At 64.0% G+C, this 57,671-nt stretch carries 47 protein-coding genes and 1 riboswitch (1 of these 48 running past the window's edge); of the genes, 28 read left to right on the forward strand and 19 right to left on the reverse strand.

The annotated features are described in order from the left end of the window. Positions 1–183: 183 nt before the first annotated feature. The 3 genes from ACERK3_17765 to ACERK3_17775 all read right to left on the reverse strand — a co-directional run bounded on the left by ACERK3_17765 (position 184) and on the right by ACERK3_17775 (position 2,360). Positions 184–612: a polymer-forming cytoskeletal protein gene (locus ACERK3_17765; protein MFA9480122.1), complete on the reverse strand. Its 429-nt coding sequence runs from the start codon at positions 610–612 to the stop codon at positions 184–186. 151 nt (positions 613–763) lie between these two features. Beyond that, on the reverse strand, positions 764–1,255 hold the full coding sequence (locus tag ACERK3_17770) for a polymer-forming cytoskeletal protein (protein MFA9480123.1): 492 nt from the start codon (positions 1,253–1,255) through the stop codon (positions 764–766). Positions 1,256–1,454: 199 nt separating this feature from the next. Beyond that, on the reverse strand, positions 1,455–2,360 hold the full coding sequence (locus ACERK3_17775; GenBank protein MFA9480124.1) for a ParA family protein: 906 nt from the start codon (positions 2,358–2,360) through the stop codon (positions 1,455–1,457). A gap of 190 nt (positions 2,361–2,550) precedes the next feature. After that, positions 2,551–2,838, forward strand: a riboswitch (cobalamin riboswitch). A 147-nt stretch (positions 2,839–2,985) separates the two neighbouring features. Between ACERK3_17775 and ACERK3_17780 the strand changes: the two genes are divergently transcribed. The 5 genes from ACERK3_17780 (at position 2,986) to ACERK3_17800 (ending at position 9,170) form a co-directional block, all read left to right on the forward strand. After that, a complete protein-coding gene (locus tag ACERK3_17780; protein MFA9480125.1) occupies positions 2,986–3,807 on the forward strand; it encodes a PEP-CTERM sorting domain-containing protein in 822 nt (273 codons plus the stop codon). Between the two features lie 97 nt (positions 3,808–3,904). Beyond that, a complete protein-coding gene (locus ACERK3_17785; protein MFA9480126.1) occupies positions 3,905–4,687 on the forward strand; it encodes a DUF4465 domain-containing protein in 783 nt (260 codons plus the stop codon). Positions 4,688–4,928: 241 nt separating this feature from the next. Then, positions 4,929–5,729 carry a type II secretion system protein gene (locus ACERK3_17790; protein ID MFA9480127.1) on the forward strand — a complete coding sequence of 267 codons (801 nt, stop codon included), beginning with the start codon at positions 4,929–4,931 and terminating at the stop codon, positions 5,727–5,729. A 734-nt stretch (positions 5,730–6,463) separates the two neighbouring features. Continuing rightward, complete coding sequence (gene dnaA / locus ACERK3_17795) at positions 6,464–7,921, forward strand: chromosomal replication initiator protein DnaA (protein MFA9480128.1); 1,458 nt, start codon at positions 6,464–6,466, stop codon at positions 7,919–7,921. 412 nt (positions 7,922–8,333) lie between these two features. Continuing rightward, complete coding sequence (locus ACERK3_17800; protein ID MFA9480129.1) at positions 8,334–9,170, forward strand: TIGR01457 family HAD-type hydrolase; 837 nt, start codon at positions 8,334–8,336, stop codon at positions 9,168–9,170. A gap of 466 nt (positions 9,171–9,636) precedes the next feature. Here ACERK3_17800 and ACERK3_17805 read toward each other — a convergent pair whose 3' ends face one another. The 6 genes from ACERK3_17805 to ACERK3_17830 form a co-directional block, all read right to left on the reverse strand. Next, positions 9,637–10,941 carry a beta-ketoacyl synthase gene (locus tag ACERK3_17805; protein ID MFA9480130.1) on the reverse strand — a complete coding sequence of 435 codons (1,305 nt, stop codon included), beginning with the start codon at positions 10,939–10,941 and terminating at the stop codon, positions 9,637–9,639. Between the two features lie 39 nt (positions 10,942–10,980). Beyond that, the gene (locus tag ACERK3_17810) at positions 10,981–12,303 is read right to left on the reverse strand and encodes a beta-ketoacyl synthase (protein MFA9480131.1); all 1,323 of its coding nucleotides are present in this window, start codon (positions 12,301–12,303) and stop codon (positions 10,981–10,983) included. A 276-nt stretch (positions 12,304–12,579) separates the two neighbouring features. Beyond that, a complete protein-coding gene (locus tag ACERK3_17815; GenBank protein MFA9480132.1) occupies positions 12,580–13,479 on the reverse strand; it encodes a hypothetical protein in 900 nt (299 codons plus the stop codon). A 192-nt stretch (positions 13,480–13,671) separates the two neighbouring features. Further along, on the reverse strand, positions 13,672–14,121 hold the full coding sequence (locus ACERK3_17820) for a SufE family protein (GenBank protein MFA9480133.1): 450 nt from the start codon (positions 14,119–14,121) through the stop codon (positions 13,672–13,674). 77 nt (positions 14,122–14,198) lie between these two features. Then, positions 14,199–15,446, reverse strand: coding sequence for a SufS family cysteine desulfurase (locus tag ACERK3_17825; GenBank protein ID MFA9480134.1), 1,248 nt, complete (start codon positions 15,444–15,446; stop codon positions 14,199–14,201). 131 nt (positions 15,447–15,577) lie between these two features. Further along, positions 15,578–16,579 (reverse strand): GGDEF domain-containing protein, encoded by a 1,002-nt coding sequence (locus tag ACERK3_17830; protein MFA9480135.1) that lies wholly within the window; start codon positions 16,577–16,579, stop codon positions 15,578–15,580. 238 nt (positions 16,580–16,817) lie between these two features. On the opposite strand from ACERK3_17830, the gene ACERK3_17835 reads away from it, so the two are divergent. The 13 genes from ACERK3_17835 to ACERK3_17895 all read left to right on the forward strand — a co-directional run bounded on the left by ACERK3_17835 (position 16,818) and on the right by ACERK3_17895 (position 31,937). After that, the gene (locus ACERK3_17835; GenBank protein ID MFA9480136.1) at positions 16,818–17,711 is read left to right on the forward strand and encodes an EamA family transporter; all 894 of its coding nucleotides are present in this window, start codon (positions 16,818–16,820) and stop codon (positions 17,709–17,711) included. A gap of 25 nt (positions 17,712–17,736) precedes the next feature. Continuing rightward, positions 17,737–18,144, forward strand: a complete 408-nt coding sequence (locus ACERK3_17840; GenBank protein ID MFA9480137.1) for an MGMT family protein — start codon at positions 17,737–17,739, stop codon at positions 18,142–18,144. 219 nt (positions 18,145–18,363) lie between these two features. After that, complete coding sequence (locus ACERK3_17845; GenBank protein ID MFA9480138.1) at positions 18,364–20,328, forward strand: CHASE3 domain-containing protein; 1,965 nt, start codon at positions 18,364–18,366, stop codon at positions 20,326–20,328. Between the two features lie 76 nt (positions 20,329–20,404). Next, positions 20,405–22,375 carry a response regulator gene (locus ACERK3_17850; protein MFA9480139.1) on the forward strand — a complete coding sequence of 657 codons (1,971 nt, stop codon included), beginning with the start codon at positions 20,405–20,407 and terminating at the stop codon, positions 22,373–22,375. A gap of 369 nt (positions 22,376–22,744) precedes the next feature. Continuing rightward, complete coding sequence (locus ACERK3_17855; protein MFA9480140.1) at positions 22,745–25,168, forward strand: TonB-dependent receptor family protein; 2,424 nt, start codon at positions 22,745–22,747, stop codon at positions 25,166–25,168. After that, positions 25,165–26,016, forward strand: coding sequence for a DUF3450 family protein (locus tag ACERK3_17860; GenBank protein ID MFA9480141.1), 852 nt, complete (start codon positions 25,165–25,167; stop codon positions 26,014–26,016). Before ACERK3_17855 ends, ACERK3_17860 begins: the two co-directional genes overlap by 4 nt. Further along, positions 26,013–27,593, forward strand: a complete 1,581-nt coding sequence (locus tag ACERK3_17865) for a MotA/TolQ/ExbB proton channel family protein (protein MFA9480142.1) — start codon at positions 26,013–26,015, stop codon at positions 27,591–27,593. The genes ACERK3_17860 and ACERK3_17865 overlap by 4 nt, the downstream gene beginning before the upstream one ends. After that, the gene (locus ACERK3_17870) at positions 27,590–28,192 is read left to right on the forward strand and encodes a MotA/TolQ/ExbB proton channel family protein (GenBank protein MFA9480143.1); all 603 of its coding nucleotides are present in this window, start codon (positions 27,590–27,592) and stop codon (positions 28,190–28,192) included. The genes ACERK3_17865 and ACERK3_17870 overlap by 4 nt, the downstream gene beginning before the upstream one ends. A gap of 63 nt (positions 28,193–28,255) precedes the next feature. Next, positions 28,256–28,666, forward strand: a complete 411-nt coding sequence (locus ACERK3_17875; protein ID MFA9480144.1) for an ExbD/TolR family protein — start codon at positions 28,256–28,258, stop codon at positions 28,664–28,666. After that, the gene (locus ACERK3_17880; protein ID MFA9480145.1) at positions 28,663–29,370 is read left to right on the forward strand and encodes a TonB family protein; all 708 of its coding nucleotides are present in this window, start codon (positions 28,663–28,665) and stop codon (positions 29,368–29,370) included. Before ACERK3_17875 ends, ACERK3_17880 begins: the two co-directional genes overlap by 4 nt. Further along, positions 29,370–30,527: a tetratricopeptide repeat protein gene (locus ACERK3_17885; protein ID MFA9480146.1), complete on the forward strand. Its 1,158-nt coding sequence runs from the start codon at positions 29,370–29,372 to the stop codon at positions 30,525–30,527. Before ACERK3_17880 ends, ACERK3_17885 begins: the two co-directional genes overlap by 1 nt. Positions 30,528–30,544: 17 nt before the next feature. Further along, a complete protein-coding gene (locus ACERK3_17890; protein MFA9480147.1) occupies positions 30,545–31,354 on the forward strand; it encodes a thymidylate synthase in 810 nt (269 codons plus the stop codon). A 52-nt stretch (positions 31,355–31,406) separates the two neighbouring features. Next, entirely contained in the window at positions 31,407–31,937 is a 531-nt protein-coding gene (locus tag ACERK3_17895; protein ID MFA9480148.1) for a dihydrofolate reductase, read from the forward strand. A 4-nt stretch (positions 31,938–31,941) separates the two neighbouring features. Here ACERK3_17895 and panC read toward each other — a convergent pair whose 3' ends face one another. From panC to ACERK3_17910, 3 genes are all read right to left on the reverse strand, one after another. Beyond that, positions 31,942–32,805 (reverse strand): pantoate--beta-alanine ligase, encoded by an 864-nt coding sequence (panC, locus tag ACERK3_17900; protein MFA9480149.1) that lies wholly within the window; start codon positions 32,803–32,805, stop codon positions 31,942–31,944. A 46-nt stretch (positions 32,806–32,851) separates the two neighbouring features. Then, positions 32,852–33,925 carry a glycosyltransferase family 4 protein gene (locus ACERK3_17905; GenBank protein MFA9480150.1) on the reverse strand — a complete coding sequence of 358 codons (1,074 nt, stop codon included), beginning with the start codon at positions 33,923–33,925 and terminating at the stop codon, positions 32,852–32,854. Positions 33,926–34,182: 257 nt separating this feature from the next. After that, positions 34,183–34,623 (reverse strand): DUF2203 domain-containing protein, encoded by a 441-nt coding sequence (locus tag ACERK3_17910; protein ID MFA9480151.1) that lies wholly within the window; start codon positions 34,621–34,623, stop codon positions 34,183–34,185. A 281-nt stretch (positions 34,624–34,904) separates the two neighbouring features. Between ACERK3_17910 and ACERK3_17915 the strand changes: the two genes are divergently transcribed. Next, a complete protein-coding gene (locus ACERK3_17915; protein ID MFA9480152.1) occupies positions 34,905–36,089 on the forward strand; it encodes an NAD(P)-binding domain-containing protein in 1,185 nt (394 codons plus the stop codon). Here ACERK3_17915 and ACERK3_17920 read toward each other — a convergent pair. The 3 genes from ACERK3_17920 to ACERK3_17930 all read right to left on the reverse strand — a co-directional run bounded on the left by ACERK3_17920 (position 36,086) and on the right by ACERK3_17930 (position 39,678). Further along, positions 36,086–36,844, reverse strand: coding sequence for a PEP-CTERM sorting domain-containing protein (locus ACERK3_17920; GenBank protein MFA9480153.1), 759 nt, complete (start codon positions 36,842–36,844; stop codon positions 36,086–36,088). The two genes, ACERK3_17915 and ACERK3_17920, sit on opposite strands and share 4 nt — an antisense overlap. A gap of 270 nt (positions 36,845–37,114) precedes the next feature. Further along, positions 37,115–38,572 carry an adenosylhomocysteinase gene (ahcY, locus tag ACERK3_17925; protein MFA9480154.1) on the reverse strand — a complete coding sequence of 486 codons (1,458 nt, stop codon included), beginning with the start codon at positions 38,570–38,572 and terminating at the stop codon, positions 37,115–37,117. Between the two features lie 152 nt (positions 38,573–38,724). Continuing rightward, positions 38,725–39,678 (reverse strand): ArsR/SmtB family transcription factor, encoded by a 954-nt coding sequence (locus ACERK3_17930; GenBank protein ID MFA9480155.1) that lies wholly within the window; start codon positions 39,676–39,678, stop codon positions 38,725–38,727. A 318-nt stretch (positions 39,679–39,996) separates the two neighbouring features. Between ACERK3_17930 and ACERK3_17935 the strand changes: the two genes are divergently transcribed. The 7 genes from ACERK3_17935 to phoU all read left to right on the forward strand — a co-directional run bounded on the left by ACERK3_17935 (position 39,997) and on the right by phoU (position 49,803). Then, the gene (locus ACERK3_17935) at positions 39,997–40,962 is read left to right on the forward strand and encodes a LysM peptidoglycan-binding domain-containing protein (GenBank protein ID MFA9480156.1); all 966 of its coding nucleotides are present in this window, start codon (positions 39,997–39,999) and stop codon (positions 40,960–40,962) included. Positions 40,963–41,013: 51 nt separating this feature from the next. Further along, positions 41,014–41,907 (forward strand): YmdB family metallophosphoesterase, encoded by an 894-nt coding sequence (locus tag ACERK3_17940; GenBank protein MFA9480157.1) that lies wholly within the window; start codon positions 41,014–41,016, stop codon positions 41,905–41,907. A 342-nt stretch (positions 41,908–42,249) separates the two neighbouring features. Beyond that, on the forward strand, positions 42,250–43,230 hold the full coding sequence (locus ACERK3_17945; protein MFA9480158.1) for a PstS family phosphate ABC transporter substrate-binding protein: 981 nt from the start codon (positions 42,250–42,252) through the stop codon (positions 43,228–43,230). 196 nt (positions 43,231–43,426) lie between these two features. Continuing rightward, on the forward strand, positions 43,427–46,156 hold the full coding sequence (locus tag ACERK3_17950) for an ABC transporter permease subunit (GenBank protein ID MFA9480159.1): 2,730 nt from the start codon (positions 43,427–43,429) through the stop codon (positions 46,154–46,156). Then, positions 46,153–48,234, forward strand: coding sequence for an ABC transporter permease subunit (locus tag ACERK3_17955; protein ID MFA9480160.1), 2,082 nt, complete (start codon positions 46,153–46,155; stop codon positions 48,232–48,234). The genes ACERK3_17950 and ACERK3_17955 overlap by 4 nt, the downstream gene beginning before the upstream one ends. A 36-nt stretch (positions 48,235–48,270) precedes the next feature. Beyond that, positions 48,271–49,065 (forward strand): phosphate ABC transporter ATP-binding protein PstB, encoded by a 795-nt coding sequence (gene pstB, locus ACERK3_17960; protein ID MFA9480161.1) that lies wholly within the window; start codon positions 48,271–48,273, stop codon positions 49,063–49,065. Between the two features lie 54 nt (positions 49,066–49,119). Beyond that, positions 49,120–49,803 carry a phosphate signaling complex protein PhoU gene (phoU, locus tag ACERK3_17965; protein MFA9480162.1) on the forward strand — a complete coding sequence of 228 codons (684 nt, stop codon included), beginning with the start codon at positions 49,120–49,122 and terminating at the stop codon, positions 49,801–49,803. Positions 49,804–49,808: 5 nt separating this feature from the next. On the opposite strand, the gene ACERK3_17970 is transcribed toward phoU, so the two are convergent. The 4 genes from ACERK3_17970 to ACERK3_17985 form a co-directional block, all read right to left on the reverse strand. Then, a complete protein-coding gene (locus ACERK3_17970; protein ID MFA9480163.1) occupies positions 49,809–50,636 on the reverse strand; it encodes a sensor histidine kinase in 828 nt (275 codons plus the stop codon). Next, positions 50,633–51,358, reverse strand: coding sequence for a response regulator (locus tag ACERK3_17975; GenBank protein MFA9480164.1), 726 nt, complete (start codon positions 51,356–51,358; stop codon positions 50,633–50,635). The genes ACERK3_17970 and ACERK3_17975 overlap by 4 nt, the downstream gene beginning before the upstream one ends. Positions 51,359–51,562: 204 nt before the next feature. After that, on the reverse strand, positions 51,563–55,498 hold the full coding sequence (gene dnaE, locus ACERK3_17980) for a DNA polymerase III subunit alpha (protein MFA9480165.1): 3,936 nt from the start codon (positions 55,496–55,498) through the stop codon (positions 51,563–51,565). 334 nt (positions 55,499–55,832) lie between these two features. Further along, positions 55,833–56,750, reverse strand: coding sequence for a site-specific DNA-methyltransferase (locus tag ACERK3_17985; GenBank protein MFA9480166.1), 918 nt, complete (start codon positions 56,748–56,750; stop codon positions 55,833–55,835). Positions 56,751–57,046: 296 nt separating this feature from the next. Between ACERK3_17985 and ACERK3_17990 the strand changes: the two genes are divergently transcribed. Together ACERK3_17990 and ACERK3_17995 are read left to right on the forward strand one after the other, a co-directional pair. Then, positions 57,047–57,304, forward strand: coding sequence for a ferredoxin family protein (locus ACERK3_17990; GenBank protein ID MFA9480167.1), 258 nt, complete (start codon positions 57,047–57,049; stop codon positions 57,302–57,304). Positions 57,305–57,440: 136 nt separating this feature from the next. Continuing rightward, positions 57,441–57,671, forward strand: the start of a protein-coding gene (locus tag ACERK3_17995) for an NAD(P)-dependent oxidoreductase (GenBank protein MFA9480168.1). It continues 726 nt past the right edge of the window; the window shows 231 of its 957 coding nt (coding positions 1–231); its start codon is at positions 57,441–57,443; its stop codon lies beyond the right edge, outside the window.

The following is a 57,671-nucleotide window of genomic DNA, read 5'->3' on the forward strand; positions in this document are numbered from 1 at the left end:
GAGATATGACTTGCTCAATCACACGGATCACGATTGATCCGGATCACGTTGAATCCTCGTGCGTCATGCGCAATAGCCTCCCGCGGAAGCGGGGGGTTAGCGCCATGTGGACCGAACCCCTCGCTTCCGCGAGGGGCTATTGCCGATGACGCCGAGTTTGACACGGCGTCTTCCACCGCCCGCCTACGACCCTTCCTCCCCCAGGCTCGTCAGGTCCAGATCGTTATTGGGTATATCGAAGAACCCCCCGGTCACGCGAGCGCCCTCTTCCACGCGAAGCGACAGCGCGAGCAGATCCCCCTTGAACACCGCCTTGGGCCCCAGCCTCACGCCCAGGCCGCCCTGCACCGTCTTGGCATCAATCGCACCTTCGCAATCGATGCCCCCGTGGGCTTCGATCACCCTTGCGATGATGCGACCTTTCTTCTTCACCACGATCGACCCGCAGGTGCGCACTTCCGTCACCGGCTTGAGTGTGGTCACCACCACGTCGCCGACGATCACCGGCTTGTAGCAGCCCGGACAAGACGTGGACTGGGCGCGGCCGCTGACATCAAAGCGATGTCGGCAGTGATAACACTGCACCTTGCGTGTCGCCGGTTGCCGCGCCATAGACCTCCCTGAAGCGTTCGCTCGGGACGGAACTACCACGCAAGCAAGACAGACGCATCAACCGCGCAGACAGCGCGCGAGCCCGCCACGCACCACAGGCGCATGGCCACAACGCGACGCGCAGCGCCGCCTTCAGCTGACGTCGTTCGTCTTACTTACGCGGAGACTGGCCACCACTCCCGCCGCCACCGGGGCCGCTGGACGCCGCACCACCCGCACCGCCGCCAGCACCGCCGCCGGCACTACCGCCGCCGCCGCTGGACGAGCCGCCGCCGGTCGCGCTACCCGACTGTTTCTGTGCATCCGGGCCGATGGCCACATGCCCGTGCAACGACGAGCCCTCTGCCATGATCATTTTCGCTGCGACGATGTCGCCCTTGATCTGGCCCGAGGCGTTGAGCTGGATGCGGTCCTTGCAGTTGACATTGCCTTCGACCAGGCCGTCGACCGCGATGCTGCCCGCGTCGACGTTGGCTTTGCAAAGCGCCTTCTCAGACACTTTAAGTTCGCCCTGGGCAGTGACTTCGCCCTCGAACTTGCCGTTGATCTTGGCCGACCGCTCGAAGCGCATCTTGCCTTCGATGTGCGTATCCGCACCGATGATCGTCATTTCGCCATTGGATGTCTGTGGGCTTTCCGCCATGGGTATCTCCTTGAGTAGCGGGTAAGTAGGAACACGAAACCACAATCATAATCCGTGTCGCCATCCGCTGTCGGATGCCCGCAACTCAAGAAAGGGAAATGGCAGGGGAGGGGGGGATTTCGGATTTCGAATTTGGAATTTCGGATTTGGCTGAGATCGGAAAATCCCAAATCCCAAATCCCAAATCCGAAATTCCGCTTCACCCATGCACCCGGTGGGCCGCGATCGCCTTCGCCAGCGCGACGTAATCCTTCGCCCCATTGCTTTCCGGTGCATAGCTGAAAATCGACTGGCCGAAGCTCGGGCTCTCCGCCAGCTTGATGTTCCGCCGAACCGCTGGCTGAAACACCGCCGCGTCCGCCCAGGGCTGATCCGTCCCCCGCGCCTCTTCGAGAAACGCGTTCAGATCGCCCGCCACTTCGCCTGCCAGCAGCGTGTTCGCTTCGTGCATGCAGAGCACGATGCCCGCCAGCTTCAGTTGCGGGTTGATGCGCTCGCGCACCATTGTGATCGTCTCCAGCAGCTTGCTCAGCCCCTGCAACGCCAGGAAGTGCGCCTGCATCGGCACGATCACCTCACGCGCCAGCGTCAGGCCGTTGATCGTCAGCAACCCCAGGCTCGGCGGACAGTCCAGCAACACGTAATCAAACTGCGTCACCAGATCCATCGTCTTATCGCGTAGCACGCCCTGCGACTCGCCCGCCGCCGTCCGCTCCGCCAACTCCGCCTCCACGCCCGCGAGGTTCACCTCCGCAGGCAGCACGCCCAACGTCGGCGTCACCTGCATCACCACCTCCGCCGCCGTCGTGTCATCATCCACCAGCAGGTCGTAGACCGACCGCTCCAGCTCGTCTGGATTGATGCCCACGTGCAGCGAAAGGTGCGCCTGCGGGTCCAGGTCGATCAGCAGTACACGATGGCCCGCTTCGCTCAACGCAGCGCCGACGTTTACCGTCGTCGTCGTCTTCCCGACGCCGCCTTTCTGGTTCATCATCGCAATCACGCGCGGCGGCGAACCGTCAGCGCCCGGCCGACTGACCGCCTGCCCCGGCTCGCCCGCCTGCTCGGACGATGTCTCCACGGATGGGTCCGCTTGTGTTTCCATAAGAAAGCGACGCCTCCCTGCGTCCCGCGTAAATCACTGCTCCACCACGACGGGCCGCCAGTATATCACGCCCCCACCCCAAAGCCCACGGATGCCCCTCCGTGGGTGCCCCCAACTAGAAACTAGAAACCAGAAACCAGAAACCAGAAACCCCCCGCCCCCTTGCCGCTTCGCCGTCCACCCGTTATGGTGGCTCTTGCACGCAACAGGTGCGCCCCATCGCCCGAGCATGGCGAGGGGTCGTGAAAAGGGAAGTGAGGTGCGCGAGCCACGCGGTTGCAAAATCGCTTGCTCGCAACTCCTCCGCGGACGCGCCGCCGTAATGAGCGGCCCGTTGGCCACGTGTCACCCGACACGCGCCGCCGGGCACGCGTCTCGCTCGAATGCCACTGCCTCACCCCGCAACGGGGTTGCCAGGCGGGAAGGTGAGCGGGACGTGCTCTAAGCCGGAAGACCTGCCTGATGTGATGCCTGGTGTCCTCGCGAAAAGGACAACGCCGGGCAGGTCGTTGCACTCGCACCCCCTTGGCGAGCGTCACACTGCTCTGGTTCCCCGCGAGGACGTGTTTTTCTGCACGGAATCGAGGGGATATGCCCTGCGCGAAACAGGGCTGGGAGACGCTTCATGCATCGTGTATCTATTGTTGGTTCCGCTGTCCTCTGCGCGGGCGTGCTGTCACTTGGCGGCGCTGTCTGGGCAGGCCCGTTCGCACCCGCCGCCGGCGAGCCGGGTTCGACCGCCATTCACATGAGCGACCCGAGCTTCATCGGATGGGCGACCGACGTCGCTGAGATCGTCCGCGGGCCAGTCGACATCGACGACCCCGACGGCGAAAAAGCTTCCTACGGCGACCCGAGCATCGCACTCGGCCCCGCCAACGGCACAGCCGGCAGTGTCGTCAGCCTCGGCGACGGCGGACACATCACCCTCACCTTCAGCCAGCCGATTACCAACGGCCCCGGCTACGACTTCGCCGTCTTCTCCAACGCCTTCAGCGATACCTACCTCGAACTCGCTTTCGTCGAAGTCAGCTCCGACGGCGAAAACTTCATCCGATTCCCCAACTTCTCGCTCACCGAAGACCCCATCGAATTCTGGGGCGCGATGATGGATCCCACAAACATCTACGGCTACGCAGGTAAATACCGCGCCGGCTACGGCACGCCATTCGACCTTGACGAACTCATCGGGCAACCCGGCGTCGACGGCGTGCTCGATGTCGACAACGTCACCCACGTCCGCATCGTCGACGTCGTCGGCGACGGATCGACCTACGACTTCGACGGCAACCCCGTCTATCACCCACACCCCACGCCATTCAACACCGGCGGCTTCGACCTCGACGCCGTCGGCGTGATCAACGTCGTCCCCGAGCCCGGCACGATCGCCATGCTGCTCGTCAGCGGTTCGCTCGTCGCCCTCCGCCGTCGCCGACGCCTCGCATAACACGCCACCATCCACACGGGGCGGAGCGGGAGTCAGCGCCCTCGTGCCAACATCACGCATCAAACCATCAACATAAACAGCAAAGGAATCAATACCCATGATGACGATTCGACACCTGATGACCACCACGCTCGCCGCCAGCCTGTTCGCCACCGCCGCCAGCGCAAACGTCACGATCGACTACAGCGACCTGACCCTGTCGGCCGACAGCTACTACAACGGCAGCGACCAAGCCGGCGGCTTCACCAGCCAGGGCGTGCACTTTAGCAACGACTACAACGCCGCTTGGCAGAGTTGGTCCGGCTTCGCCTATTCCAACGTCGATGACACGGAAACGGAAAGCATCGGCAGTCAGTACGCCGCCTTCACCGGCTCAGCCCAAAGCGGCGATATTTACGCCGTCGGCTACGGCAGTAGCGCCGTCGTCTCGCTGCCCATCGCCACCACCGTCAGCGGCGCTTACTTCACCAACACCACCTACGCTGCGATGTCCATGATCGAGGGCGATGCGTTCGCCAAGCAGTTCACCGCCGAGGATGAAGACTGGTTCCGTCTCACCGTGTACGGCCTCGACGCCGGCGGCAACAACGTCGGCTCGGTCGATCTCTATCTCGCGGACTTCCGCGCGTCCGACCCGGAGGATCACTACATCCTCGAGACCTGGGAATGGGCCGACCTGACCAGCCTCGGCGAAGTCAGCGCCCTGACGTTCAGCTTCGCCTCATCCGACGTCGGCGACTTTGGCATGAACACGCCCGCCTATTTCGCGATGGACGGCCTCACCCTCGCTGCCATCCCCGAGCCTGGCACGTTCGCCCTGCTCGCCGCCGGCTCGCTGCTGGTCATGCGACGCCGACGCGCTCAACGCGCTCGCGCCTAAATACGAATCGAACGTCAATCTCCGGTGCGCTCGAAGCCCACGGCGTCACGCCTTGGGCGTCAGCCTCATACACCAAGTTCAAGTGTCATGGGAAATGCGCCTGACACCCCTTGATACGCCACCCGGGTCGACGGCGGGGAAACTCGCCTCGACCCTTTCGCAGTACGTCCGGCAGCCACACAAGCACGCCTTCGCAACCGCTCGCGATGTTCGCAGGCGGTTGCGAGAGGCAAAGACCCCCATGATCACGCCGCGCCCAACCCGCTTCGCTGGCTTCACACTCATCGAGCTGCTCGTGGTGATCAGCATCATCGCTGTGCTCGTGGGCATCCTCCTCCCCGCCCTCGCCCACGCCCGCGCCGCCGCTCGGCGAGCGGTGTGCGGGTCCAACATCCGCCAGCTCGCCATCGCCAACACCACCTACGCCGTCGACCATCGCGACCACTTCGTGCCCGGCATGATCGAGCCGACCAGCATCTACATCAACCTCCGACGCTGGCACGGCGAACGCGACCATGAAAACGAAGCCTTCGACCCGACACGCGGACCGCTTTGGCCCTACTTTCAGGTCGACGAGCTGAAAGAATGCCCCAGCTTCGACGATTACGTCGATGAACCGGGCCAAAATGCCGCCTTCGAATCAGGTGGCGGCGGCTACGGCTACAACGGCCAATACGTCGGCACGAACAACCTCAACACCGTCGAAAATACCGCCGGCGCCCGTGTCGACTGGTTCGCTCGTCCCACGCAGACCGTCATGTTCACCGACGCCGCGTTTTCCCGCACCATCGCCGGCTCACCCGCACTCATCGAATACTCCTTCGCCACGCCCCCCCAAAACAGCTTCGGCGATGCATACCCCGCCATCCACTTCCGACACCACGGCCGCGCCAGCGTCGCCTGGCTCGACGGCCACATCAGCCTCGAACAGCTCGACTTCACCCGCGCAGCCCCGGCCTACGGCATCAATCAAGCCCAGAACCGCAAGCTCGCGCTCGGCTGGTTCGGCGATGACGACAACACACTCTTCAACCGCGATTGAACACCATGCCCGTCACCCATTGCATCTGCACCAACCAGTCGTTCACTTGCCTGCACAGCATCGCTCAACGTGGCTGCCTCAACCTCGACCAGCTCACCCGCCACACCGGTGCAGGCGACCACTGCGGCCTCTGCAAACCCTACCTCCAGCGAATGCTAAGCACCGGCCAGTGCACCTTCGCCCCCATCCCCCCGAAGACCACGGATTCAATCCGTGGGCACGCTCGCAAGCATGTCCACAAGCCTTCACAAAAACACACGAGCCGTTTATCCACTTATGCACATTCAATCCGCACAACCGGTGGATAAAAAAATTCCCGCGTTTTAACGGCTTGTTAATGCACGCCCTGAGTCAACTCAACCCTTGCCATGCGAGCAATCACGGTTGAACGAATCGCCCCCAACACCTATCTTCACAGTCCGGTGTCAAAGGAATGACGCCCCGTATGACGCAAGGCCGGAGACCGATAAAGCCGCCTTCCCCAGCCCTGGTATAGCCGGAGGGGAACCAACGCGGCACTCTCCAGAAGGCAGATCCTGCCCGACCCCGGCGATGTTCGCTCATACGGCCCTTCGGATGGAACCTCGTACATCACAACGCACGGAACGGTTGTCGTATTCGCTGAACCGGCTCGATCGCGATTCAACTGTCGGCTTTCGACACACGATCGCTACGCTCGAACCCGCCAAGGCGAATAACCCGACTGAGCTTTAACACCGAACGCAGGAGTGCTCGTGACCACGGCCACTTCCCCCGATATCGCCCCGCGCATTGCCGCTCGACTCGCCCGCACCATCGGCCCCCGCCGATATGCCATGTGGTTCGAGCAATCCGCACGCTTCACCTGCGACCACGACCAGCAGACCCTCCGCGTCGCCGTCCCCAGCCGGTTCATCGCCGACTGGATCGAACGCAACTTCCGCAAGCAACTCGCCGACGCCGCCCAGCAGGAGCTCGGCCAGCCCCTCGAAATCGACCTCCAGGTCACCCCCGACCACTTCCCCGACCAACGCGCCCCCCAAGCCGGTGCGCAGCAAAGCGACGCGCCGGATTCCCCCACACGCAACAACCCCTCAAGCCCCAAGCCCCAACCCCCAACCCTTCCCCGTAAAACCCAAGCCGCCCGCCACCTCCGCCGCAGCCTCAGCGAGTTCATCGTCGGCCCGTCCAACGAGCTCGCCCACGCCGCCGCCTGTCGGCTCGCCGACGCAGACATCGAACCCACCGGCCCGCTGTTCCTCCACGGCGGCTGCGGCCTCGGCAAAACACACCTGCTCCAAGGCATCGCCAAACGCCTGTTCGACCAGCAGCCCGACGCCCGCGTTCACTACACCACCGGCGAGCAGTTCACCAACGACTACATCACCGCCGTCCGCGCCAACAAGCTCGACGCCTTCCGCAAACGCATCCGCCAGCTCGACCTGCTCGCTGTCGACGACATCCACTTCATCGCCAACAAGCAGGCCACGCAGCAGGAGTTCCTCCACAGCTTCGACCAGATCGAGCTCTGCGGTGCTCGCGTCGTCCTCGCCTCCGACAGCCATCCCAAGGTCATCAAGCAGTTCTCCGAAGCGCTCGTCAGCCGATGTGTCCGCGGCCTCGTCGTGCAGATCGCTCAGCCCGACACCGCAACCCGCGAGCGCCTCATCGAAGCCCTCGCCAAACGCCGTCGCCTCGCCATCGCCCCCGAGGTCGTCCAGACCCTTGCCCGCCGAACGCGTGGCTCGGTCCGCGAGATCGAAGGCACGCTCACCAAGCTCCAGGCCATGGCCGCCATCAACAACCCCAAAACCGCGACGCCCAACGTCGTCGGCCACGCGCTCGTCCATCAACTGTTCAACCACGACGCCGACCTCGCCCCCACAAGGCCCGTCCGCTTCGAAACCGTCATCGAAACCGTCTGCGAACGCCTCGGCGTCGACCGCGCCGAAGTGCTTGGCCGAAGCCGAAGCCAGCTCGCCGTGCTCGGCCGAACGCTCACCATCCACCTCACCCGCGACCTCACCTCCATGAGCTATCCCGAAATCGCCCGCGCCATGGGAAACCGCAATCACTCCACCGTCATCACCGCCGCCAAGCGCATCCTCGGCCAGCTCGAAGCCAATCCCAACACCCCCGTCCCCACCGAAACCCAGGCCGACTCCCTCCGCGACCTCGTCGACGACCTCCGCCAAACCCTACGCCGCGCCTGACCCCCGCCCCCACTTTAAAGCCCACGGATAGCATCCGTGGGCTCCCCGCCTCCAAACTAGAAACTCGAAACCAGAAACCAGAAACTCCCCCTCCCCCTCCCATGCTGCGCCAATAAGCGTTTCCCCTCGTCCGCTCCCCTAAATGCTCATCCCATAAGCATTCCCATCATTCGCGCGATCGTCAGTTCTCCGTTAACGTTCGCCCTCGCCACCGCTCACACCCGCTCTCACACCCCCTCCGCCGCGAATCCGCACGCGCCTGCCGCGCAAACCCCACCCGCCCACACCCACACGCGCCGCCGCTGGCATCGCCTTTGCATCACCATGCCTGCTTTACAACCCCCGCGCGATCCGCAACACCAACCCGCCCCGCGGATCGCCACAAACACCCACCCCAGAAGGACAGGCAAACATGACACACGGCTACCTCATCGACATGGACGGCGTCATCTATCGCGGTAACGAACTCATCCCCGGCGCTGCCGAGTTCGTCCGCGAACTGCTCGCCCGGGACATCCCCTTCGTCTTCCTCACCAACAACAGCCAGCGCACGCGACGCGACGTCGTCTTCAAACTCAAACGCATGGGCATCACCATCGACGAGTCACACGTATTCACCTGTGCCATGGCCACCGCGCGATTCCTCGCGTCGCAAAAACCTGACGGCACCGCCTACGTCATCGGCGAAGGCGGACTCATGTACGCCCTCCACGCCAACGGCTACGCCGTCGTCGATCACGACCCCGACTACGTCGTCGTCGGCGAAGGACGAACCATCACCTTCGAAATGATGGAAAAAGCCATGAACATGATCCGCGACGGCGCGAAACTCATCGCCACCAACATCGACCCAAGCTGCCCCACCGCCAACGGCAGCGTACGGCCCGGCTGCGGCGCAATCGTCGCCATGCTCGAATCCGCCACCGGCAAGCAAGCCTTCTCCGTCGGCAAGCCCAGCCCTGTCATGATGCGCGCCGCCCGCACCGAACTCGGCCTCCGCACCGAACAGACCATCATGGTCGGCGACACCATGGAAACCGATATCCTCGGCGGCGCACAAATGGGCTACCACACCGTCCTAACCCTCACCGGCGGAACACGACGCGAAGACCTCCCCAACTACGCCTACCAACCCGAACGCATCGTCGACTCCATCGCCGACCTCCTCAAAACCATCGACCAGGCCCCCGCAACCCCCGAAGTCCCCAAAAAAACCAGCAAAACCCCAACCCCCGCCACCGCCGCATAACCCCCCATTGAAGCCCACGGATTCCATCCGTGGGTTCTCCTCCCCAAACCAGAAACCACAAACCAAAAACCAGATACCCCCACACCATGCGCACCCCCACGCCGCCCCGCCCCATGAGTAACAAGTGATCGGCCACCGGAAACCGCCCCGCAGCGCGTGCAGGTGCACCCCATGCACGGACAGGCTCACGCGCAGCTTAACGGAGCGTTCCCACCTGCCGACTCGACCGGGACCACCTGCGACAAAACAGGTGGCTTGGTGCATCCTCTACCTGTCCGGACCCGGTGCACCGCGACCCCACGCTCTCCCGCCCTCACTCGGCAGTCGCCAGCAACTTGTTTGATGTATTGCAACCCCACGCCCCGGCGCGATACCCTCGCGCCGGCGGCCTTTCACATGCCCATCGCCCCCCCATCAAAGCCCACGGATAGCATCCGTGGGTCTCTAAAGACCATCCCCGCACCCATCACGCGCGCTTCACAACCAGCGTGTCATTCTGCCCACCGAACCCGAAGCTGTTGGACAGACAAACATCAACCTTCGCATCGCGAGCCTTATGCGGCACGTTATCCATCCCCGCAAAATTCGGGTCTTGCGTATCAAGGTTGATCGTCGGCGGAACCTTCTGATCACGCAGCGCAAGAATGCAGGTGATCAACTCCACCGCGCCCGCCGCCGCGATGAGGTGGCCCATCATGCTCTTGATGCTCGACATCGGGATGTTGCCCGCGTCTTCGCCGAACACGCCGCGCACCGCTTTGGTTTCGATCGAGTCGTTCTCTTTCGTGCCCGTGCCATGCGCCGAGATGTAATCAATATCCGTCGGCTGAAGCCCCGCATCCGTCAGCGCATGCTTCATCGAAACAATCGCACCGCGGCCCTCCGGCTCAATGTCGGTAATGCGATACGCATCCGCCGAGCTGCCATAACCCACCACCTCCGCCAACGGCGTCGCGCCGCGAGCCTCGGCGTGTTCGAGCGTTTCGAGAATGAGCATGCCCGCACCTTCGCCGAGCACGAACCCGCCACGGTCGGCACTGAACGGTCGGCTGGCGGACTTGGGATCTTCGTTATACGTCGACAACGCGGTCAGGCGGTTGAAGCCCGTCACGCCGAAGGGGTGGATCATCGTGTGAGCCCCGCCGGAGATCATCACGTCCGCATCGCCTCGGCGGAGGATGCACGTCGCCTCGCCGATGGCTTGCGTCGACGCGGCGCAGGCGGTGAGGCAGTTGTACGCCGGGCCATACGCTTCAAACTCCATCGCGAGATGGGCAAGCGGCATGTTCGGCTCCTGCTCGATCTCGCGCAGTGCGGCCATGCTCCTGGTCGCACGTTTCGCCCACTTGTCCGCTTCGACAAGCTTGGTTTCGTCGTTCCAGCCGGCGACCGCCGCGGCGACATAATTGTCGAAATCCAGCGAGCCTTCGCCCGAGCCGAGGTAGATGCCCAGTCGATCGCGATCGAGCTTGTCATGCTTGTCCAGCCCGGCCGTCCGCCACGCCTGGCCCGCCGCGCCGAGAGCGAATTGCGTGTTCAGTCCGATGGTCTCGTGCACGTCGGCATGCTGCACGAACTGGCGATAGTCATAGTCCTCGCTGACCTCCGCTGCGAATGTGGTCGGGAAGGTCGAAGCGTCGAAATGCTTCGTGCGGTCAACGCCACACTCGCCGCGCAGCAGTCGCTGCCAGACGGTTTCGATCTCCCAGCCCAGCGGCGTGACCCAGCCGATGCCGGTGATGACAACGCGATGTTGATTGGTGTTGCTCATGATTCGGGGTGCTCTTTCAACAAACGGTCGAGCCGTTACTCACACGCGTCCCAACACAATTGCTGCGTTCTGCCCGCCGACGCCGGTGGCGTAGCAGAGCACGTGGCGGAGCTCGGCCTTGCTCGCCGGGGCGTTGCCGGCGTTGAGGTTGCCGATCGGCTCATCGCAATTGATCGCCGACGGCACGGTCTGCTCACGCATCGCCCGCGCCGCGAGGCAAAGGTCCAGCGCGCCCGCGCCGGCGCCTGCGTTGCCCGCGACCGGCTTGGTCGAACGGATCGGCACGTCCGACAGCCGATCGCCGAACACCGTTTCGAGTGCCGACGCCTCGGCCGAGTCCCACACCGGCGAGCCGCAGCCGAAGGGCACGATCATGTCGATTTCGTCCGCCTTGATGCCTGCCTCATTAATCGCTCGGCGGATCGCCCCGGCAATCGCTCGGCCGTCGGGGTCGGGCTTGAGGTTGCGACTGGCACGATGCACCGTCTGACTCGCACCGAAGCCGGCCACCCGCGCGTAAGGCTCGCCGTCGCCGCCGCGCTTCTCGTAGCTTTCCACCGCTTCGATCACGAGGATGCCGCCGCCCTCAGCCGCGGCGCTGCCTGCGGCGTCGGAGCTGAACGGACGTACTGCCTCGGTCGGGCGATCGTTGTCGTCGACGTTCAGTCGGCCGGTGTACTGCTGACGGAGGAAGGCCATCGGGTTGATCTTCGAGTCGGCCCCGCCGCAGAAGCACGCGTCCGCCATGCCACGCTGGATCACGCGAAGCGACTCGCCCACGCTCAGCGGGCCCGACGCTTCGTTGCAGGTAATCGTATTGCTCGGCCCCTGCGCGTCGTGAATGATCGTCACATGGCAGGCGAGCATGTTCGGCAGATACTTCAGCAACCACAACGGGGTGAGGTGAAACATGCCCTCCTTGCCCCATTTGTGAATGTCGAACCTGCCTTGCTCGTCGGTCGCTTCAGTCAACGCCGCGGCGAGCTCGTCGAGGTCCGCGGCGATCAGGCCCGCACCGATGTGCGCCCCCACGCGGGCCGGGGCGTAGGTGGGCTCGGCGTCCGGGGCCGTGCCCTTGGTCGCGAGGCCGGCGTTGCGGGCGGCGAGGTCGGCACAGGCCACGGCGATCTCGATATCGCGGGCCATGACCTTGGTCGCCTTGCGGTAGGTCTTGGGCACGAAGTCGCGGACCTTGAGGTCGCGAACCTCGCCAGCGATTCGGCTATGAAACGCGCTGGCGTCGAACGCTTCGATCGGCGCGATCGCGGATCGGCCGTCGCGCCACGCGTCCCAGTTCGCGTCGATGCCCATGCCCAGGGCGCTGACCGGGCCGAGGCCGGTGATGATGACAGGTCTGCTCATCGCGTTGGTCTGTTGCTCGTCGCCACAACGGCCTGCCGAACCCTCCGGCACGGCCGCGAGCGAGGTGAATGTCGAATAAACCGCTAGTGTAGCGGGCCGGGCGTACGAGGGCCAAAGACACTTCGAAGCCGAGCCCTGAGCGAGTCCGCGAGCGAAGGGCCGGGTCGGGCGGATTTCTAATTGCTGATTGCTAATCGCTGCCAGAATCGGCGAGGGTTCCCAAATCAGCAATCAGCAATCAGCAATCAGCAATCAGCAATTAGCGATCAGCGAGGGTCACTGGTAGTCGAACAGCGCGAGCTGCTGGGTGTTGTAGAGCTGCTTGGCTTCCCACTTGCGGTTGGGGATGAGGTCGTTGAGCAGCTTCAGCAGGGAGTTGTTGTAGTAGATGCTGAGCATCGCGCCGCCGCCGGTTTCGCGGATCATCTCGCGGGTGAGGTTGTACCAGTCGTTCTTACGGCGGAAGCCTTGTTCCTTGCCCAGCCAGTCGAGGTAGCGTTTGCGGTTGTCCCACAGTTCCCAGTAGCCGTTGGGCACGCGGACGAACATCCACTCCAGCCATTCGCGGTCGGGGAACAACTCGCGGATGGCGTCGTGCGGCGAGCCGCCGGGGATGACGCGCAGCATGGCAGCGCCGTCGAATTCGAGGAAATGCCGCCGACGCAGCTGATACCAATGCTCCGGCTTGCGGTAGCCAAGCTGTTTGCCCAGCCAGCGCATGTAGCGTTTGCGATTTTCCGGATCGTGCCAGTAGCCTTGAGGCGTCGCCCGGAAGTTCCAGTGACGCCAGCGGATGCGGGGCTTGTACTCTTCGAGCGCCGCCATGGGCGAGTTGCGGTAGTAGATTGCCAGCAGGCCCGTGCCGCCGTGATTGCGGAAGTGTTCCTGCCGGAGGCCGTACCAGTCCTCGGCGGTCTTGAAGCGAAGCTTCTGGCCCAGCCAGTCCATGTACGCCCGGCGGTTCATGGGATCGCGCCAGTAGCTCTGCGGCGTGCTGCGCAGCATCCAGGGCAGCCAGTCGACATTGGGCTTGTAGTCGCGCAGCGCGGCGAGGGGCGAGTGGTTGTAGACGGTAGCCAGCAGCCCGCCGCCGTAGTTATCGAGGAAGGCCTGGCGGGTGAGTTTGTACCAGTGATCTTTCGTGCGGTAGCTCAGGCGTTTGCCGAGCCAATTCATATATCGCACGCGATTGGCGCGCACTCGCCAAAAACCGTTTGGCACTCGGCCGTTTACCCAAACCGATTGATTCAAAGCGTTCATCCCCCCCGAAGGTCAGTCGACTCGTCCAAGGTACAAATTTCGAACCGATGTCAGCATAGCGAATTTTACGTCGCTCACCAGTCCCAGACGCCGCTTGTTTGCAGTGTGTCAGGCTTGCGACGGGTCGGCCCGCTGCGCGGTGGCGCGGATGCGTTTGACCATTTCGTGCAGGCCGTTGCGCCGGGTCGGGCTCAGGTGTTCTTCGAGGCCAAGTCGGCCGAGCAAGCCTTCGATATCGAACGCGAGGATGTCGCTGGCGCGCTGGCCGGAGTAGATTTTGGTGAGGATGGCGATCAGGCCGTTGACGATGGCGGCGTCGGCCTCGGCGAGGAAGTGGATGATGGGGGCGTCGCCTTCGGCGGGCTTTTCGATGCGGGGGACCATGTAGACGGTGGCCTGGCAGCCGTGCACGCGGTGGGCCTCGGTCTTCAGCGTCGGGTCGATCGGTTCGAGCTGCTTGCCGAGGTCGATGATGAAGCGGTAGCGGTCTTCCCAGTCTTCAAACAGGTCGAACGCTTCGGCGAGCTGCTCGGCTTCGGCGTGTTGGGTCGTATTCATGCGGACAGTTTCACGGCGCGGGTATCAGGTTGCAAGTTGGGGCGGGGCGGTGGCACTTGCAACGCGTGGGGTGGGCGTCATACAAACTCGCGGACTTTTTCCAGGCCGACGACGAGGGCGTCGATGTCAGCCTTCGTATTATAGACCGCCAGCGACGCGCGGATGGTGGCGGGGATGCCGTAGCGGTCCATCACCGGTTGGGCGCAGTGGTGGCCGGTGCGGACGGCGATGCCCTGGCGGTCGAGGATCGTGCCCGCGTCGAGCGGGTGGGCGAAGTCGAGCGTGAACGAGAGCACGGAGGCCTTTCGCTCGGCGGTGCCGATGAGTTTCAAGCCCTTGACCTGCGAGAGCTGTTCGGTGGCGTAGGTGAGCAGCTCGTGTTCCCACATGGCGATGTTCGCCAGGCCGACGGTCTGGTCGACATAGTCGATGGCGGTGGCGAGGGCGATGCCGCCGGCGATGTTGGGCGTGCCGGCTTCGAAGCGGTAGGGCGGGTCGTTGTAGACCGTGCCGTCAAAGGCGACGGATTTGATCATGTCGCCGCCGCTTTGGTAGGGGGGCATTTCTTCGAGCAGTTCGAGTCGGCCGTAGAGCGCGCCGATGCCGGTGGGGCCGTAGATCTTGTGGCCGGAGAAGGCGAGGAAGTCGCAGTCGAGCTGCTGTACGTCGACGCCGAGGTGTGGCACGGACTGCGCTGCGTCGACGAGGACTTTCGCGCCGACGGCTTTGGCTTTGCGGGTGATGGTCGCGACGGGGTTGATCGTGCCCAGGGCGTTGGACATCTGGACGATGCCCAGGAGCTTGGTTTTTTCGGTGAGCAGCTCGTCGAGCTTGTCCATGTCCAGCTGGCCGTGGTCGTCGATGGGGATGACCTTGAGCGTCGCGCCGGTCTGCTGGCAGGCGATCTGCCAGGGGACGATGTTGCTGTGGTGCTCCATGTGGGAGATGAGCACTTCATCGCCGGGGGCGAGGTTGGCTCGGCCCCAGCTTTGGGCGACGAGGTTGATCGCTTCGGTCGTGCCGCGGGTGAAGATGATCTCGCGGTCGGTGCGTGCGTTGAGAAACTGGGCGACGCGCGTGCGGGCGCCTTCGTACGCCTCGGTCGCGCGCTCGGCGAGAGCGTGGATGCCGCGATGGATGTTGGCGTTGTCTTCGCGATAGTAGCGGTCGATCGTGTCGATGACAGCTTCGGGCTTTTGGGTGGTCGCGGCGTTGTCGAGATAGACCAGCGGCTTGCCATGCACCTGCTGGTGGAGGGCGGGGAACTCGGCGCGGATGCGCTTGTGATTGAGCGCGATGGATTGTTGGGGGGTCATTTGCTGCATGTCTACCTCCCGGCATGATAGCAGCGCGCGGGGGGGTAATTCTTCAGGGGGCGTTATGGGGGAGGGGGCTGATCTCTAATTTCTAATTGCTGATTTCTGATTTCTAATTTCGAATTTCGGATTTCGGATTTTTAGAGGCCGCGCATGCGGCCTTTGCCGGCGCCTTTGGCTTTGTAGAGGTATTCGTCGGCGCGGGCGAGGAGGGTTTCGCCGTCGGGGCAGACGTCGCGTTTGAGGCCGGCGACGCCGATGGACAGGTCCGTTTCGGGGCCGTCGGGGAACATGGTGCGGGTTTGCTGGCGGAAGAGGCAGCGGACGTTTTCGGCGAACTGGCGGGCGCGGCCCGTATCGGCGACGGGGAGGAGGATGACGAACTCGTCGCCGCCGAGTCGTACAGCGAGGTCGTCGTCGCGGGTGCAGCCGGAGATGAGGCTGCCGAGGAAGACGAGCACTTCGTCGCCGGCGGCGTGGCCGAGCGTGTCGTTCAGCGGCTTGAAGTTGTCGATGTCGAGCATGATGCAGAGCAGGTCGTCGTGGTTGCTTTGTCTGGCGTGGGCGATGAGCGCGGGGAGGCTTTCATCGAGGCATCGGCGGTTGCCCAGGTCGGTGAGGGGGTCGCGCATGGCGAGGCGTTCGAGCTGGTGGGTGGCGCGTCGGGTGGCCTCGGCGGCGCGGGTTTCGAGTGTTCGGCGGAGGGAGCTGGCTTCGTTCTGGTGTCGGATGCCGTTTTCGCCGAGCTGGTGGACGGCGCGGGCGATGCGGCCGAGCTCGTCGTCGCGGTTGGTCGGGAGCTTTCGGAGTGCGGTGAGTTCGCCGGAGCGGGCGAGGCGTTCGAGTCGGCCGACGAGTCGGAGGATGGGCTGGTTGAGCCAGTGGTTGGTCAGCTCGCAGCCGAGCCACATCATCAGCGGCAGGCCGAGCAGCATGGGCCAGATGCGGTGGCCGAAGCGTGCTTCGATGGTGCCCAGCAGGAGGCCGCCGACGACGGCGATCATGACGATGGCGTAGCCCTTGCTGCGCAGGGGCGCGTTGTCCCAGGGGAAGGCAGGTCGGCTTCGAGCGGACGCGCGTGGCCGGGCGGGGGTGGAGGCGGGGGGCGTGGCCGAGGACGGTAGGGGGGCTGTGCGACTCACGTTGGGCTCATCGGCAAGGCGGTGAGGCGACTTCGCTGCGGGCAAGGGTTTTCCATGATTCGCTATGGCGTATGGACGGACCACGCGGGCGGTGCGGGTTGTAGTGGAGGGGGGGTTGAATTTCGAATTTCGGATTTCGAATTTGGGATTTTGGATTTGGAATTTTGGATTTGGTTTATGGGGGCTGGGGGGTTGGGATTTCGGGGGTGGGGTGGGGGTGGTCTACACTGCGGGGCTTATGGTTGCACTTGGTGTCATGTTCGGGTTGCTGACGGCGGTGTTGCAGTCGGTGGCTTACCTGCTTTCGCGGAACTATGGGTTGCGCGCGGGTGGGGGGATGGTGCGGCTGTTGGTGAAGTCGCATGTGATTCAGGCGGTGGTGGCGGTGCCGTTTGTGTGGTTGTTGTGGTCGAGTGAGTTGCCGCCCTGGGGGCAGTGGATTTGGCCGACGGTCGGGGTTGGGGCGTTTTATCTGGTGGGGCAGATGGGGCTGTTCCTGGCGTTGAAGCGGACGACGGCGTCGCGGGTGTCGCCGCTGCTTGGGTTGAAGGTGGCGATTCTTGCGGTGCTGACGGCGGCGTGGCTGGGCGATGATGTGTCGGCGTGGCAGTGGGCGGCGGTTGGGCTGGCGGTGGCGGCGGCGTTTGCGATCAACTACACGGGCGGGCCGCTGCCGACGGCGGCGGTGGTGACGATGCTGGTGACGTGTACGGGTTATGCGCTGTCGGACGTGTGCATACGGCTGATGATCGAGGCGATGGAGCCCTTGCCGCCGACGCACGCGGCGCTGCTGGGGGTGGTGCTGGTGTACTTCGGGTGTGGGGTGGTGCTCGCGCCGCTGCTGCCCTGGTATGGATCGCGGCGGGTTAAGCCCTGGCTGCGGGTGATGCCTTACGCGTGGACGTGGCTGATCAGCATGGCGACGCTGTTCGTGTGCTTCGCGCTGGTGGGGGTGGTGCTGGGCAATATTCTGCAGTCGACGCGAGGGGTGATTTCGATTCTGCTCGTGCCGCTGGTGGTCGGGCGGGGGTTTGTGCATGTGGAGACGCAGTTGCCGCGGGCGGTGTTCTGGCGGCGGGTGGGGGCGGCGGTGATGATGTTCGCGGCGGTGGTTTTATATCTGGCGGGGTAGCTGTCGAGCGAGGTAGAATGAGGTAATGAGCACACTTCAAACCACGCATGAAACGACGCCTGAAAGGACACCTGAAACGACGCACGAAAGCACACTGACAAGTCACATCAAACGCGGCGAACTGGTGGCGGGGATGAACTTTCACCAGCGGGTGTGGGCGATGACGGCTCGCATCCCGGCGGGGCGGGTGACGACGTATGCGGCGGTGGCGGCGGCGCTGGGCTCGCGGGGGGCGCGGGCGGTGGGGCAGGCGTTGAATCGCAACCCGTATGCGCCGGCAGTGCCTTGCCATCGCGTGGTCGGCAGCGACGGCAGGCTGACCGGCTTCGCGGGCGGCCTGGCGAAGAAGCGCGATCTGCTCGCGGAGGAGGGCGTGGGCTTCAACGCGGCGGGGCGGGTGGCGCTGGCGGATTATGCGTGGGATTTCAAGTAGGCGTTGGTCCGCGGGGTGTGGGGACGTGGGGTCGGAGATCGCGGTGCAAGCACCGCGGCTAAATGTTGGGGGCGGGGAGGGGCGTAGCCTGACAGGGGGGTCGGGGGAGATACGGTTGTCGGGGCGATGGGGATCATTTCAGGCGGTTGCGATGCATTGACACTCGAAGCGGACGGTCGGTGGGCATAGCATGACCGTTTGCGTTGTCGAGAAGGTCTGATGGCATCATTTCATGCAGGAACGCGGCGCGAGATCGCGGTGCTGGTGGCAGGCTTGCTGCTGGTGACGAGCGCGATGGCCGGCGCGGTGGTCAGTTCCTACATGCTTTGGGAAGCCAAGGAACGGGTGGAGCGTACGCATGAACTGCGGTCGGCGTTTTTACGCGTGCTGTGGCAGGCACAGGACATCGAAACCGGCCAGCGGGGTTATGTCATCACCGGTGATGATGCTTTTCTGAGGCCTTATCGTCAGGCGCGCGAACGGCTGGATGTGGAGATGGATCAATTGATGCAGTTGACCGCAGGCAACCCGACGCAGCGGGCGCGGGCGGAACGGTTGCGTTCACTTGCGGGGCAACGGTTGCAACTGGCGGAGCAGCGAATCGCGCAACGGCGGGACGGAGACATTGCGGCGGTGGCGGAGCTGGTGCAACGCGGGCAGGGCGAGGCGTTGAGCGAGCAGGTGCGGGCGGTGGTGGAAGAGGCGGACCGTGAGGCGATTGCGGCGCTGGCGGAGCGTGAGGCGCGGGCGGCGCGGCGATGGGGTTGGCTGCTGGCATCGTCGATTTTTGGCGGGGGCGTGGGCGCGTTGCTGGTGGTGGGGGCGATGATGTACGCACGGCATAGCAGGCATGCGGCGGAGTCGGCGTGGCAACAGTTTCGGTCGTTGTTCGAGGCGGCGCCGGGTGCGTACCTGGTGGTTGAGCCGACGACGTATCGGATCGTGGCGGTGAGCGATGCGTACCTGCGTGCGACGATGACGCGGCGGTCGGCGTTGCTGGGGCGAACGCTGTTTGAGGTGTTTCCGGACGACCCGGACGATCCGTCGGCGACGGGCGAGCGGAATTTGCGGGCGTCGTTGGAGCGGGTGAAGTCGACGAAGCATCCAGATGCGATGGCGGTGCAGCATTATCCGATTCCGCGGCCGACGTCGGCGGGCGGGGGATTCGAGCAGCGTTGGTGGAGTCCGCTGAACTCGCCGGTGGTCGATGGTGAGGGGAAGTTGGTTTACATCATTCATCGTGTGGAGGATGTAACGCCGTTTATTTGCGCGCGGGACAAGGATGAGCCGACTGCCGAAGCGTTTGAAGCGTTGGAAAGCCAGGCGCAGCATCTGATGGCGGGGGTGATGGCGCGGGGCCAGGCGTTGCAGGAGGCCAACGAGCAGTTGCGTGAGAGCGAGGAGCGGTTGCGTCATGCCAACCGGGAGTTGTCGGACTTTGCGACGATTGTTTCGCATGACCTGAAGTCGCCGTTGCGTGCGGTGTCGACGCTGGCGCGTTGGATGCGAAGCGACTATGGGCAGAAGCTGGACGAGGAAGGGCGGGCGCAGCTTGAGGAGATGGTGCGGGTTGTCGGCCGGATGGATCAGATGATTGACGACATCCTGGAGTACGCTCGGCTTGGTCGGACGGAGGGTCGGCCGAGGCGGGTGGCGTTGGCGGAGCTGCTGCCGACGGTGGTGTCGGATCTGAGGCCGCCTGCGGACGTGCGGGTTGAGTTTGCGTCGGACCCGCCGGTGGTTAAGGGCGATCCGGTGCGGTTGCGTCAGGTTTTTCTGAATTTGATTGGCAATGCGATCAAGCACGGTCGGCAGGCGACGGATGGCGATCGGCTGCGGGTGGAGGTGAGTTGGGAGCGGACGGAGGCGGGTTGGGAATTTTGCGTCTCGGACAACGGGCCTGGGATTGAGGCGGCGCACCATGAGCGGATATTCCGGATGTTTCAGACTTTGAAGCCGAGGGATGAGTCGGACTCGACCGGGGTGGGGCTGGCGTTGGTGAAGCGGATTGTCGAGCAGGTGGGCGGTGAGGTGTGGGTGGCGTCGGAGCCGGGTGCGGGTTGTCGGTTTCACTTTACGTGGCCTGGGGCGGTGGATTCGCCGCGATCGGGGGAAGCGGCTGTATTGGCGGATGAGGCGTTGGTGGCGGGAGAGTTACATCGGAAGCGGGGGGCGGATGCGTAATGGTTTATGGACGGATGCTGGTTGAGATGATGTGTCTGAGGTTGTTGGCGTTGCACTGGTTGCAGGATGAAACGGGATGAACTCACCGGTTCGATTGTTACATGTGGAAGATGATTCGCTGGACCGCAGGGCGTTGCGGCGGCTGGTTCGGCAGCAGGATTTGCCCTGGGAGGTGAATGAGGCGGCGACGCTGGCGGAGGCGCGTGAGCTGTTGTCGTCGGGTCGGTTTGACCTTGCGATCGTGGACTATCACTTGCCGGACGGGGATGGGACGGCGTTGTTTGGGGAGGCGGTGGGGACGCCTTTCATTTTGTTGACTGGGACGTTGGAGGAGCATCTGGCGTTGCGGGTGATGGAGCGTGGTGCGGATGATTATCTGCCGAAGGACACGGAGCAGCATTATCTGAAGGTGTTGCCGTTCGCGGTGGAGAAGACGCTTCGCCGTCAGCGGCTGCACGAGGCGGAGCAGCGGTTGACGGTTCAGCTTCGCGAGAGCGAGGAGCAGCTTCGACTGCTGGTGGAGAACGTGCGTGGCTATGCGTTATTCATGCTCGATCCGGACGGCCGTGTTGCGTCGTGGAATCGTGGGGCGGAGCAGATCAAGGGGTACACGGCGAAGGAGATTATCGGTAACCCGTTTGAGGTCTGTTATACGCCGGAGGCCGTGGCGGACGGGGTGCCGGCGCGGGCGTTGCGTGAAGCGAAGGAGCAGGGGCGGTACGTCGGCGAGAACTGGCTGGTGCGGAAGGATGGCAGCCGATTCTGGGCGAGCATTTCGGTCACGGCGGTTTACGGGGAGGCAGGGGAACTGCGCGGGTTTGTGAAGGTGACGCAGGATCTGACGGACCGCAAGCGGATGGAGGACGAGCTGCGCGAGTTGAACCGGACGCTGGAGGATCGCGTTGCGCTGCGGTCGGCGGAGGCGGAGCAGAAGACGGCGCAGCTACGTCGGCTGCATGCGGAGTTGACGTCGGCGGAGCATCGTGAGCGGAAGCACTTGGCGCGGATGCTGCATGATGGTTTGCAGCAGCTATTGGTGGCGGCGAAGCTGCGGCTGGGGGTGATCGATACGTCAAGCGGCGACTCGGATCAGCATGCGCGTGTGAAGCAAATTGATGAACTGCTGAATCAGGCGGTTGAGGCGTGTCGGTCGCTGACGGCGGAGCTGGTGCCGCCGGTGTTGTATGACCGTGGGCTGGTGGCGGGGCTGCATTGGCTTGCGCGGCATATGCGAACGCATCATGATTTCAATGTGGCGGTGCAGGCGCAGGATCAGGCGGAGCCGACGCGCGAGGACTTGCGGATCATGTTGTTCGAGGCGGCGCGTGAGCTGGTGTTCAACGCGGTGAAGCATGCGCAGGTGAGCGATGTGGAGGTGGCGTTGTCTTATGATTCGGAAAGTCGGCATACGTGTCTTGAGGTGCGGGACGAGGGGCCGGGCTTTGATCCGAGCAAGGTGGAGTTGCAGTCGACGACGGACTCGGGCTACGGGCTGTTTAATCTGCGCGAGCGGGTGCAGGCGGTGGGTGGTGTGTTGAAGATTGACAGCTCGCCGGGGCGGGGGACGCGTGTGACGGTGCGCGTGCCGTTGTCGGTGGGTGAGCGGGAGTTGGGTGAGCAGCCGAGGCTGGCGTCGGCTTCGGCGGGGTCGCGGTCGGCGTCGAACGGCGAAGCGGCGATCCGGGTGCTGCTGGCAGACGATCACAAGGCGATGCGTGACGGGATTGCGAGCCTGCTTGCAGGCGAGGCGGGGATGACGGTGGTGGGCGAGGCGGCGGATGGGAAGCAGGTGTTGGACTTGGCGCAACAGCTTCGGCCGAACGTGGTGGTGATGGACGTGACGATGCCGGAGGTGGATGGGGTGGAGGCGACGCGGCGTATTCGTCAGACGATGCCTGGCGTGGGGGTGGTGGGGTTGTCGATGCACAACGACCCGAGCGTGAGGGCGGCGATGACAGAGGCGGGAGCGTCGGTTTACCTGAGCAAGGATGGGCCGTTGGACGAGATGGTGGACGCGATTCGTGCTTGCGCGGCGTCGATTGGGTGAGGATGGGGTGGGCATGTCTTTGGCGGTTCTTTGGGCAGCCGGACGAGTGGCGGTCGCGAGCTTTGGGCGGTGCGGCTGATCCGCGGCCGGGGCAGCGCGGTGCAAGCACCGCGGCTAAATGGGCACATGAATTGAAGGAAAGCCTTGTGGTCATCGTTGGCCGGGGCGTGAGTTGACAGGCTTGCGGGGGGTAACTATTTTCCTTGTATCGTTGAGACTGTGTCTCATAATCGTGTATCAGGCGTACGCCGGGATGAGCGATTGGGTGACCTTTCGCTTGCCGTTGCCTGGCTCCATCGGCGGGGCGGGGCGGGGCGTGGGGCGTGGGGCGTGCGTGTGCAACATTTTCCCTTGAGGGAGGTTTTCGTCATGGATTGTCGTCAGATGTTGGCATGGTGTGGCAGTCGCGGCGGGGGGGCCGGGCTGGCGGCCGGGGTGGTGCTGGCGTGGGCCGGCGTGGTGATGGCGGAGGAAGAGGCGGGCGTGGATGGGCCGGCCGAGCCGACGTTGACGGTGGAGGCGACGCCGGGTGAGGCGGAGGCAGATGCCCCGCCGACGGTGAATGGTGAGGCGAATGGTCAGGCGGACGGCGAGGCGGTGGTCGAGACGGGCTCGGCGTTTCGCTTGCCGGGGCTGACGGTGATCGGCACGCGTGAGGCGGAGTTCGCGCTGCCGGGCGCGGGGTCGTTTCTCGATGTGGATGACATCCGCACGCAGAACTACGACGACATCAACCGCGTGCTCCGCAAGGTGCCCGGCGTGTACGTGCGTGAAGAGGACGGCTTCGGGTTGATGCCCAACATCAGCCTCCGCGGCGCGGACATGGGGCGAACGAGCAAGGTGACGCTGATGGAAGACGGCGTGCTGGCGGCGCCTGCGCCGTATTCAGCACCGGCGGCGTATTACAGCCCGACCGTCGGTCGAATGGAGGGCGTCGAGGTGCTCAAGGGGTCGAGCCAGGTGCGCTACGGCCCGCACACGACCGGCGGTGTGGTCAACTACCTTTCGACCAGCATCCCCAGCGAACGGCGCGGCTACACCCGCACGAGCTATGGCACGGACAACGACATCCGCGTGTTTACGCACTACGGCGACACGTTCGATACGGACATGGGCCGATTCGGCTTGCTGCTGGAGGGTTACTTCCGTTCGAACGATGGCTTTCAGCGTATTGATGCGACGCCTGACTTCCGCGACCGCGGGCGGACCGGGTTTACGAAGATCGAGCCGATGCTGAAGCTGTCGTGGGAGCCGGATGGGGATATTTATCAGCAGTTCGAGTTCAAGGCGGGCTATACCGACCTTGATGCGGACATCAGTTATCTCGGTTTGACGCGGGCGGATTTTCGCAGCGACCCGCATCGGCGTTATGCCGCGTCGCGGTTTGACCGGATTCAGACCGAGCAGTGGCGAACGCATGTGAGGCATTACATTGAGCCGAGCGAGAGCTTCAACCTGACGAGTACGGTTTATTACAACGAGTTTGACCGCAACTGGTCGAAGCTGCACGACCTGCAGGGCGCGTATACGTACGACGACGGTACGGTAGTGAACAACCCGAGCCTGGCGGCGGCGCTGGCGGGTGGGGGGACGGCCCTCGATGCCCTGCGTGGCAATGGGGCGGGCACGTTGCGGTATCGGGACAACAAGCGCAGCTATTACTCGTGGGGCGCGGAGTCGATCGGCGAGTTTCTGTTTGAGACCGGCGGACTGGATCATCGGCTGGCGGTGGGCGTGCGGTATCACGAAGACCGCGTGCGGCGGTTCCAGCATGACACGGTCTACACGCAGAACGCGGACGGCGTGTTTGTCGGCCGAGCGGCGGGCGCGCCGGGGAGCCAGGACAACCGCCGGGCGGACACGCAGGCGATCGCGGTGTTTGTGCAGGATGAGATGAGCTTCGGCGACTGGACGGTGACGCCGGGCATTCGGTACGAGCACTTGCGGCAGTCGTTTGAGAACTTCAACACCGGCGATAGCGGGTCGGGCAACCTCGACCTGGTCGCCGGCGGGGTTGGGGTGACGTACGACTTTACCGATGAGTGGATGGCGTTCGGCGGAGCGTATGTGGGCTTTTCGCCGCCCGAGCCGCAGTCGCGAATCACGCAGGGCGTCAAGGAAGAGACGAGCCTGGGGACGGAACTGGGCTTGCGATATCAGCACGACAGCGGCGCGTTTCGCGCTCAGAGCACGTACTTCTTTACGCAGTTCGATGATCTGCTGGTGCGGGACTATGTCGGGGCCGGCGGCGGCGCGGGCGATGAGTCGGTCGGGCGCATCCGCACGCATGGCATTGAGTTGTCACTGGAGTATGACGCGGGCATCGCCAACGGCTGGGGCTTCCGCAACCCGTACTACGTGGCGGCGACGTGGACGCGAGCCCGGCTGGCGAGCGATACGGGGTCGGCGAATCCGGAGTCGATCTTCAGCGGCGGGCAGCGCGGCAATCGCGTGCCTTACGTGCCGGAGTGGGCGATCACGCTGGGCACGGGGATCGAGTTCGAGAAGTTCGGCTTCTTCATCAATGGCATCTATGTGGACGAAACGTACACCACGGCGAGCAACACGCGACAGCAGGTGAATGTCGACGGCGAGCCGGACGCACGGTTCGGCACGACGGATTCGCATTTCCTGCTGGACCTGTCGGCTCACTACTGGGTGACGGAGAACGCGAAGCTGTTCGCAGGCGTGCAGAACGCGCTGGACCGCGAGTATGTGGCGTCGCGTCATCCGCATGGCGCTCGGTCTGGCGCGGCGATGTTCGCCTACATGGGTGTCGAGGTGAACTGGTGACACGACGTCAATACTGGCATGGAAGGCGGGGCGGTGCGGCCGGGCTGGGGCGGTGTGCTGCTGTGGTGCTCGGGTTGAGCCTGGCGTGGCAGCCGATGGCGGTTGCGATGGCGGACGATGCGGACGCGGTGGCGCGACGGATTGCCGAGCGGGTCGCCGAGCTTGAGTCGCTGCGAGCCGAGGCGCGGGCGGAGCGGTCGCAGCGGGCGGGCGAACGCGACGCGCTGGCGGAGCAGGTCGACCGGTTGCAACATGATCTGCGGACGGCCGAGGCGGAAGTGGGCGAGCTGAATGATGAGCTTGAGCAGTTGCGCGAGCAGCGGGTCGGAGTGGATGACGAACGCGCGGCGCTGGCGGATGCGCTGGATACGCTTACCGGGACGGTGAGCGCGTCGGCGTCGGCGTTGGAGGCGGCGATCGCGAACGGCGTGCCGAGCGGTCGTGAGCCGAGGCGGGCAGCGGTGCAGCGGGTCAGTGAAGCGCTGGGTGATGTGGATGCGAGCGCGACGCAGCGGATCGACGCGCTGGCGACGTTTGTCGACTTCGCAAGCGAAGAGCTGCAACGGGTGGACCAGCGCGAGCTGCGCAACGAGCGGGTCGCGGTGGGGGATCGGCAAATGCATGCGTTTATCTATCGGCTGGGCCTGGTGACGGAAGGGTTCGTCAGCGAGGACGGCTCGGCGGTGGGCGTGTTCGACCCAGGCGCGGGCGACTGGCGGCTCGATGTGTCTGGCGAGGCGGAGCGGTTGCAGGCGGTGATCGACACGATGCGCGAACGGCAGCCGCCTGCGATCCTCGCGGTGCCGATCATCGCGGACCTTGAAACGGAACAGGCAGGTGACTCTTGATCGGCTTGCGTGGCGATGTGCGTGGCGGAGCGTGGCGGTCGGCGGTGCTGATATGCGCGGCGGCGGGGTGGCTGCTGTGCGGTGCGGCGACGGCGATCGCGGCGGATGCGGACACGTTGCGGAACAGGCTTGCGGCGATTGAAGCGGAGATCGAATCGCTTGAGCAGCAGCGCGATGAGGCAGCGCAGACGTGGGAGCGCGACCAGTCGGCGTTGCAGTCGCAGCGGCGAGAGCTGGCGGCGCGGTTGCTCGATGCGAGCTTCGACCGCGTGCAGCTTGAGCAGTCGCGCGGCAGGGTCGAGCGCGAGCTGCGGCAGGGTCGCGACGAGGTGGCGACGCTGGCGGACGGGCTTGAGGGCCTGATGCGTCGGCTGACCGGGGTGGCGGAGCGGATTGATCTGCATTTGGCCGAGTCGCCGGACCGCGAGACGTTCGAGGCGACGTCGGCGGATGATATTCGATTGCTGAACGAAGGCGACTGGCGCGAGCGGGCAGAGCGCGCGTCGCGATGGGTGACGCGGTTCGAGCAGTTGCATCGGCGAGCGGGGCAGGTGCGGGTGACGCGAACCGAAGTGCACACCGCGGACGGCTCGCGCGAGGCGGTTGAACTGCTGAGCGTGGGGCGGGTGGCGTATGCGTATCGCACGGTGGATGGCGGTCGGCTGGGCATGGCGGTGGCGAGCCCGGCTGAGGCGACGGGCTACCGGTGGGTCGAGTCGATCCATCGGAACCGCAAACGGCAGCTCGCGGCGGTGTTTGATGATGCGGCGGCGGGCGGCTCAGCGGGCGCAGCGGTGGCCGGCGCGGTGCATCGGCTGCCGATGGATGTGACCGGGCAGGTGCGGGCCGAGACGGCGTTACAGGAGACGGGGCTGCAGGCGACGGTGCTCGCGGGCGGGCTGGTGATGATCCCGCTGGGGCTGGTGGCGTTGCTGGCGGTGTTGTTGATCGTCGAGCGATGGTTCACCTTGCATCGCGCGGGCCGAGGCGGCGACGGGCTGGCGGCGGCGGTGTTCGAGGCGTACGAGCGCGGCGATGCTGACGCGGCGGTGCGGCGATGCCAAGCGAGCGACGGCGTGGTGGCGCGGGTGCTGCTTGCGTGTCTGAGTCGGCGCGAGCAGGGGCAGCATGCGATGGAGGATGGCATACAGGCGCAGTTGCTGCACGAAGCGCCGCGGCTGGAGCGGTTTCTCGCGGGCATTGCGGTGCTGGGTGCGGTGTCGCCGTTGCTGGGATTGCTGGGCACGGTGACGGGGATCATTCAGACGTTCGAGGTGATTACGACGTTTGGCAATGTGCAGCCGGGCGCGATGGCGGGCGGGATTTCGGAAGCGTTGATCACGACGGCGGCGGGGCTGGTGATTGCGATTCCGATTCTGCTGTTGCACAGCGCGCTCAGTGGCAAGTCGGACCGGATCATCAGTGATGCGGAGAAACATGCCGCGACGATGTTGAACCTTTCGCAGGCGCGCAGCGGCGAAGTCGCGGGTGCGGTGGCGGTTGAGGCGGCGTCGAAGGTGAAGGTGGAACCGAAGTCGAAGCCGAAGGCGGCGCAGGAACAGGGCAGCGAAGCGTGACGAGCGTGCTTGTTCAAGGCGGCTGGGTGATGGTGGCGATTGTGGCGTTGTCGCTGATCGCGTGGGCGGTGATGGCGTGGAAGTGGTTGACGTTGCGCGACGAGTCGCCGGGCGATCTGGATTGGGCGGAGCAGGCGGTGGCGCTGGCGCGTCGGAACGAGTCGGCGAAGGCGAGCCTGCTTTGTGACGAACGGTCGGGTTGTCTGGCGCGGGTAATGCGGTCGGCGCTCACGATACGCGAGCCGAGCAGGGCGTACTTTGAGAAGTATCTTCAGCCGTTGCTGGACAGCGAGTCGGTGCGGATTCATCGGGGGTTGATGTTCGTGCAGACGCTGGGGGCGGTCGCGCCGCTGCTGGGTTTGCTGGGCACGGTGATCGGGATGGTGCGAACGTTCGCGTCGGTGACGGCGACAGGCATGCCGGAGACCGAGGGCATGGCGGCGGGCGTGTCGCAGGCGCTGGTGACGACGCAGGCGGGGCTGGTGGTGGGGTTGGCGATCATGCTGGTGCATGGCTACCTGGCGTCGCGGGCGCGGCGGTGCATCGACACGGCGGAACTGTATGCGAAGAAGGTGGAGACGGCGGTGCTGCATGATTAGCGGGTTTGATGTGGGTTTGCGTTCGGTTTTTGAAGTGTGAAGGGTGTTGCCATGTTTCAATCGATGACGAGACAGAAGCGGCGGTCGCGGGCGTTGCCTGCGATCAATATTGCGCCGTTGATTGACATGGTTTTCATTTTGTTGATTTTCTTTCTGGTGACGACGACGTTCGTGCGTGATCGGGGGGTGGAGATCACTCGGCCGGAGGCGAGTGTGACGCGGGTGGTGGAGCCGATGGCGATGCGGGTGAGCGTGACGGCGAGCGGGGCGATTTATGCAGACGGTCGCGAGGTGGATGTGAATCAGTTGCGTGATCGGGTGGCGGTGTTTGGTCGTCAGAGCGATCGGCCGAGCGTTGTGATCGTGCCGGACGAGCAGACGCCTTCGGGTCGGTTGGTGGAGGTGCTGGACACGGTGCGAGCGGCGGGGGTGGACGATGTGGCGGTGGCGACGCGGGAGCGACGCGGACGATGAGCGACAGTCGGTGGACATCGCGGACCGTTCGGCGGGTGTTGTTCGCGGGTGGTGCGACGGTGGTGGTTAATGCGCTGTTGTTGTTGAGCCTGGAGTTGATCAATCGGCCGACGCCTGCGGTGGTGGAGGAAGGGGCGTTGTCGCGTGTGCGGTTGGCGGCGTTGCCTGAGCCGGTGGTGGAGGCGGAAGAGCCGGAGGATGAGCCGGAGCCGATGGAGGATGAGGTGTTTGAGGAGCCGACGGTTGATGTGGACTTGCCGCAGCCGACGGTTGAGCCGTTGGACTTGCCGACGCCGTCGCTGGATGTGACGGTGCGTGTGCCGCCGAGCGTTGTGCGGGATGTGCCGACGTCGGTGGATGCGACGGAGGTTGTGCCGCGGCCGAGCGAGCCTGCGGCGGCGCGGCGGGGGCCGATGCGTGAGGGGGAGGTGGATGTCGGGCCGAGGCCGATCCGCAATCCGCAGCCGCCTTACCCGCCGGCGGCGCAGCGGCGTGGGGTGGAGGGGTATGTGGTGGCCCAACTGCTTGTTGATACGAGCGGGCAGGTGCGTGAGGTGCGGGTGACGGATCGACGGGGGCCGCCTTCGTTTGAGCGGGCGGTGATGGAGACGTTGCAGGGCGAGTGGTCGTTTGAGCCTGGCGAGCATGAGGGGCGGGCGGTGGCGACGTGGACGAGTGTGCGGATTGATTTCAGGATCCAATGATGAGCAGTAACTGGTCGGTCGTTGTCGTGGCGGTGGGTGTGATGTGGGTCGCGTGCGCGGGCTCGGCGGCGGCGGACGAGTCGGTGGAAGCACGGCTACACGAAGCGCGGCAGTTGTACGCCGACGGTGCGTATGCTGATGCGGCGGCGGCGCTGTCGGCGATTGTGGAAGAGCGGCCTGATGTGGCGGCGGCGCATCTGTTCAAGGGGCATGCGTTGTATGCGCTGGAGCGGTTTGATGAGGCTCGCGGGGCGTATGCGCGGGCGATCGAAGCGGGTCGGCTGGATGCGGCGATGCTGGGGCGGCTGGCGCAGATCGAGCAGCGGGCGGATCGGCGAGGGTCGGCGTTGTCGGCGTTGCGGTTGTTGCTGCTGGTGACGCCGGGCGAGCATGATCTGCACCTGGCGGTGGCGGAGGCGTCGGCGGCGGCGGGGTTGCCGGGTGAGGCGGCGCAGTTGTACGAGCAGGTGATTCGCGCTCGGCCGAGCGATGCGGGGGGGCATTTGCGGCTGGCGAACCTGCACCTTAGCCGTGACCGCTGGCGTGAGGCGATCGGGCCGATGACGCTGGCGTATCACCTGGGTGAGGCGGCGGGCGAGCGGGCGCGGACGTTGGGCGATCTGCATATGCGGGCCGACCAGCCGACCGCTGCGGCGGCGTGGTACGAGCGGGCGATTGATGATGGGCTGGACACGTCGGCGATGCAGTTGCGGCTGGCGCAGGCGTGGCTTGCACACGGCGACCGCGAGGCGGCGCGGGCGGCGGCGACGCGGGCGGCGGAGGCCGACGACACGTCGGCAGATGGCGGGCGGGCGCTGCTGCTGCTGGGGCAGCTGGCTCGCGAGGCGGGTGAGATTGACGAGGCGGTGCGGTACTGGCAGCGGGCGGCGGAGCGGGCCGACGTGCCAAGGCAGGTGCATGTTTACCTGGGCACACTGACGTATGAGCGGGAGCGGTTCGGCGAGGCGGCGGCGCATCTGGCGGCGGCGCGGGCAGCGGGGGATGTTGAGCCGACGACGCTGCGCTTGCTGGTGCTCAGCTATGCCGGGCAAGGTGAACGCGAGCGGGCGCGGGAGATGTTGCAGGTGTATGTCGAGCGCTACGGGATGGACGAGGCGGCGGCGGGGATGGTGCGGCGGCTGCTTCGCATACCGTGAGCGCTTATACTATCGACATGCGGCAGTACCTCGACCTGATGCAGCACATCCTCGACCACGGCGTCAAGAAAGACGACCGCACGGGCACGGGCACGCTCAGCGTGTTCGGCTATCAGATGCGGTTCAACCTCGACCCGGCGGCGGAAGGCGGCGGCTTCCCGATGGTGACGACAAAGAAGCTGCACCTGCGGTCGATCATTCATGAGCTGCTCTGGTTTCTTCAGGGCGAGACGAACATCGCTTACCTCAAGCAGAACAAGGTGAGCATCTGGGACGAGTGGGCCGACGACTCTGGCGAACTCGGGCCGGTGTATGGGTATCAGTGGCGACACTGGCCGCGGCCGGACGGCACGCAGGTTGATCAGATCACCGAGGTGGTCGAAGCGATCAAGAGCAACCCTGACTCGCGTCGGCTGATCGTCAGCGCGTGGAACGTGGGGCAGGTGGATCAGATGGCGCTGCCGCCTTGCCATCTGATGTTTCAGTTTTACGTCGCGGAGGGGAAGCTGAGTTGTCAGATGTATCAGCGCAGTGCCGACGTGTTCCTCGGCGTGCCGTTTAACATTGCCAGCTATGCGCTGTTGACGTTGATGATGGCGCAGGTGACGGGGCTGAAGCCGGGCGAGTTTGTGCACACGTTCGGCGATGCGCACCTTTACCTTAATCATCTCGACCAGGCCCGCGAGCAGTTGTCGCGCGACCCCCGGCCGCTGCCGACGATGAAGCTCAACGCGAATGTGAAGTCGATCTTTGATTTCACGTTCGACGACTTCACGCTGGAAAACTACGACCCGCATCCGCATATCAAGGCGCCGGTGGCGGTGTGAGATTGGTTTGGAATTTCGGATTTGGAATTTCGGATTTCGGATTTGGGGAAAGGTGAGCGACGCGGTGACGGGCAAATCCGACATTCGAAATTCGAAATCCGAAATTTCTCTCATCGTCGCGATGGCGGAGAATCGGGTCATCGGCCGGGATGGCGATCTGCCCTGGCGATTGCCGGCGGACCTGGCGCACTTCAAACGGCTGACGACCGGACACACCATCGTCATGGGGCGGAAGACGTTCGAGTCCATCGGTCGGCCGCTGCCGAATCGGCGGAGCATCGTGCTCACACGCGATCCGCAATGGGCTCACGAGGGTGTCGAAGTGGTGCACGACTGGGACGCGTTGCAGGCGAAGGTCGCGGGCGAGGGTGAGGTGTTTGTCATCGGCGGCGAGGTGGTGTTTGGCCTGGCGCTGCCGTGGGCGGATCGGGTGTACCTCACGCTGGTGCACGCGACGGTGGCGGGTGACACGTTCTTTCCCGAGTTGCCGAGCGAGGCGTGGCAGTTGTCGGCCGACGAGCGTCGCCCGGCCGACGAACGCAACAAGTATGCGATGAGCTTTCAGCAGTACGATCGACGTTGAAACTTCATGCGGTCGCTGATGCGCCGATGATCATGTTGTCGATCAGGCGAACCTCGTCGAGGCGGGCGGCGATCAGCGCGGCGACGCCGTGGGTCAACGATGGCTCTACGCAGTCGAGCCTGGCGAGCGTCTGCGGGTGGCGGAGCACGGCGTAGTCCACATCAAAATGATGCGCTTCGAGCGTCTGCTGCATCGCCCGCTCGACGGCGGCGGGATCGGTTTCGCCATCGTCTTCGATCATCCGCTTCGCTTGCAGCAGCGCCTTGTACGCGCCGACCGCATGGCGGCGGTCGTCGGCGGAGAGGTAGCGGTTTCGACTGGACATCGCCAGGCCGTCGTCTTCGCGCATCGTCGGCATGCCCACGACCCGCACGGGCATGAGCAGGTCGGCGACCATCGCCTGGATGACCTTGAGTTGCTGGTAATCCTTCTGGCCGAACACTGCGATGTCGGGCTGAATGACGTTGAAAAACTTCATCACCACCCGGCAGACGCCCGCGAAATGGCTCGGCCGAAACGCGCCCTCCAGATCGCTGGTCAGCTCCGGCACGTCGACCTGCACATCCGGCGCGGCGGGGGGGTACATCTGATCCACCGACGGCGCGAACACGCCGGCAGCGCCGGCAGCCTGGCAGCGTTCGAGGTCCACTTCGAGCGTTCGCGGGTAGCGGTCGAAGTCTTCGCCGGGCCCGAACTGTGTCGGGTTGACGAAGATGCTCACCAGCACATGGTCCGCCAACGATCGGCCGTGCTCGATCAACTTCAAGTGGCCTGCGTGCAGCGCGCCCATCGTGGGCACAAGCGCGACCGTTCCCGTCAGTGCGTTGCGATGTTTACGTGCGTCGGCAGTCGAGTGTGTCAGTTGCATGCGAAGAGCAAATCGGAAATTGGCAATTGGAAAAACAAAAACGCGTTCACCCCGGAAACGGAATCGTATGGCCGGCCATGCGATGATACATCTCCAGCGTGCCCGCGATGGCTTGCGAGGCGGTGCGGTGCTCGCCGATCCACGACCGCGCCCGCTGGCCGAGCGATTCGGCTTCCTGCGGCTGCTCGATCATGGCGTTGATGCGCTCAGCCCAGTCCGGCCCGCTGGCGGACGACATCACGAACGCCGACTCATCCGCCACCAGGTAGTCCAGCCACGGGTCTTCATGCGCCAGCACGGGCACGGCGTGGGCCATCGCCTGCAACGTCAGCCCTCGCGACAGGCCCAGCGGCTGCGGATGCAACAGCATGTCCGCCCGCACGAGCAGTTCGCGATGCCCCAGCCGACGCGGGATCATCGACAGGTTCGACATCAGGTTGTGATGCCGGGCCGCCTTCCAGATCTGATGCTGGTCGGAGCCTTGCCCGTCGAAGAAAAACTGCGTTCGCGGGTGTCGGCGGATGACTTCGCCCAGGCCTTCGAGCATGGCGTGATAGCGGTGGTCCAGCCGACCGTTGCCGCTGATGACGGCGCAGGCCTCGTCGTCGCTTTGGCGCACGCGGACGGGCTCGCCCACGTGGGCTCCGGGCGGCACGCAGGCGACCGTGTGATCTTCGGTGAGGCGTTCGCGGATGGCTTGGGCGATGGGTTCGGTGGTGGCGATGAAGGCGGTCTGCTTCGCAGGCAGCAGGGCGGTCACGCGGTCGAGTCGGCGAAGGTCGATGTGCGAGTTGGCCTGGAAGATGACGGGCAGCTCGAGCTTCCGCGCCAGCAGGGCTGCGCCCAGCCACAGTCGGCCGTCCATCGCGTGCAGCAGATCCACCCCCAACTCGGCGAGCTTCGTATCCATCCGCCACAGCCGATAGACGTTGACCGCCCACCACTTCGACTCCGGCCAGAGCACGCGTTCACCGAAGACGATCGACTCCTCCAGCGGCAGGTGTTGCGGCACGACCTGCGCAACCCGCACCTGCTCGTCGATCAGGCCGACGACCAGTTGCTGAAAGCTGGCGAGTTCTTCATCCAGCCAGGCGACGTTGGCAAGCAATGCCACATGCATCCGTTCATGCTACGCCATTCCCGCGATGGGTGAAACACGATTCGTTTTACTGTGATCGGCCATGAGCCTCGAACGTCGTGGGCAATAGCCCTCCGTGGAAGCGGAGGGTTAGCGTCGTGTGGACCAAACCCCACGCTCCCGCGTGGGGCTATGGGGGGAACAACCTCTGCCCGACGCCATAAAAAACGGCGGACGACGCGTACGTCGTCCGCCGGGGGTGGTGGTTCGGTTGTGAGCTCTCGGGCCGAGGCGGGCGGTCAGTCTTCGTCGTCCGCGGCGGTCTTGACGTTTTCCAGCGTGTCGACCGACTGTCGGCCGGCGTAGCCCGCGTCGGTCTCATGCCAGTAGCCTACCTCCGGCTCGCCCGGATGCCAGCATAGTTGCACTTCCCGACCGTCGTGCACCGCGGGGAAGTCGATCAGCCCCTTCTCGAAATCCTTCAACTCGACGCCCACGGCGTGCAGCTCGTCGACCAGCGCGCTGAGCCGATCCATCGCCGTCTCATATCGGGCCTCGGCCGTCTCGCTGTCGCCGCCGGTGTCGGCCGCCTGCTCCACCTCGCGGCGGAGGTCGACGATTCGGCTGTAAACCTCGGCAACGTCTTTCACAATACGCTGCACGTAGGGCAACGCGCGGTTCGCCTCCTCGACCGAGAAGTAGCGCTTATCGGGGAACGGGTCGTGGTGAGTCGTCGTCATAAAAGCATTTTCAGCGGACATCGTTGGGCCTCGCAGGGTTTGAGACTGGATTGTCTACAAAAGCGGTCATAAGTAACGTACCGCCCGGCTTCCTTGTCTTCCTCCAAGGCCAGCTCACGCCTGCCTTTGAGGCTTGCCCCAAGACACGATAGGCTCGCGCCTCGGAGGATGGCGAGGCCGACGGATCACAAATCCGTTACACGTCCTATCGGCTTACCGGTCGATCCGCTTTGAAAAGCGATGCCGCCATCCTCCGGGCACGACCTGATAAGCTTTTGGGCATGAGCCCTCAGCCACCTGAACAACTCGCCAACCCGCCAGAAGATTCCCGCCAACCGCGTCCGCCAGCCGACGCCGATCGGCAGGCGGAGGTCATCATCGTCGGGGCCGGGCCGATCGGCCTGGAGCTGGCCGTCGTCCTCAAACACATGGGCGTCGACTACCTCCACCTCGACGCTGGACAGGTCGGCCAGACCGTCACCCGGTACCCCCAGCAGACCCGCTTCTTCTCCAGCCCGGAACGCATCGCCATCGCAGGCGTCCCCCTTACCCTGTCCGACCACAATCGCGCCAGCCGAGAGCAATATCTCGCGTACCTCCGCAGCGTGGTTCAGCAGTTCGACCTCAAGGTCAACACCTTCGAGCGCGTGACCGACATCAAGCAAAGCGACGGCGAATACCGCTTCACGCTCCACACCGACCGCCGGGGCACGCCTCACACATATCAGGCGAAACACCTCGTGCTGGCTGTCGGCGATATGCACGGCCCGCGCAAGATCAACGTGCCCGGCGAAGATCTGCCCCATGTCAGCCACTACTTCGACGAGCCGCATCGCTACTTCAACCAGCGGCTGCTCATCGTCGGCGGGCGCAACTCGGCGGTCGAAACCGCGCTGCGCTGCTATCACGCCGGTGCTCAGGTGAGCCTCAGCTATCGCTGGGGCGGGTTTGACGAACGACTGGTCAAGTATGGCATCCTGCCGGAGATCAAAGCGCTCATCGAGCATGAGCGCGTGAAGTTTTACCCCTACACGCTCGTCCGCGAGATCACCGCGGAGCACGTCGTGCTGGAAGACTCCGGCCTGCGCGGGCAGGACGCCGGGCCGGGCGTGACGGACCTTGCCACGACGCCCGCCGAGGCCAGCGGCGAGTTGACGCACGTGCCCGCTGACTTTGTGTTGCTGCTGACCGGCTATGTGATGAACACCGAGTTGTTCGCGATGGCGGGTGTGGAGCTGGTGGGTGAGAACTGTTCGCCGAAGCATGACCTGTCGACGATGGAGACGAACGTGCCGGGCCTGTATGTCGCAGGCACGGCCGCGGCGGGCACGCAAGTGCGGTTCCGGTTGTTCATTGAGAACTGTCACCCGCACGTGGCGAAGATCGCCCGCAATATCACGGGCCAACAGCCGCCGATGCACCTGATCAACCAGGCGGCGAAGCAGTTCGCGTTGCCGGAGAGTTAAGGGCGATTTAGCCGCGAAGCGCAGCGGAGTTCGGGTCGGCGTCGCCACAGCAGCGTGATGCCACTGAGACCTAGCAAGGCGAGCGAGCCGGGTTCCGGAACGATGCTGATCGCATCGAAGGCGATAAAGGCGTCTCGTTGGCGGGCGCGGGCAAAGATGAAGTCGATGTAATGCACGTTCTCAAAGTCCGCGTCGAAGCTGGAGAACGGGAGAATCAGGTCGAACGCACCGTCGTTGCCTGGCACTTCAAATGGAACGGCACTGGCGCCGTCCTCGTCAGCGACGCGAATCATGTCGTGAAGCGGCGAGAGATTTTCATTTTCGAAATTCGTGCGGATGTTATGAATTTTGATCGCGTTGCCGTGCTGTGTGGCATCAAAGTTCAGTGGCGTGTCTTCAGAACCGTACCGAACGATGAAATAGGTGATTGGTCGGTCATCCCCGTCGACTGTGGCGCTAGTGACACGCAGGCGACCATCGATAGCATCCGGATGAATAGTCAATGTCGTAGGCGTTACGACCGAATCGCTTGTGACCGTCGCCACGAACAACTCGCGCGTACCAGCAACGACGTGATTGGGGTCGAGCCCGGTTTGCGTTTCGCTGACTCCGCCGCCAAGGTTCGAGCCTTCGCTGCCAAGGGTAATGGGGCCCTGCGTGAAGTCGTCGATCATCAACGCATACGCAGGGTTATGCGATGTAGCCAAGGCAATCAGGCCCGCAGCGACCAGGCACTTCCATTCTTGCATGCTCATCACAGGTTCCCCTTCTGTTTGAAGTCAGCGATTGCATCCCGGTGTCACAATGCCTGCGACTTGCAACTCGTGCCCGAAGCGTATTCGGCAGAGGCGGCGATGACGCATGGCTGAACGATTGTCTATATCGATTCAATGTAGCCTCCATAATCGCCAGCGGCAAGAGGGGGATCATATTCAACCGGGCGGCTGAACGGCATCCACAAACAAAAGAAGCCCACGGCGTGACGCCGTGGGCTTCGGGTGGTTTAACACGAATTGTTGTTCGAATCAGTAGCGGTAGTGCTCAGGCTTGTACGGGCCTTCGATCGGCACGCCGATGTAGTCGGCCTGTTCCTTGGTGAGCTTCGTCAGCTTCACGCCAAGGTGATCCAGGTGCAGGCGAGCGACTTCCTCGTCGAGCTTCTTCGGCAGCATGTAGACCTTCTTCTCGTAGGCGCTGCGGTTCTGCGCCAGCTCGATCTGGGCCATCGTCTGGTTGGTGAAGCTGGCAGACATCACGAAGCTCGGGTGGCCGGTGGCGCAACCGAGGTTGAGCAGTCGGCCTTCGGCGAGCACCATGACGCTGTGGCCGTCGGGGAAGATGAACTCGTCATACTGCGGCTTGATGTTCCGCCGTTTGATGCCGGGGATCTTCTCCAGGCCGGCCATGTCGATTTCGTTATCGAAGTGGCCGATGTTGCCCACCAGAGCGCGGTGCTTCATCTTCGACATATGCTCAGCGGTGATGATGTCGAAGTTGCCGGTCGTGGTGATGAAGATGTCCGCTTCGCCGATCACGTCTTCCAGGGGCTTGACTTCGAAGCCTTCCATCGCGGCCTGGAGGGCGCAGATCGGGTCGATCTCAGTGATGATGACGCGGCAGCCCTGGCCCTTGAAGGCTTGGGCGCTGCCCTTGCCGACTTCGCCGTAGCCACAGACGACGGCGGTCTTGCCGCCGATCATGACGTCGGACGCGCGGTTCAGGCCGTCGATCAGCGAGTGTCGGCAGCCGTAGCTGTTGTCGAACTTGCTCTTGGTGACCGAGTCGTTGACGTTGATGGCGGGGAACAGCAGCGTGCCGGCCTTTTCCATCTCGTAGAGGCGATGCACGCCGGTCGTGGTTTCTTCCGACACGCCGGCACAGTCGGCGGCGAGCTTCTGCCAGTAGTCCTTGCTGTCCTTCTGGATCTCGGCGAGCAGCTGGAGCACAACCTTGAACTCGGCGTTGTTAGTCGTGTCCGGGCTGGGGACCTTGCCGGCCTTTTCGAATTCGACGCCCTTGTGGATCAGCAGCGTCGCGTCGCCGCCGTCGTCGACGATCTGCGTCGGGCCGTTGCCGTTGCCGAAGTCCAGCGCCTGCTGCGTGCACCACCAGTATTCTTCAAGCGTTTCACCCTTCCAGGCGTACACGGGCACACCCTTGGGGTCGTCCGGCGTGCCGTCTTTGCCGACGACGACCGCGGCGGCGGCGTGGTCCTGCGTGCTGAAAATGTTGCAGCTGACCCAGCGCACATCCGCGCCGAGGTCCGCCAGCGTTTCGATCAGCACAGCCGTCTGGATCGTCATGTGCAGCGAGCCCATGACGCGCTCGCCCTTGAGCGGCTGATCCTTGGCGTATCGCTTGCGGACCGACATCAGGCCTGGCATTTCATGCTCGGCCAGTTCGATCTCCTTACGGCCCCACTCGGCCAGGCCGAGGTCCGCGACCTTGTAGTCAAGGCCAGTTTTCGTCTTCGTCGGTGTCATCGTCGCAGTCGTCATACTAAAAAGCTCCGTCAGGGTTAATCAGTTCAAAAGTTTCTAAAAGTTACGTTTTACTTACACATTTCGGGCCAACCACCTAAACGGCTGGCCGCCAATCAACATCCATCATCCACATCCTGCCTGATCCCAAAAACTCACTTCTTCCTCGCCCGTCCCACAAGCAGCGCCGGCCCACGTGCCCGCTCCTCCGGGGGCACCGGCCAGCTCTGCGCCTTCTCAAACCCCGCCTCCGTCAGCAACTGGTTCAAGCCCTCCGGCTCGAAGCCCATCGACTGCTGACCCATCTGCCGACGAAAGTCTTCCCGGTCGTGCTTCAGCAGATCGACCACCACCGCCACGCCGCCCGGCTTTAAAATGCGGTGCATCTCCTGCACCACACGAATCGGCTCGGGCACGTACGTCAACACGAGCGCCTGGATCGCCGCGTCGCAGGTCCCGTCATCGATCGGTACGGCTTCAACGTCGCCTTGCCGAAGCTCGACATTGTCAACCGCCGCGGTCCGCTGCCGAGCCGCGTCGAGCATGGCTGGCGAGTTGTCCACGCCGATGACCTTGCCCACAAACCGGGCCAGGTCCGCCGACAGCGAGCCCGTCCCGCAGCCCAGGTCCGCCACGACCAGCTCGCCCGGCAGCAGGGCGAGCAAGGATTCGCGACTGAACGCCGAGCCATAGAGTTCATTGCGAAGGCGGTCCCACTCGCCCGCCGCTCCCGCGAAAAAGGCTTGTGAGTCGTCGCGCTTCCGCCGCAGCCGTTCCGCGAGGCGAAGCTGGTCCTGCTCCGTGGCGGACCATTCGCTGCTCTGCTCGCGGGCGAGCAGCCAGAGTTTTCGCTGCGAGGGGGCCAACTCGTCCAGCACCATGCGGTAGCGGTTGGTCGTGCCCTGTCTTCGCGAAACGAGCCAACCCTCGTCACTGAGCAACTTTAGGTGTCGGCTAACCGTCGACTGGGGCATCTGCACCACGTCGCAGAGGTCGGAGACGCCGAGCTCATGCTGTTCGAGCAGCCGAAGCAGCCGTAGGCGGGTGGGCTCGGCCAGGCTGCCCATCCAGCGGAGCAGGGCGTCAGGTTGGGCGGGGGCGCTAATCATCACTTTATCCGGATGAATAGTAAGCTATCCCGCCCGGCAATTCAAGCGTTGCCTGAAACAGGGCAGGGCCATCGGATCGAATCGCTCATTACGCCAAGACGCAGAGTCGCCAAGACGCCAAGGAAATCAATAAAGATGATTTGCCAGAGCGTAGGGCAGGGCAAGCCCTGCCCTACGCGCAGATACGACGCCCGCCCCAAGCCCCACGCCCCCAAGCCTCAAGCCCTCAAGCCCTCAAGCCCCACGCCCCCTGTAGTCGTCCACGCCGGCCTCTGATACACTCTGAGTCTCACCCACGGAAGCATGGAGGCGTCCGGCATGACCAGTTCGTACAAAATTGCACTTCTCGCTGCCGGACTCTTGTGTGTCCTGGTGGTTGGCTATTACCTCGTGCCGGATCGCACTGACGACGACAACGGCGAGCCGACTGCCGCCGAGTCCTCGGCCGACGACGCCGGGGCGGATCGTCCTGCGTCGCTGGTTCGGCGGGGGTCGGACAGCGCGGGCAATCAGCCCGGCCGACGGTCTGCCGAGCCGGTGGATGCGACGCCGACGTTTGAAGATCCGGCGCCCGACACATCGGCGGACGATGACGACCCCGGCCTGCCACCGAGTGAAGACCCGGGCATGACGCCCTCGGCCAACGACCAGCCGGTGATCCCCGTCGGTCGTAATGGCGATTCGATGCGGTCGAATTTGTTCGAGTCGCTCGACGTGGCCGACGCTGCGGATGAGCCGGGCGGGACCGAGCGGTCGACTGCCGAGCGTGAACCGGAATCAGAACCGGACCCCGAGCCCACCGCCGCGGAAGCCGAGCCCGAGCCGACGCCTGCCGCCGAGCCAGAGCGGACGACGACGTCGGCCCGCAATGCCAATGCCCAGCAGCAGACGCCGCAGACGTACACCGTTCAGAGCGGCGACACGCTCAGCTCGATCGCCAACGATCTGTATGGCGCCGAGCGCCACTGGGTCGACATCGCCCGGGCCAACCCGCGCGTCGACCCGATCCGCCTGCGCATCGGGCAGGAGCTTCGGCTACCTGCCGACGAGGTCATCGAACGTCGCAGCGCTGCCTCAACAGATGCTGACCTCGAATCACCCCCCGGCACGCTGACGCACGTGGTCCGTCCGGGCGAGACGCTGACCGCGATCGCCCATCAGCACTACAACGACAGCTCGCGCTGGCGTGTGATCTTCAACGCCAACCGCGACAAGCTCGGCGCCGACCCCAACCGCGTGACGGCGGGCGACGAGTTGACCATTCCGCCGCTGCCGCGCAACTGACCATCTGTTCGTGGGTCGTCAACCGCGTCTGTTTCGACTAGGCTCGCCGACATGAGCATTCGCATCGTCATGCTGGGCGACATCGTCGGCACGGCCGGCCGACTGGCGTTGGCCCAGTGCATGCCCGCGCTGCGCGAGCGCTATCAGCCGAACCTTGTCATCGCTAACGCTGAGAATGCCGCCAACGGCTCGGGGCTGACGCCTGCGCTGCACAGCAAGCTCGCGGCGATGGGCATCGACGGGATGACCCTCGGCGACCACGTCTATAAGAAGAAGGAAATCATGCGGACGTTGGAGGAGGACCCGACGCTCATCCGCGCGGCGAACCTGCCTGCCTCCGCTGCGGGCCGGGGCTGGATGCGGTTGACGCCGACGACGTCCGTGGCTGCCGGCGGCGAGCGCGGGCCGAGTGTTTATGTGATTACGCTGCTCGGCCGAGTGTTCATGAATCTGCCGGTGAACCATCCGTTCGAGGTGATCGAGCAGGTGCTCAGCCAACTGCCTTCGCGCGAGTCGATCGTGCTCGTTGAGATGCACGCCGAGGCGACCAGCGAAAAGGTGGCGATGGGTTGGTATCTCAACGGCCGAGTGGCGGCGGTGCTCGGCACGCACACGCATATCCCCACCGCCGACGCTCGCATTCTGCCTGCCGAGCCGCAGCACGGCCGACCGGGCGGCTCGCCCACGCTCGGCGCTGCGGGTGGCACGGCGTACATCACCGACCTGGGCATGACCGGCCCGTACGACTCGATCCTCGGCCGACGCATCGACCGCGTGCTGCATCACATGACCACCAGCATGCACGCGCCTTACGACGTGGCCGAGGGCAACCCGCGCGTCTGCGGTGTGTCGATCGACGTTAACGAAACCAGCCTGCGCGCTACCGCCATCGAACGCATCGACATGCCAGCCGACGTCACCAAGCCGCCGTTCACCAGCGGCTGATACGGATCAAACATGAGTCTCGCATGCGATGGAAGCCCACGGATTGAATCCGTGGGTGTCTTTGCACGCAATGCGCTTGCGGATGCGACTTTTTATCTGCTTTCTGATTAACCATCGTGCTCATGCTCACTCAATAGCCCCACGCGGAAGCGTGGGGTTTGGCGCATTTGCGGGCAACCCCCGGCTTCCGCCGGGGGCTATTGAAATCACGAGGATTAATGATGATCCGTATTACGTCCGTTCATTTAAAGCTCACGTTGCGTTAACCGAGCCTTAACAATCCAAACATACCATCTCTGCGTGTTGAGAACGGGAACGAAACTTTCATTGGAGATCACGCAGATGAACAAGCGCAATTGGACCATGCAGACGTGTGCGATGGGGGTCGCGGCAGTGCTCGCAGCCCCGGCTCTGGCAGATCAGGTCGACTCGAACCTGCCGCAGTACGAGGCAACGCAGGGCGTTTCGGGCAACATCAATACCGTCGGCTCGGACACGATGAACAACCTTGCTCAGCTCTGGACCGAGGGCTTCCGCGAGGTCTACCCCAACGTCCGCATTGAAATCGAAGGCATGGGCTCGTCCGCAGGCCCGGTCGCGCTCAGCGAGGGCACCGCAAACTTCGCCCCCATGAGCCGGGCCATGACCGCCCGCGAAAACGACACCTTCGAGGCCCGCCACGGCTATGTGCCGGTCGCCCTGCCGGTGGCTGTCGACATGCTCGCTGTCTATGTCCACCGCGACAACCCCATCGAAGGCCTGAGCATGCAGCAGGTCGACGGCATCTTCTCCTCCACCCAGCGCGGCGGCGGCGAGAACATTACCCGCTGGGGCGAAGTCGGCCTGGCCGGCAACTGGGCCAACCAGAACATCAGCATCTATGGCCGAAACGCCGCCAGCGGCACGTACGGCTTCTACCGCGAACACGCCCTGTTCGGCGGCGACTTCAAGAGCAGCGTCCGTGAGCAGCCCGGCTCGTCGGCTGTGGTGCAAGGCGTCGCCAGCGAACGCAACGCCATCGGCTACAGCGGCATCGGCTACAAGACCGCTGACGTCCGCGCCGTCCCGCTGAAGCAAGATGGCGACGAACGCTATTACGAGGCCACCGCGGAAGACGCCGGCGATTATCCGCTGGCCCGCTTCCTCTACGTCTACGTCAACCACCAGCCCGGCCGCGACCTCGACCCGCTTCGCCGTGAGTTCATCAAGTTCATGTACTCGCAGCAGGGCCAGGAAGCCGTCGTCCGCGACGGGTTCATCCCTGTCAGTGCGTCCGTCGCCCGCGAAGCGCTGAAGGCAGTCGGTATCGAACCTGGGTTCTAAATCAACAACGCGGCGTCGGCCTCACGCTCTCATTTAGCCGCGGGCCTTGGGTCGCGCGTTCAGGTCCGCAAGTCCGAAGAGCGCGGTGCGAGCACCGCGGCTAAATGTTGCAAGCGTGAAACCGCCTTGCCTTCCTGATGACCGTGCACCGGGCGGGGGTCGAAAGGCCCTCGCCCGCCTTCCACCGGACGTACCCATGAACGACAAGCCAGGCAGAACATTCACCGGCTATCAACGTCGGAAGGAAACCCGACTGAGCGTGCGCGTCGGCGACATCACCGCGCGGTCGATGATTACCATCGGCGGCATCGGCACGATCATCGCCGTCTCGGCAGTGTTCCTGTTCCTCGTCTCCGTCGCAGCGCCGCTGTTCAGCGGCGGACGTGTGGAGCAGTCGCTCGACTACGACAGCCCGTGGGCGACCGACTCAACGCAACCGCTGCACATGGCGACCGACGATCACCAGTCCATCGGCTGGGCAATGACGCCCGATGGCATGATCCACGTCTTCCGACTCGACACGGGCGAGTTGATTCACCAGCAGCGCGTCATCGGCGAAGACCAGCGCCTCACCGCGTCATCCTTCGGCGGCCGACGCGGCGACGTCATCTTCGGCTATGAAACCGGCTCGATCCAGCGCGGCACGATTCAGTTCATCACCAGCTACCTCGAAATGGCCGACGTGCCCGCCGAGATGCGCAGCCGACCTGTTGGCGAGTTGATGGTTTACGAAGATGGTGTGATCGTCCGCACGCCCGCGAACCAGTTTCGCAAGCGTCAGGTTCGCGTCGAGCTTGATGAAGCCGTGCCGTTGGAAGACCCCTCGCCGATCGTTCGGCTAAGCCACACGACCTACGCCGGGCGGACGATGCTCGTCAGCTATACGCTCGACGGCCGACTGCTGCTCAGCGAAATCCGCGAACGGCGAAACCTGCTCACCGGCGAAGTGCGCGTGCAGCTAAGCGACCGCAAGCTGCCGTTCACTTTGCCACAAGGCCGTGAAGCGCCCGACCACGTCGCGATGGCGGGGTTGGGCGACAACATATTTGTGATCTGGAACGACGGCCACATGCTGCGGTACGACCTGCGCGATCGCGACAACCCGCGCGTCGTCGAAGCGCTCGATCTGGTGGAAGAGACGGGCGAAACGATTACCGCGGTGAGCTTCCTGCTCGGCAGACACAGCCTGGTGACGGGCGACTCGCTCGGCCGAGTGCGCGTATGGTTCCGCGTGCCCGAAGCCGCGGCGGCGCGGGCCGAGGCGGTCGGCGATGCCGGCGCGGTGGCGCGGGTCGAAGACGACGATCTTGTCGCGGCGGTGGGGCGGATTGAAAGCGACGGCGTGCGGATGGTCAACGCCCATGAGTTGCGCGGACCGACACGCGGCACGGCCGTGACCGCGCTCGGCCGATCGGTCGGTAGTCGTATGCTCAGCGCCGGCTATGCCGACGGCACGGTGCGCGTGTTTCAGGTGACTGCCAACAATCTCATTGTCGAAACGCAGGCCGACGCCGTCGGCGAGCAGGGCGTCGCGAGCCTGACCATGACGCCGCGCGACGACGGTGTGCTCGCCGTGACCGAGGCGGGCGTGCAACTCTGGCGGATCGATCGGCGATACCCGGCCGTCACGCTGCGGTCGGTCATCACGCCGGTGTGGTACGAAGACTATGCGTCGCCGCAGCATCTCTGGCAGTCGTCATCCGGCCAGGACGACTTCGAGCCGAAGTACGGCCTCGCGCCGCTGATCTTCGGCACGCTGAAGGCGACGTTTTATTCAATGCTGTTCGGCTTGCCGTTGGCGGTGCTGGCGGCGATCTACACAAGCGAGTTTCTGCATCGCAAGGTGCGCTCGCGCATCAAGCCCATCATTGAAATGATGGCGAGCCTGCCGTCCGTCGTGCTCGGGTTCGTGGCGGCGTTGGTAATCGCGCCGGTGGTGGAGCAGGCCGTGCCTGCGGCGCTGCTGGCGTTTCTGGTCGTGCCGATGATCGTGCTGCTGGGCGGGTTTCTCTGGCAACTGCTGCCGTATGCCTGGCACGTTCGGCTGACGAACTGGCGGTTCGCGTTCATCGCAATGACGGTACTGATCGCGTTGCCGGTCGCGTTCCTCGGCGGGCCGATCGTTGAACAGCTTCTGTTCGCCGGCGACATCCGCGCCTGGCTGTCGCAAGACGTCGGCAGCGGGGTGGCGGGGTGGTTCCTGTTGATGATGCCGATCTCCGCCATCGTCGTGGCGGTGTTGTTCAGCCGATACGTCAACCCGGTGTTGCGCGAACGCTTCGGCCAGCAGGGCCGACGCGCGATGGCGCTGGCCGACCTTGCCAAGTATGGTGTGGGCATTGTCCTGACAATGCTGCTTTCGCTGCTGCTGGGCTCGCTGCTGGTGTACGGCCTGGGGTGGGACCCGCGCGGCGGCTCGTTCGCCTTCTGGGGCATGGACCTATCGCCTCTGAAAACCTACGAGCAGCGAAACGCGCTCATCGTCGGCTTCGTGATGGGCTTCGCCATCATCCCGATCATCTACACGATCTCCGAAGACGCGCTTAGCGCCGTGCCTGAGCACTTGCGATCCGCATCGCTTGGCGCGGGTGCGACGCCTTGGCAGACGGCGATGCGTCTGATCGTGCCCACCGCGATGAGCGGTCTGTTTTCCGCCGCGATGATCGGCCTCGGCCGAGCCGCGGGCGAAACCATGATCGTGCTCATGGCGGCAGGCAACACGCCGTTGATGGAGATGAACATCTTCAACGGCTTCCGCACGCTGTCGGCCAACATCGCCGTCGAGCTGCCCGAAGCCGCCGTGGGCGGGACGCACTTCCGCATGCTCTTTCTCGCAGCGTTGACGTTGTTCGTAATCACTTTCGCAGTCAACACCTTCGCGGAGGTGGTTCGACTGCGGTTCCGCAAGAGGGCATTCCAGCTATGAGCGGTGGGCTTGAAATCAAACAACCTCGCATCGAGTTGACACGCGAGCCGCGCGATGCGCCGCCCGCCGACGGCGGGCCGCCGCCCAAGCGATCGCTTCGCCGACGCGCGCCCGCCGGCTCTTCGTTAACCGCGCACGGCGAGCCGATGGTCTGGCTGATCGGTGGCGGGTTGGCGATCTGTGCGTTCATGATCATCGGCCTGCTGATACTTATCGCCTGGCAGGGGTCGGCGACGTTTTGGCCCAAGCCGATCGTGATGATCGAAACCATTGACGGGCAGCACATCCTCGGCGAGCCGACACGCTCGGAGTATTACGAGCCGCGCGTGGAAGTGGCCGCTGACGATGTTGAGGGGCAGGCAGAGCCCGAGATGCTTGCCAGCACCGTGGTGGAAGATGGGCTGCTGGGCCTGGCACATCGCCGACTGATTCGCGTGGGCAACCGCGAGTTTCTCGGCACGCCGTTTCGCTGGGTGACCGACGATGCGGTGGCGAACGAGACGCAGCCGACCTGGGCCGTGCTCGTCGAACGCCGAACGTGGGGCCCGTTCATTGGTAAGCCCAGCGGCTTCCGCGTGAATGGCAAAACGGTCGCGGACAACGCGGATGAGGCATGGGCGCAGTTTCAAACGTACCACGTCGGCGTGCTCCAGCGGCGCGATCAACGGCGACAGCTCGAGACGTACGACACGGGTGAAGTCAATCATGTGCTCGAACGCAGCCGACTGGCGGTGCGACGGGCTGAGTTGGCAGTGGTTCGTGCGGACCGTACGGAGGGGCAGGACTCGTCGCGCTACGCGACCGCTCGCGAACGATACGACCAGGCTCGCGCGAACTATGACCGGACGTTGTCGTGGGCGACTGAAGAGTTCGATCGCATTCGTGCTGAGATTGATGAGCTGAACAGGGAAAACGATCGTTTCGCGATCATGATGACCACGGCTGACGATCAGGAAGTCGCGTTGCCGTTGGGTGAAGTGGTGCGGGCGTATCCGGCGAACCAGTTGAATTGGCTTGAAAAGGTGCGCGTCTACGTATCGCGCTGGCATGAGTTTCTCACCGACGATCCGCGCGAGGCGAACACGGAAGGCGGCGTGCTTCCGCCGATCGTTGGGACGGTGACGATGACGCTTTTGATGTGCTTCATCGTCGCACCGTTCGGCGTGCTGGCAGCGCTGTACCTGCGTGAGTATGCCCGCGCCGGCCCGATTGTCAGCGCCGTCCGCATTGCGGTGAACAATCTCGCGGGCGTGCCGAGCATTGTGTTCGGCGTGTTTGGACTGGGCTTTTTCTGCTACATGGTCGGCGGGTATGTTGACCGCGGGCCGAGCAACCCGACGACGACCGGCCCGTGGCTGGCGGCGCTTGGCTTGCTCGTCGTGCTCGCGTTGCTCGCGGCTTCGATGACGGTAGTGAAGCTGCGAACGAACGATGAACGACAACTTGGCGCACGCATGCTCGGCTGGGCGGCGGTGACGTTGTGGCTGATCTCCGTCGCGGTGCTGGTGTGGATGGTCATTCGTGTGCCGTTCTTCGACGGTTTCTTCGCAGCGCGAGCGGCAGACGGCAGCCCGACGTTCGGCAAGGGCGGCGTGCTGTGGGCCTCGCTGACGCTGGCGTTGCTGACGCTGCCGGTGGTGATTGTCGCGACGGAAGAGGCGCTCGCGGCCGTGCCAGGCTCGATGCGCGAAGGCTCATATGCCTGCGGTGCGAGCAAGTGGCAGACGGTTCGGCGGATCGTGCTCCCCCGTGCGATGCCGGGCATCATGACGGGCATGATCCTCGCCATGGCGCGCGGTGCGGGCGAGGTCGCGCCGCTGATGCTCGTCGGCGCGGTGACGATGGCCCCCGAGCTGCCGGTGGACAACCACTTCCCTTACGTGCACCTGGACCGCAGTTTCATGCACCTGGGCTTCCACATTTACGACGTCGGCTTCCAGAGCCCCGACAGCGAAAGTGCGAAGCCGATGGTGTACACGACGACGCTGTTGCTGATTGCCATTATCGCGACGCTGAACATGGCCGCGTTTTACCTGCGGACCCGCCTGCGTCGCCGATTCGCTGAGAGCAAGTTCTAAAAACGAACGAGAGTCAAAATAATGATCACCGAAACCATGCCAACCATGACTGACACGCACGCCGCCGTCGCCGACGAGCAGGCAGTGCTTGAGATTGATCGCTTCAACCTGTGGTACGGCGCGGCGCAAGCGTTGTATGACGTGTCGTTGAACATTCCGCGCGGGAAGGTCACGGCTTTGATCGGCCCGTCGGGCTGCGGCAAGTCGACGTTGCTGCGGTCGGTCAATCGGCTGAACGACCTGATCGAGTCGGCAAACATCAAAGGTTCGATGCGACTGAACGGCGACGAGATCTACGACCCGCGCATCGACGTCATCGAATTGCGCAAGCGCATGGGGATGGTCTTTCAGAAGTCGAACCCGTTCCCGATGTCGATCTTTGAAAACGTGGTCTACTCGCTGCGGATCGATGGCGAACGTAATCGCAAGGTGCTCGCCGAGGTGTGCGAGCGATCGCTGCGGGCGGCCGCGTTGTGGGACGAGGTGAAGGACCGTCTGAAGGAGTCGGGCCTGTCTCTGTCGGGTGGTCAGCAGCAGCGGTTGTGCATCGCGCGGGCCATCGCCGCCGAGCCGGAGGTGCTGCTGATGGACGAGCCATGCTCAGCGCTGGATCCGCTTGCGACGGGCAAGATTGAGGAGTTGATCGAGGCGCTCAAGGGCGATTACTCCGTGCTGATTGTGACGCATAACATGCAACAGGCATCGCGCACCAGCGACTACACCGCATTCATGTACCTCGGCAGGTTGATTGAGTATGGCCCGACGTCGGACATCTTCACCAACCCGCACTTGAAAGAAACCGAAGACTACATCACCGGCCGATTCGGTTGATGTCCGCCACGCGATCGATCAAACAACCTTTGCTTTGCAATCAGGAACCCCACGATGTCCGCTCACCTTCATAAGCAGATTCTTCGGTTGAAACAGATGATTGTCGACCTTGGTACGCAAGTCGACGTCGCGGTGCAGCATGCCCTGCAAGCGGTGCACGAGCGTGACCCGGAACTGGCACGCGAGGTGGTCGCAGGCGACGAGCGGATCGACATGCTCGAAGTCGAGATTGAAGAAGAATGTCTTCACGCGCTCGCGCTGCATCAGCCGGTGGCGCTGGACTTGCGCTACGTGATCGCGATGTTGAAGATCAACAACGACCTTGAACGCATCGGCGACCTGGCGGTCAATATCGCTGACCAGGCGATCTTCCTGTCCGGCGAGTCGGAGGTCGTGTTGCCGTTTAATCTTGAAGGCATGGGCGACGGTGTCAGCCGTATGCTTCAGCAGGCGCGGGCGGCGCTGCTGGATCTTGATGTAAAGCAGGCGGAGCGCGTTCGGCTGGAGGACGACAAGATCGACGCGATCCACCGTGACATGTATCGGCAGGTCGAGCAGGCGATCCGCGAGCAGCCGACGAATACCGAGCAGTACATTCACATGCTCAATGTGTCGCGCCACCTCGAACGCATCGGCGACCACGCTGTGAACATCGCGGAAGACGTCATCTACATGGCTCGCGGCGAGATCATGCGTCACCGCCAACCGCCCGCGGAGGAGTCGGTCAGCGGTGTGTGATGGGCTCACTTGGCGGTCGGGTCGTCCGCGAGCAGGTGGATGCAGAACATGCTCCCCCGGCCGACTTCGCTTTCGACGGACACGCGCCCGCCATGGGCCTCGGCGACGTGCTTGACGATCGACAAGCCGAGTCCCGTGCCGCCGAGCGCCCGGCTACGCGCTTTGTCCGTGCGGTAAAACCGTTCGAACAGGCGGGGCAGATGTTCCGGTTCAATGCCTCGCCCCTCGTCGGTGACTTCGATGAGCACCTCCCGGCCGCGGGGGCGGGCGCACACCTCAACGGTCGTCCCTTCCGAACTGTACTTGATCGCGTTGACGATCAGGTTCACCGTCGCCTGCTCCAGCAGAGGGGCGTTGATGGGCGCTTTCAATGCGGGGTCGCATGAGTGGTTGAGCGTAATTTTTTTTTCCTGCGCGTGGGCCTGACAGGTCTCGCAAGCCGCTTCAATCACCGACACGACGGGCTCGCTTTGCAGCTCGGCGTAAATCTCGCCGGCGTGCTGCTCGATGCGCGCCAGGCTCAGCAGGTCATCGACGATCGCGCTGAGCCGGTCGGCCTGCCTTGCGATGATTTTGGTGAAACGCTCGGCGTCTTCGCGCGGCATGGCGGGGTCGGCCTGGATGGTCTCGACCGCGGCCTTGATCGCGCTCACCGGCGTCTTGACTTCGTGGGACACGTTGGCGACGAAGTCGCTGCGCATTGCTTCGAGCTTGTTCAGCCGAAGCATCAGGTTGCGAATCGAACGATGCACCACCAGCGCGATGACGCCGACCACGGCCAGGCCGGCGAGCGTTGCGATCACAAGCGTCGTCAGGTTCAGCCAGTCGTTCATGATTCGACCGTCGCGTGGGCTTCCTTGTAACGGTAGCCGACGCCGCGCACGGTTTCGATGTTGTTGCCCACCGAGCCGAGCTTCTTCCGCAACGCCACCACCTGCACATCCACCGAGCGGTCGGTCACGGCGGCGTAGCCTTCGTGCACCGCTTCAATGAGTTGCTGCCGGGTGAACACCCGCCCGGGCCGCGTGGCGAGCACGACCAGCAGGCGAAATTCCGTGGCGGTCAGCGGTACGGGCTTGCCCTGCGCGAGCACTTCGTGACGCTCGGGGTCGATCGTCAGGCTGGCTGCTTCGATCGTTCGCGGCGAGCCGCTGCCTTGCTCTTCCTGTCGGCGACGCAAGACGGAGTTGATCCGCGCGAGCAGCACGCGCGGGCTGAACGGCTTGGTGATGTAGTCGTCGGCCCCCGCTTCCAGGCCGCGGACGATGTCCGCCTCTTCGCCTTTCGCGGTGAGCATGATGATCGCGGTGCGCGACGTGCGGTCGCGCGACTTGATCGCTTTGCATACCTCAAGCCCGTCCATCGCTGGCAGCATGAGGTCCAGCAGCATCAGGTCGGGCGCCGCGGCGCGGGCGAGGCGCAGGCCTTCTTCGCCCGTGTCGGCAACCTGCACGCGATAACCCTCGCGCACCAGGTTGTACCGCAACAGTTCGAGCAGGTCTGGTTCGTCTTCGACGATAAGGATGGCTGGCGCGTCGGAGGATAGTTCACTCATGTTCATGGCATTCGCGCGATCACTGGGATCAACACTTTTCGTCGGGCCCGCCGATCCCGGCCGGGGCCAACGCAGGCTCGATAACCAGGGGCAGCATCACCCCATGCCAACATTAAAGCCTTCCGATGAACCCTATGTTAGGCGATCGTTAGAAATGTGTTAATCGAAATGCAAAACGCTCGCGACGCAAAGGGGAGGGTGGCGTCAGTAGCGGTCGACGCTGTCGCAGACTTCGCCGTCGTGCAGGCGCGACGCGAAGCCGAGCATGTTGCCCCGGTCGGCAGACGCTTCGTCGTGCATCAGTTCCTCGGCGGCGGCGGCGCTGCTGACGAGCTTCGGCGGGCCCATGAGCAAGCAGTTGACCCGGCCTTCGGGGGCTCGCTTGAGCACCTGTTTCACCGCGTCGACCAGTTCCCGGTCCACGCCGACGCGCAAGCCGTTGACGCGCAGGCTCACCACCCGCCCGGCCTGGTGCAGTTCGAGCACGACGTCGGCGGCGGGCTCGCCGTTGCGCGGGCCGGCTTGCCGGAGTACTTCGCGCAGTCGGCCGAACTCGCCGTTGAAGGCAGTGCCCTTCTCCACCGGGCGCGGGTCGTGCACGACGATCCTCACCTGCTGCGTCAGCCGAGTCTCGGCTTGCTCGATGGGTACGACCTGGTCGACGACGATGCTGGGCTCTTCGCGTCGGCGGTCGACCTTGCCTTTGAGGAAGACGACCTTGTCCAGTTCCAGCGCGTGATAGGTGGTCGCGTATGTGTCGGCGAACACGACGGCGTCGATGCTGTTCTTGCCATCTTCGATGGTGAGCATCGCCATCTTCTGCCCGGCGGAGCGGCCTTTCTTGACGAAGGTCGGACGCACGCGGGTGAGCATGCCGCCGACGGTGACCTGCACCTCCGCTGCGAGTTGGCTGATCTGTTCGATGGTGCAACTGCTGTAGCGGTAAAGCGCGTCGCCGTGCTGGTCGAGCGGGTGGCTGGAAACGTAGAAGCCGAGCACTTCCTTTTCGTACTTGAGCGCTTCGTTGGTGGACCACGGCTCGACGCGCGGCAGCGTGACGGCGGGGGCCTCGACGACGGTGCCGGTGTCGGCTTCGGCTTCCTCGGCGAGGCCACCGAAGAAGTTCATCTGGCCGGACGTGCGGTCTTTCGCGGCGCGTTGGCCGGCCTGAATGGCGGCGTCGAGTGCTTCGAGCATGGCGGCGCGGTTTTCGATGCCGTGCACTTCGTCGAACGCGCCGCACTTGATGAGGGCTTCGATGGTCGAGCGGTTGACCGAGCCGAGCGGGACGCGTTCGCAGAAGTCGTAGAGGTTTTTGAATGCACCGTCTTTGTTGCGTTCTTCGAGGATGGCGCGGATGGCTTTTTCGCCCACGCCCTTGACGGCGGAGAGGCCGAAGCGGATGTGGCCGTGGCTGGGGTCGCGTTGCTCGCCGGGGTTGAACACGACGCCGAAGCCGATGTCGGAGAGGTTGATGTCCGGCGGCTTGACTTCGATGCCCGCGTTGCCGTTGGGCAGGCGTGTGCGTTTGCAGGCGTCGATGTACTCGACGACTTTGTCGGTGCTCACCGATTCGTAGGTGAGCAGGGCGGCCATGTAGTGCAGGGGGAAGTAGGTTTTGAGGTAGGCGGTCTGGTAGGCGACGATCGCGTAGCCGGTGGAGTGCGACTTGTTGAAGCCGTAGCCTGCGAACTTGAGGATGAGGTCGTAAAGCTCTTCGGCTTGCGCGGCGATCATGCCTTTGGTCTGCGAGCCTTTGACGAACTTCTCCCGGCCGGCGTTGATGGTCTTTTCTTTTTTCTTCGAGATCGCCTTGATGAGCGTGTAGGCTTCGCGCAGCGGGATGCCGCCGAGCTGGTTGGCGACCTGCATGACCTGTTCCTGGTAGACCATGATGCCGTAGGTCTCTTCGGTCAGGCGGTCGACGACTTCGTGGACTTTGGGCACGTTCTCCCGGCCGTGCTTTCGGTTGTTGTAGTTGGGGATCAGCTCCATCGGGCCGGGGCGGTAGAGCGCGTTGGCGGCGATGAGGTCTTCGAGGCGGTCGGGCTTCATGGACATGAGCAGGTTGCGCATGCCGCCGGACTCAAACTGGAACACGCCCGCCGTGTCGCCGCGCTGGAAGAGTGCGAGCACGTTGGGGTCGTCGTAGGTGAGGCGTTCGAGGTCGAGGGGGTCGACGCCCACGCCGTCACGGCGTGGGCTTCCGATTGCTTCCCGGATTTCGTTCTCATCGAAGCTTTGTCGGATGAGTGATTTGGCGCGTTCGATGATGCTGAGCGTGCGCAGGCCGAGGAAGTCCATCTTGAGCAGGCCAACCTTTTCGCACGTCGGGCCGTCCCATTGCGTGACGAGTTGATCCGTGCCGGCCGGCTGATAGAGCGGGACGATGTTTTCCAGCGGCTGGGTCGCCATGACCAGCGCACAGGCGTGGACGCCGGCGTGTCGCGCGAGGCCTTCGAGTCGACGGGCCGTGTCGATCATCGCGCGATGCTGCACGCTGTCGCCGTAGAGTTTTTTAAGGTCCGGCTCCTGATCGAGCGCCTTGTCGATGGTCGTGCCGAGCCCGTCGCCGACGAGCTTGCAGACCTTGTCGACTTCGCTCAGGGGCACGTCGAGCACGCGGCCGACGTCGCGGATGGCGGCCTTGGCTTTGAGGACGTTGAAGGTGATGATCTGCGCGACGTAGCCATACTTTTCGCGGACGTATTCGATGATCTGTCCGCGGCCGTCCTGGCAGATGTCGATATCGATATCGGGGTATTCGGAGCGGTCGGGGTCGGTGAAGCGTTCAAAGAGCAGGCCGTACTTGACCGGGCATGCGTTGGAGATGCCCAGCACGTAGCCGACCATCGTGCCGACGCCCGAGCCGCGGGCGTTACAGGGGATGCCGTTGGCGCGGGCGTAGTTGACGCAGTCCCAGACGATGAGGAAGTAGGCGCTGATGAGCTTGTCCGCGAGCACCTGAAGTTCGCGTTCGAGGCGGGCGCGAATTTCGTCGGTGATGCCGTCTTTGCCGTACCGCCAGATGAGGCCCGCTTCGCAGAGATCGCGCAGGGCGTCGTCGCAGCCTTCTTTGAGGGCGTCGGCCGTGAGGTGCTTGTCCTTGCCTTCATCGAAGGGGACAAGGTCATACTGCGAGCCGAACTTTGTGAACCATTCGGTGGAGCCTTCGGGCAAAGTGGGATGTGGGATGTGGGATGTGGGATGTTTTTCAACATCCGCCATCCGCGATTCCACACCCGACATTTTCTCGATCTTGACCACCGGCGCGTGGTTGGCGGTGAAGTCGAGTTCGAGCTCGCACATCTCGGCGATGCGGTTGGTGTTCTCGCAGGCCTCGCGCCACTTGGCGTGGTCCATCGCGGCGTACATCTCGTCGTTGCTCTTGAGGTAGAGCTGTGTCGGGTACTTCATGCGACTTTCGTCGCTGACGAGCTTGCCGGTGGAGATGCAGCAGAGGCAGTCGTGCGGCTGGTGGTCGTCCTTGAGCAGGAAGTGCACATCGTTGGTCGCAACGAGGCCGACGCCCATGCGGTCGGCGAGGTCGATCAGCTCGGGGTTGACCTGGTCCTGCTCGCGGATGTGCTTCTGCACTTCAATGAAGAACTTGTCCGGGCCGAAGACGTCGAGGTATGTCTCGGCGATGGTCTTGGCGAGCTTGCGGTCGTCCTTCATGAGGGCGGAGGGGATCTCTCCGCCGAGGCAGGCGCTGGTGGCGATGATGCCTTCGCTGTGGGCCTTGAGCGTTTCCTTGTCGATGCGTGGCTTGTAGTAGAAGCCTTCGCGGTAGGCGATTGACGAGAGTTTTAGGATGTTGCGATAGCCCGCGTGGTTTTGTGCGAGCAGCAGCAGGTGGTAGCCGCCGTCTTTGTTGCCTGTGCTCGTGCGGTCGCGGCGGTCGCCGGGGGCCATGTACGCTTCGATGCCGACGATGGGCTTGACGCCTGCGTCGACGGCTTTGCTGTAGAAGTCGACGACGCCGAAGAGGCAGCCGTGGTCGGTGATGGCGATGGACGACTGGCCGAGCTCTTTGGCGCGTTTGACGAGGTCGCCCGTTCGGCAGGCGCCGTCGAGCAGGGAGTACATCGAGTGCACGTGAAGGTGCACGAACGGGTTGGTTTTTGTGTTGCTCACCATCCGTGGCGATTCTGCGGTTGGTCAATCGGGCGGCATAAAATCCTTCTCCCCTACGGGGAGAAGGTGCCCACGAAGTGGGCGGATGAGGGGTGGAAGGTTCTGTAGTCGAGGATGCAACAGCGTACTGTAGATCACCGACGTCGGAACGTTTCAACCCTCACCCCTGCCCTCTCCCTGGCAGGGAGAGGGAGTAAGGCAATCGGCTTTGATCACGTCCAACTTACCGCCGCGCGGGAAGGCTGCCAAGGGGGATTACGAGCGGTCAATCGGCCGGATTCGTTTAACGCGAGCCGTGGCCGGGCGTTGGTGATTTGGGCGAAATTTTGCGATTCGCTCACACCGCCGCGGGCTCGCCGGCGTCGATCAGGTCGAGGCGCTGGCCGGCTTTGGTGGCGTAGTCTTCGCTGAGCTCGCAGCCGAGCCAGTCTCGGCCGAGGCGTTTGGCGACGGCGAGGGTCGTGCCGCTGCCGGTGAACGGGTCGAAGACGAGGTCGCCGGGGTTGCTGGAGACGTTGATGATGCGTTCGAGCAGGGCTTCGGGCAGTTGGCAGGGGTGCCACTGCTCGCGTTCTTTGAACGTGCCGCATAGCCGGGACTGGTACCAGGTGTCGCCGTCGGGGCCGAAGAGGTTTTCAGGCGATTGCTCGAACGCTTCCTGCGGGCGGACGTGCCAGTCCTTGCTCGCGGGGAATTTGAGCGTCCACGTGTCGTCCGGCAGCTTGCCCTTGGGGTTGGTGCGGGCGTCCTTGTAGGTGGTCATGCGGGCGCTGGGCACAGCCGCCTGGTCGTAGTGGAAGGTGAAAGGGGGGCTTTTCGCCAGATCGCTGCGTGGCTTGCCGTTTTTGCCCACCGCGGCCGACCCGACGCAGTAGAACAGGTGTGCGTGTGAGCGGTTGTACTTGGCTTTGCAGCGCTGGCCGAAGGTGTAATGCCAGATGATCCAGTTGCGGTAGAGCAGCTGGCCGTCGCGTTGGAGCTTTTTGAGGTGGATGCGGGTCTCGGCGGCGAACTCGTCGCCGATGAGGATGTACATCGAGCCGGTGGGCTTGAGCAGGCGGGTGCAGGCGTCGATCCACTGCTCGGTCCAGGCGATGTACTCGTCGTCTTCGCGTTTATCGTGGTACGTGTCGTACTGGTAGCCGATGTTGTAGGGCGGGTCGGCGAAGACGAGGTCGACGCTGTCGGCAGGCCAGGCGTTCATCTGCTCGATGCAGTCGCCGACGGCGATGGTGTTGCGGGGGGCGTTACTCATGGGGTGTGCTCCGGCGTGCGCGCTTTGTGCGCAGTGTTTCGTGATGATTGTAGCGCCAGCGCGCAGATGCTGCAAGGCATCGGGCACGGAAGGGGTGGCATGCGCGGGCTCAAGGCGGGGGGTGGGGGTGGTCGATGAGTGGAGGGTAGACGCCCACGGATTGAATCCGTGGGCTTCGCTGTGTTTTGCATGCGAACCGTCGCCCGGTTTGCCCGGAGCGCGTCGCGCCCTATACTGGTTTTCTTCGACGTTTCGGACACCCAGCCATCCCGACCACGGGGAGTGAGGATTCAGTTATGCCACACATTATTGCCGAGCCTTGCATTGGAACGAAGGACACCTCCTGCGTGGCGGTGTGCCCGGTCGACTGCATCCACCCGACCAAGGACGAAGAAGAGTTCGAAGGCGCGGAGATGCTCTACATCGATCCGGACACCTGCATCGACTGCGGGCTGTGCGTGGATGAATGCCCGGTGAAGGCAATCTTCCCCGAGGAAGACCTGCCGGACGAATGGGCGTCGTTCATCGAGAAGAACGCTGAGTATTATCAGTAAACCGTCGATTTTCGCGCTCCTGGCTTCGGGTTGCCAACTCGGGCGAGGGTCACGATAAATTTTGCGCGGAGCGTCCAGCGGCGCTCCGCGTTTTTCGTGGTTCGCCTAGTGGTTCGCCAACGGGACTTGTGCCGCCATGCCTACGGTTGTCATTACAGAGACGCTCGCCGACGAAGCCGCCGACTGGCTTGGCCGACATGCCGAGCTGGTCTGGTGTCCGCATGACAAGCCCGCCGAGCTGCGCGAGGCGTTGAAGTCGGCGGACGCGATCGTCGTCCGCACGTACACCCAGGTCGACGATGCCTTGCTCGACCTCGCGCCGAACCTCAAAGTCGTCGGCCGAGCGGGTGTGGGGCTGGACAACATC

It is taken from the genome of Phycisphaerales bacterium AB-hyl4 (genome assembly GCA_041821185.1).
GTDB classification, from domain to species: Bacteria; Planctomycetota; Phycisphaerae; order Phycisphaerales; family Phycisphaeraceae; genus Natronomicrosphaera; species Natronomicrosphaera hydrolytica.

Coding starts and splice junctions, on each gene's coding strand:
- ACERK3_17990 (MFA9480167.1), top strand. CDS start 57,047: ATGCCACACATTATTGCCGAGCCTTGCATTGGAACGAAGGACACCTCC.
- ACERK3_17765 (MFA9480122.1), bottom strand. CDS start 612: ATGGCGCGGCAACCGGCGACACGCAAGGTGCAGTGTTATCACTGCCGA.
- ACERK3_17855 (MFA9480140.1), top strand. CDS start 22,745: ATGGATTGTCGTCAGATGTTGGCATGGTGTGGCAGTCGCGGCGGGGGG.
- phoU (MFA9480162.1), top strand. CDS start 49,120: ATGTCCGCTCACCTTCATAAGCAGATTCTTCGGTTGAAACAGATGATT.
- ACERK3_17985 (MFA9480166.1), bottom strand. CDS start 56,750: ATGAGTAACGCCCCCCGCAACACCATCGCCGTCGGCGACTGCATCGAG.
- ACERK3_17790 (MFA9480127.1), top strand. CDS start 4,929: ATGATCACGCCGCGCCCAACCCGCTTCGCTGGCTTCACACTCATCGAG.
- ACERK3_17770 (MFA9480123.1), bottom strand. CDS start 1,255: ATGGCGGAAAGCCCACAGACATCCAATGGCGAAATGACGATCATCGGT.
- ACERK3_17920 (MFA9480153.1), bottom strand. CDS start 36,844: ATGAGCATGCAAGAATGGAAGTGCCTGGTCGCTGCGGGCCTGATTGCC.
- ACERK3_17910 (MFA9480151.1), bottom strand. CDS start 34,623: ATGACGACGACTCACCACGACCCGTTCCCCGATAAGCGCTACTTCTCG.
- pstB (MFA9480161.1), top strand. CDS start 48,271: ATGCCAACCATGACTGACACGCACGCCGCCGTCGCCGACGAGCAGGCA.
- ACERK3_17800 (MFA9480129.1), top strand. CDS start 8,334: ATGACACACGGCTACCTCATCGACATGGACGGCGTCATCTATCGCGGT.
- ahcY (MFA9480154.1), bottom strand. CDS start 38,572: ATGACACCGACGAAGACGAAAACTGGCCTTGACTACAAGGTCGCGGAC.
- ACERK3_17890 (MFA9480147.1), top strand. CDS start 30,545: ATGCGGCAGTACCTCGACCTGATGCAGCACATCCTCGACCACGGCGTC.
- ACERK3_17840 (MFA9480137.1), top strand. CDS start 17,737: ATGAGCACACTTCAAACCACGCATGAAACGACGCCTGAAAGGACACCT.
- ACERK3_17880 (MFA9480145.1), top strand. CDS start 28,663: ATGAGCGACAGTCGGTGGACATCGCGGACCGTTCGGCGGGTGTTGTTC.
- ACERK3_17845 (MFA9480138.1), top strand. CDS start 18,364: ATGGCATCATTTCATGCAGGAACGCGGCGCGAGATCGCGGTGCTGGTG.
- ACERK3_17975 (MFA9480164.1), bottom strand. CDS start 51,358: ATGAGTGAACTATCCTCCGACGCGCCAGCCATCCTTATCGTCGAAGAC.
- ACERK3_17905 (MFA9480150.1), bottom strand. CDS start 33,925: ATGCATGTGGCATTGCTTGCCAACGTCGCCTGGCTGGATGAAGAACTC.
- ACERK3_17885 (MFA9480146.1), top strand. CDS start 29,370: ATGAGCAGTAACTGGTCGGTCGTTGTCGTGGCGGTGGGTGTGATGTGG.
- ACERK3_17825 (MFA9480134.1), bottom strand. CDS start 15,446: ATGCAGCAAATGACCCCCCAACAATCCATCGCGCTCAATCACAAGCGC.
- ACERK3_17815 (MFA9480132.1), bottom strand. CDS start 13,479: ATGAATTGGCTCGGCAAACGCCTGAGCTACCGCACGAAAGATCACTGG.
- ACERK3_17955 (MFA9480160.1), top strand. CDS start 46,153: ATGAGCGGTGGGCTTGAAATCAAACAACCTCGCATCGAGTTGACACGC.
- ACERK3_17810 (MFA9480131.1), bottom strand. CDS start 12,303: ATGAGCAGACCTGTCATCATCACCGGCCTCGGCCCGGTCAGCGCCCTG.
- ACERK3_17805 (MFA9480130.1), bottom strand. CDS start 10,941: ATGAGCAACACCAATCAACATCGCGTTGTCATCACCGGCATCGGCTGG.
- ACERK3_17950 (MFA9480159.1), top strand. CDS start 43,427: ATGAACGACAAGCCAGGCAGAACATTCACCGGCTATCAACGTCGGAAG.
- ACERK3_17775 (MFA9480124.1), bottom strand. CDS start 2,360: ATGGAAACACAAGCGGACCCATCCGTGGAGACATCGTCCGAGCAGGCG.
- dnaE (MFA9480165.1), bottom strand. CDS start 55,498: ATGGTGAGCAACACAAAAACCAACCCGTTCGTGCACCTTCACGTGCAC.
- ACERK3_17875 (MFA9480144.1), top strand. CDS start 28,256: ATGACGAGACAGAAGCGGCGGTCGCGGGCGTTGCCTGCGATCAATATT.
- ACERK3_17940 (MFA9480157.1), top strand. CDS start 41,014: ATGAGCATTCGCATCGTCATGCTGGGCGACATCGTCGGCACGGCCGGC.
- ACERK3_17820 (MFA9480133.1), bottom strand. CDS start 14,121: ATGAATACGACCCAACACGCCGAAGCCGAGCAGCTCGCCGAAGCGTTC.
- ACERK3_17850 (MFA9480139.1), top strand. CDS start 20,405: ATGAACTCACCGGTTCGATTGTTACATGTGGAAGATGATTCGCTGGAC.
- ACERK3_17780 (MFA9480125.1), top strand. CDS start 2,986: ATGCATCGTGTATCTATTGTTGGTTCCGCTGTCCTCTGCGCGGGCGTG.
- ACERK3_17785 (MFA9480126.1), top strand. CDS start 3,905: ATGATGACGATTCGACACCTGATGACCACCACGCTCGCCGCCAGCCTG.
- ACERK3_17835 (MFA9480136.1), top strand. CDS start 16,818: ATGGTTGCACTTGGTGTCATGTTCGGGTTGCTGACGGCGGTGTTGCAG.
- ACERK3_17945 (MFA9480158.1), top strand. CDS start 42,250: ATGAACAAGCGCAATTGGACCATGCAGACGTGTGCGATGGGGGTCGCG.
- ACERK3_17930 (MFA9480155.1), bottom strand. CDS start 39,678: ATGATTAGCGCCCCCGCCCAACCTGACGCCCTGCTCCGCTGGATGGGC.
- ACERK3_17935 (MFA9480156.1), top strand. CDS start 39,997: ATGACCAGTTCGTACAAAATTGCACTTCTCGCTGCCGGACTCTTGTGT.
- ACERK3_17970 (MFA9480163.1), bottom strand. CDS start 50,636: ATGAACGACTGGCTGAACCTGACGACGCTTGTGATCGCAACGCTCGCC.
- ACERK3_17915 (MFA9480152.1), top strand. CDS start 34,905: ATGAGCCCTCAGCCACCTGAACAACTCGCCAACCCGCCAGAAGATTCC.
- panC (MFA9480149.1), bottom strand. CDS start 32,805: ATGCAACTGACACACTCGACTGCCGACGCACGTAAACATCGCAACGCA.